Origin of the sequence: Nocardia sp. NPDC059195, from assembly GCF_042754695.1 — a bacterium.
Classification (GTDB): domain Bacteria; phylum Actinomycetota; class Actinomycetes; order Mycobacteriales; family Mycobacteriaceae; genus Nocardia.
On sequence record NZ_JBHZBG010000018.1, the window covers coordinates 1 to 57,671 of the forward strand.

Annotated in this window: 51 protein-coding genes and 2 tRNA genes (1 of these 53 running past the window's edge); 33 read left to right on the plus strand and 20 right to left on the minus strand. The window is 66.8% G+C overall.

The features are described 5' to 3' along the window. Positions 1-273: 273 nt before the first annotated feature. Together ACFXKN_RS21850 and ACFXKN_RS21855 are read right to left on the minus strand one after the other, a co-directional pair. Entirely contained in the window at positions 274-1,617 is a 1,344-nt protein-coding gene (locus ACFXKN_RS21850) for a serine hydrolase domain-containing protein (protein ID WP_378961610.1), read from the minus strand. Positions 1,618-1,692: 75 nt separating this feature from the next. Then, positions 1,693-2,931 (minus strand): APC family permease, encoded by a 1,239-nt coding sequence (locus ACFXKN_RS21855; protein ID WP_378961621.1) that lies wholly within the window; start codon positions 2,929-2,931, stop codon positions 1,693-1,695. Between the two features lie 732 nt (positions 2,932-3,663). Here ACFXKN_RS21855 and ACFXKN_RS21860 point away from each other — a divergent pair. Further along, complete coding sequence (locus tag ACFXKN_RS21860; RefSeq protein ID WP_378961633.1) at positions 3,664-4,332, plus strand: arsenate reductase ArsC; 669 nt, start codon at positions 3,664-3,666, stop codon at positions 4,330-4,332. Positions 4,333-4,598: 266 nt separating this feature from the next. Here the strand turns inward: ACFXKN_RS21860 and ACFXKN_RS21865 are convergent, their stop codons facing one another. The 4 genes from ACFXKN_RS21865 to ACFXKN_RS21880 form a co-directional block, all read right to left on the minus strand. Next, complete coding sequence (locus tag ACFXKN_RS21865) at positions 4,599-5,303, minus strand: GntR family transcriptional regulator (protein ID WP_378961638.1); 705 nt, start codon at positions 5,301-5,303, stop codon at positions 4,599-4,601. A 384-nt stretch (positions 5,304-5,687) separates the two neighbouring features. Then, positions 5,688-5,761, minus strand: a tRNA-Pro gene (locus ACFXKN_RS21870). A gap of 67 nt (positions 5,762-5,828) precedes the next feature. After that, positions 5,829-7,415: a hypothetical protein gene (locus ACFXKN_RS21875; protein ID WP_379433692.1), complete on the minus strand. Its 1,587-nt coding sequence runs from the start codon at positions 7,413-7,415 to the stop codon at positions 5,829-5,831. 49 nt (positions 7,416-7,464) lie between these two features. Beyond that, entirely contained in the window at positions 7,465-8,427 is a 963-nt protein-coding gene (locus ACFXKN_RS21880) for a metallophosphoesterase (RefSeq protein WP_378961652.1), read from the minus strand. Positions 8,428-8,549: 122 nt separating this feature from the next. Between ACFXKN_RS21880 and ACFXKN_RS21885 the strand changes: the two genes are divergently transcribed. Further along, positions 8,550-9,014 carry a GatB/YqeY domain-containing protein gene (locus ACFXKN_RS21885; RefSeq protein ID WP_379433693.1) on the plus strand — a complete coding sequence of 155 codons (465 nt, stop codon included), beginning with the start codon at positions 8,550-8,552 and terminating at the stop codon, positions 9,012-9,014. A gap of 48 nt (positions 9,015-9,062) precedes the next feature. Here the strand turns inward: ACFXKN_RS21885 and ACFXKN_RS21890 are convergent, their stop codons facing one another. Continuing rightward, positions 9,063-11,441: a penicillin-binding protein gene (locus ACFXKN_RS21890; protein WP_379433694.1), complete on the minus strand. Its 2,379-nt coding sequence runs from the start codon at positions 11,439-11,441 to the stop codon at positions 9,063-9,065. A gap of 373 nt (positions 11,442-11,814) precedes the next feature. Between ACFXKN_RS21890 and ACFXKN_RS21895 the strand changes: the two genes are divergently transcribed. Further along, positions 11,815-12,138, plus strand: coding sequence for a WhiB family transcriptional regulator (locus tag ACFXKN_RS21895; RefSeq protein WP_056821932.1), 324 nt, complete (start codon positions 11,815-11,817; stop codon positions 12,136-12,138). A gap of 113 nt (positions 12,139-12,251) precedes the next feature. On the opposite strand, the gene ACFXKN_RS21900 is transcribed toward ACFXKN_RS21895, so the two are convergent. After that, entirely contained in the window at positions 12,252-13,385 is a 1,134-nt protein-coding gene (locus ACFXKN_RS21900; RefSeq protein WP_379433695.1) for an ArsA family ATPase, read from the minus strand. Further along, entirely contained in the window at positions 13,382-14,419 is a 1,038-nt protein-coding gene (locus ACFXKN_RS21905) for an ArsA family ATPase (RefSeq protein WP_379433696.1), read from the minus strand. The genes ACFXKN_RS21900 and ACFXKN_RS21905 overlap by 4 nt, the downstream gene beginning before the upstream one ends. Before the next feature lie 59 nt (positions 14,420-14,478). Here ACFXKN_RS21905 and ACFXKN_RS21910 point away from each other — a divergent pair, with 59 nt between their 5' ends. The 3 genes from ACFXKN_RS21910 to ACFXKN_RS21920 are packed head-to-tail and all read left to right on the plus strand — an operon-like array spanning position 14,479 to position 15,908. Then, positions 14,479-14,640: a DUF4177 domain-containing protein gene (locus tag ACFXKN_RS21910; RefSeq protein WP_101464811.1), complete on the plus strand. Its 162-nt coding sequence runs from the start codon at positions 14,479-14,481 to the stop codon at positions 14,638-14,640. A 2-nt stretch (positions 14,641-14,642) separates the two neighbouring features. After that, a complete protein-coding gene (locus tag ACFXKN_RS21915; protein ID WP_211300352.1) occupies positions 14,643-15,104 on the plus strand; it encodes a RidA family protein in 462 nt (153 codons plus the stop codon). A 9-nt stretch (positions 15,105-15,113) separates the two neighbouring features. Next, a complete protein-coding gene (locus tag ACFXKN_RS21920) occupies positions 15,114-15,908 on the plus strand; it encodes an MBL fold metallo-hydrolase (RefSeq protein WP_379433697.1) in 795 nt (264 codons plus the stop codon). Between the two features lie 172 nt (positions 15,909-16,080). Here the strand turns inward: ACFXKN_RS21920 and ACFXKN_RS21925 are convergent, their stop codons facing one another. Both ACFXKN_RS21925 and ACFXKN_RS21930 read right to left on the minus strand, forming a co-directional pair. Next, a complete protein-coding gene (locus ACFXKN_RS21925; protein ID WP_040703546.1) occupies positions 16,081-16,755 on the minus strand; it encodes a Crp/Fnr family transcriptional regulator in 675 nt (224 codons plus the stop codon). A 134-nt stretch (positions 16,756-16,889) separates the two neighbouring features. After that, complete coding sequence (locus ACFXKN_RS21930) at positions 16,890-17,117, minus strand: hypothetical protein (protein ID WP_378961736.1); 228 nt, start codon at positions 17,115-17,117, stop codon at positions 16,890-16,892. A 170-nt stretch (positions 17,118-17,287) separates the two neighbouring features. Between ACFXKN_RS21930 and nth the strand changes: the two genes are divergently transcribed. From nth to ACFXKN_RS21950, 4 genes are all read left to right on the plus strand, one after another. Beyond that, on the plus strand, positions 17,288-18,058 hold the full coding sequence (gene nth, locus ACFXKN_RS21935; RefSeq protein WP_379433763.1) for an endonuclease III: 771 nt from the start codon (positions 17,288-17,290) through the stop codon (positions 18,056-18,058). Beyond that, positions 18,055-18,750 (plus strand): TlpA family protein disulfide reductase, encoded by a 696-nt coding sequence (locus ACFXKN_RS21940; protein WP_379433698.1) that lies wholly within the window; start codon positions 18,055-18,057, stop codon positions 18,748-18,750. The genes nth and ACFXKN_RS21940 overlap by 4 nt, the downstream gene beginning before the upstream one ends. A gap of 40 nt (positions 18,751-18,790) precedes the next feature. After that, positions 18,791-19,519, plus strand: a complete 729-nt coding sequence (locus ACFXKN_RS21945) for an NUDIX hydrolase (protein ID WP_379433699.1) — start codon at positions 18,791-18,793, stop codon at positions 19,517-19,519. A 64-nt stretch (positions 19,520-19,583) separates the two neighbouring features. Then, positions 19,584-20,780, plus strand: a complete 1,197-nt coding sequence (locus tag ACFXKN_RS21950; RefSeq protein ID WP_379433700.1) for a MarP family serine protease — start codon at positions 19,584-19,586, stop codon at positions 20,778-20,780. Between the two features lie 65 nt (positions 20,781-20,845). On the opposite strand, the gene ACFXKN_RS21955 is transcribed toward ACFXKN_RS21950, so the two are convergent. From ACFXKN_RS21955 to acs, 4 genes are all read right to left on the minus strand, one after another. Next, the gene (locus ACFXKN_RS21955) at positions 20,846-21,835 is read right to left on the minus strand and encodes an alpha/beta fold hydrolase (protein WP_379433701.1); all 990 of its coding nucleotides are present in this window, start codon (positions 21,833-21,835) and stop codon (positions 20,846-20,848) included. 55 nt (positions 21,836-21,890) lie between these two features. Beyond that, on the minus strand, positions 21,891-22,382 hold the full coding sequence (locus ACFXKN_RS21960) for a phage holin family protein (protein WP_379433702.1): 492 nt from the start codon (positions 22,380-22,382) through the stop codon (positions 21,891-21,893). Further along, positions 22,379-23,608 (minus strand): Na+/H+ antiporter NhaA, encoded by a 1,230-nt coding sequence (nhaA, locus tag ACFXKN_RS21965; RefSeq protein ID WP_379433703.1) that lies wholly within the window; start codon positions 23,606-23,608, stop codon positions 22,379-22,381. The genes ACFXKN_RS21960 and nhaA overlap by 4 nt, the downstream gene beginning before the upstream one ends. Positions 23,609-23,755: 147 nt before the next feature. Next, a complete protein-coding gene (acs, locus tag ACFXKN_RS21970; protein WP_379433704.1) occupies positions 23,756-25,714 on the minus strand; it encodes an acetate--CoA ligase in 1,959 nt (652 codons plus the stop codon). Positions 25,715-26,101: 387 nt separating this feature from the next. On the opposite strand from acs, the gene ACFXKN_RS21975 reads away from it, so the two are divergent. The 6 genes from ACFXKN_RS21975 to ACFXKN_RS22000 all read left to right on the plus strand — a co-directional run bounded on the left by ACFXKN_RS21975 (position 26,102) and on the right by ACFXKN_RS22000 (position 32,300). Further along, entirely contained in the window at positions 26,102-27,700 is a 1,599-nt protein-coding gene (locus ACFXKN_RS21975; protein ID WP_379433705.1) for an ABC transporter substrate-binding protein, read from the plus strand. A gap of 62 nt (positions 27,701-27,762) precedes the next feature. After that, on the plus strand, positions 27,763-28,689 hold the full coding sequence (locus tag ACFXKN_RS21980; RefSeq protein ID WP_379433706.1) for an ABC transporter permease: 927 nt from the start codon (positions 27,763-27,765) through the stop codon (positions 28,687-28,689). Beyond that, positions 28,682-29,611: an ABC transporter permease gene (locus ACFXKN_RS21985; protein ID WP_379433707.1), complete on the plus strand. Its 930-nt coding sequence runs from the start codon at positions 28,682-28,684 to the stop codon at positions 29,609-29,611. Before ACFXKN_RS21980 ends, ACFXKN_RS21985 begins: the two co-directional genes overlap by 8 nt. Beyond that, a complete protein-coding gene (locus ACFXKN_RS21990; protein ID WP_379433708.1) occupies positions 29,608-31,281 on the plus strand; it encodes a dipeptide ABC transporter ATP-binding protein in 1,674 nt (557 codons plus the stop codon). The genes ACFXKN_RS21985 and ACFXKN_RS21990 overlap by 4 nt, the downstream gene beginning before the upstream one ends. A gap of 97 nt (positions 31,282-31,378) precedes the next feature. Then, a complete protein-coding gene (locus ACFXKN_RS21995) occupies positions 31,379-31,543 on the plus strand; it encodes a hypothetical protein (protein ID WP_266297608.1) in 165 nt (54 codons plus the stop codon). Between the two features lie 10 nt (positions 31,544-31,553). Next, positions 31,554-32,300 (plus strand): oxidoreductase, encoded by a 747-nt coding sequence (locus ACFXKN_RS22000; RefSeq protein WP_379433709.1) that lies wholly within the window; start codon positions 31,554-31,556, stop codon positions 32,298-32,300. A 434-nt stretch (positions 32,301-32,734) separates the two neighbouring features. Here the strand turns inward: ACFXKN_RS22000 and ACFXKN_RS22005 are convergent, their stop codons facing one another. Beyond that, positions 32,735-33,529, minus strand: a complete 795-nt coding sequence (locus ACFXKN_RS22005) for an HAD-IB family hydrolase (RefSeq protein WP_379433764.1) — start codon at positions 33,527-33,529, stop codon at positions 32,735-32,737. A 414-nt stretch (positions 33,530-33,943) separates the two neighbouring features. Between ACFXKN_RS22005 and ssd the strand changes: the two genes are divergently transcribed. The 7 genes from ssd to ACFXKN_RS22040 all read left to right on the plus strand — a co-directional run bounded on the left by ssd (position 33,944) and on the right by ACFXKN_RS22040 (position 39,179). Further along, entirely contained in the window at positions 33,944-35,287 is a 1,344-nt protein-coding gene (ssd, locus tag ACFXKN_RS22010; protein WP_379433710.1) for a septum site-determining protein Ssd, read from the plus strand. 11 nt (positions 35,288-35,298) lie between these two features. Continuing rightward, the gene (locus tag ACFXKN_RS22015; RefSeq protein WP_379433765.1) at positions 35,299-36,480 is read left to right on the plus strand and encodes a TadA family conjugal transfer-associated ATPase; all 1,182 of its coding nucleotides are present in this window, start codon (positions 35,299-35,301) and stop codon (positions 36,478-36,480) included. A gap of 297 nt (positions 36,481-36,777) precedes the next feature. Next, complete coding sequence (locus ACFXKN_RS22020) at positions 36,778-37,356, plus strand: type II secretion system F family protein (RefSeq protein ID WP_379433711.1); 579 nt, start codon at positions 36,778-36,780, stop codon at positions 37,354-37,356. Positions 37,357-37,534: 178 nt separating this feature from the next. Further along, positions 37,535-38,155, plus strand: coding sequence for a type II secretion system F family protein (locus tag ACFXKN_RS22025; RefSeq protein WP_379433766.1), 621 nt, complete (start codon positions 37,535-37,537; stop codon positions 38,153-38,155). A gap of 72 nt (positions 38,156-38,227) precedes the next feature. Beyond that, positions 38,228-38,437, plus strand: a complete 210-nt coding sequence (locus ACFXKN_RS22030) for a DUF4244 domain-containing protein (RefSeq protein WP_378961919.1) — start codon at positions 38,228-38,230, stop codon at positions 38,435-38,437. 41 nt (positions 38,438-38,478) lie between these two features. Next, on the plus strand, positions 38,479-38,787 hold the full coding sequence (locus ACFXKN_RS22035) for a TadE family type IV pilus minor pilin (RefSeq protein ID WP_379433712.1): 309 nt from the start codon (positions 38,479-38,481) through the stop codon (positions 38,785-38,787). Positions 38,788-38,789: 2 nt separating this feature from the next. Further along, on the plus strand, positions 38,790-39,179 hold the full coding sequence (locus ACFXKN_RS22040; protein WP_379433713.1) for an Rv3654c family TadE-like protein: 390 nt from the start codon (positions 38,790-38,792) through the stop codon (positions 39,177-39,179). Between the two features lie 291 nt (positions 39,180-39,470). On the opposite strand, the gene ACFXKN_RS22045 is transcribed toward ACFXKN_RS22040, so the two are convergent. Further along, positions 39,471-41,861 (minus strand): DEAD/DEAH box helicase, encoded by a 2,391-nt coding sequence (locus tag ACFXKN_RS22045; protein ID WP_379433714.1) that lies wholly within the window; start codon positions 41,859-41,861, stop codon positions 39,471-39,473. Between the two features lie 435 nt (positions 41,862-42,296). Here ACFXKN_RS22045 and ACFXKN_RS22050 point away from each other — a divergent pair, with 435 nt between their 5' ends. The 8 genes from ACFXKN_RS22050 (at position 42,297) to ACFXKN_RS22085 (ending at position 50,685) form a co-directional block, all read left to right on the plus strand. Further along, a complete protein-coding gene (locus tag ACFXKN_RS22050) occupies positions 42,297-42,503 on the plus strand; it encodes a cold-shock protein (RefSeq protein ID WP_019044597.1) in 207 nt (68 codons plus the stop codon). A 237-nt stretch (positions 42,504-42,740) separates the two neighbouring features. Continuing rightward, complete coding sequence (topA, locus tag ACFXKN_RS22055) at positions 42,741-45,677, plus strand: type I DNA topoisomerase (protein ID WP_379433715.1); 2,937 nt, start codon at positions 42,741-42,743, stop codon at positions 45,675-45,677. A gap of 101 nt (positions 45,678-45,778) precedes the next feature. Beyond that, positions 45,779-46,978 (plus strand): DNA polymerase III subunit delta', encoded by a 1,200-nt coding sequence (locus ACFXKN_RS22060; RefSeq protein ID WP_379433716.1) that lies wholly within the window; start codon positions 45,779-45,781, stop codon positions 46,976-46,978. A 102-nt stretch (positions 46,979-47,080) separates the two neighbouring features. Beyond that, positions 47,081-47,153 (plus strand) — tRNA-Thr (locus ACFXKN_RS22065). A 238-nt stretch (positions 47,154-47,391) separates the two neighbouring features. Next, positions 47,392-48,075 (plus strand): DUF2637 domain-containing protein, encoded by a 684-nt coding sequence (locus tag ACFXKN_RS22070; RefSeq protein WP_379433717.1) that lies wholly within the window; start codon positions 47,392-47,394, stop codon positions 48,073-48,075. Between the two features lie 56 nt (positions 48,076-48,131). After that, positions 48,132-48,560, plus strand: a complete 429-nt coding sequence (locus ACFXKN_RS22075; protein ID WP_379433718.1) for a hypothetical protein — start codon at positions 48,132-48,134, stop codon at positions 48,558-48,560. Positions 48,561-48,721: 161 nt separating this feature from the next. Next, a complete protein-coding gene (locus ACFXKN_RS22080) occupies positions 48,722-49,303 on the plus strand; it encodes an ArsR/SmtB family transcription factor (protein ID WP_379433719.1) in 582 nt (193 codons plus the stop codon). Positions 49,304-49,311: 8 nt separating this feature from the next. Beyond that, positions 49,312-50,685, plus strand: coding sequence for an alpha/beta hydrolase family protein (locus ACFXKN_RS22085; RefSeq protein ID WP_379433720.1), 1,374 nt, complete (start codon positions 49,312-49,314; stop codon positions 50,683-50,685). Positions 50,686-50,780: 95 nt separating this feature from the next. On the opposite strand, the gene ACFXKN_RS22090 is transcribed toward ACFXKN_RS22085, so the two are convergent. Then, positions 50,781-51,869 (minus strand): alpha/beta fold hydrolase, encoded by a 1,089-nt coding sequence (locus ACFXKN_RS22090; protein WP_379433721.1) that lies wholly within the window; start codon positions 51,867-51,869, stop codon positions 50,781-50,783. Between the two features lie 221 nt (positions 51,870-52,090). Here ACFXKN_RS22090 and ACFXKN_RS22095 point away from each other — a divergent pair, with 221 nt between their 5' ends. Further along, entirely contained in the window at positions 52,091-52,555 is a 465-nt protein-coding gene (locus ACFXKN_RS22095; protein ID WP_379433722.1) for a DUF2752 domain-containing protein, read from the plus strand. Positions 52,556-52,593: 38 nt separating this feature from the next. Continuing rightward, positions 52,594-52,779, plus strand: a complete 186-nt coding sequence (locus tag ACFXKN_RS22100) for a hypothetical protein (protein ID WP_379433723.1) — start codon at positions 52,594-52,596, stop codon at positions 52,777-52,779. Here ACFXKN_RS22100 and ACFXKN_RS22105 read toward each other — a convergent pair. Together ACFXKN_RS22105 and ACFXKN_RS22110 are read right to left on the minus strand one after the other, a co-directional pair. Beyond that, positions 52,764-54,119, minus strand: a complete 1,356-nt coding sequence (locus ACFXKN_RS22105; RefSeq protein ID WP_379433724.1) for a M1 family metallopeptidase — start codon at positions 54,117-54,119, stop codon at positions 52,764-52,766. The two genes, ACFXKN_RS22100 and ACFXKN_RS22105, sit on opposite strands and share 16 nt — an antisense overlap. Beyond that, a protein-coding gene (locus ACFXKN_RS22110; RefSeq protein ID WP_379433725.1) for a Pls/PosA family non-ribosomal peptide synthetase crosses the window boundary here: on the minus strand, positions 54,119-57,671 show its 3' portion. 359 nt of this gene lie beyond the right edge of the window; 3,553 of the gene's 3,912 nt are visible here — the last part of the coding sequence; its start codon lies beyond the right edge, outside the window; its stop codon occupies positions 54,119-54,121. Before ACFXKN_RS22110 ends, ACFXKN_RS22105 begins: the two co-directional genes overlap by 1 nt.

Consider the following 57,671-nt stretch of genomic DNA (forward strand, 5'->3'; position numbering starts at 1 on the left):
GCTCGATACTACCGCGTTGGGCGTAGCGCTTTCGAGCCCTGATCGGCGACCCGGCCGCGGACCGGCCACTTCGTGGCCGCCGCTCCCCAGGGGTCGCGGGTGGGGGTTGGTAGTGCGGTCATGGCGGATTTGGGGTGCACGGGGTGGCTGATGGTGTGGGAGGGGTGCGGTGATGGCGGTCTTGGGGTGCAGCGGGTGCGACTGGTGCTGCGGTGATGGCGGTCTTGGGGTGTGGTGGGCGGCGGGGTTATCTCGATTGTGGGAGAAACCAGCTCAGCGGATGCCGGGGGTGCGTGGGTCGTTGCCGATGCAGGCGAGGATGGCGCAGCCGGGTGGGATGCTGGCGAAGGGGGGAGCCAGGGGTTGGTTGAGGCAGTCGAAGACGGTGCAGCCGGGGTAGGCGCCGGGGCCGATGCCGAAGACGGCCAGCAGGATGTTGGCGTCGATGAGCTTGCCCGCGTCGAATTGGAGTGGGGGTTCTACGTAGGGTTCGGCGATCGGCACTCGGGTGTCGGTGATGGCGGCGAACAGGCGGCGGAAGAATTCGTGGGGCAGTTCTTCCGCGTGCGCGAGGACGCCGCTCGGGCCGTGGGCGGTCTGGTTGCCGAAGGGGCCGGTCCACATCACCGTCATGTCGAGGCTCGGCAGGAAGAAGATGTTCTGCAGGCCGAGCCCGGACATGAAGTACGAGTCGGCGGGCAGGAATTCGGGGGATTCGCCGCAGTTGGCGCCCAGCCAGAACAGGTAGCCGTAGCAGCTGTTCGCCTTCGACGGTGTGCGGGCTTCGCGCAGATAATCCGCCGAGATCACCCGGTCGGCGCCCCAGCGGCCGTCATTGGAGACGAGCAGCCCGATCTTGGCCAGGTCGTTGGGCGGCAGCATGAGGTGGGCGTAGCCGTAGGTGTGGCCGGATCGGTCACTCGCCCAGTAGTAGTCGGTGCGCGGGATGCCGAGCGGGTCGAACAATTCCCGCTGCGCGAACTGCTGTAGCGGTTCGCCGACGGCCAGCTCGATCACATACGACAGCAGGTCGACATTGCGCTGGCTGTAGCTGAACGTGGTGCCGGGCGGGTTGGTCAACTCCACCGACAGTGCCTGCACCGCCGAGTGCGGGTCGATCGGGATCACCGCGGTGATGCCCTCCGACAGCACACCAACTTTCATCCCCGAGGTTTCCGTGAGCAGGTTCTCGACGGTGATCGAGCGGTGTGCCGCGTCGCCGAGACCGGGCGGTAGGTAGCGGTCGATGGGCGCGTCGATATCGAGTTTTCCTTCATCGGAAGCGATTCCGGCCAGGATCGACACCACCGATTTGGTGACGCTCCAGATGTTCCACGGCGTATTGCCGGTCTCGTCGTTGCGCAGTCCTTCACCGACGAGGCAGTTGTGCCGGAAGATCTGGACGTTGAGCCGGTTGCGGGTGGCGGCGAACTGCAGTGCCGCTTCGAGTTTCGCCGAATCGAGCCCGACCTGTTCGGGTTCGGCTCGTTCTAAGTCGCGACCGGAGGTCACCTCGCAGGTCGTACTCGGCGCAGCGTGGGCCGGTACGGCGAACAAGCTCGCCGAGGCCAGCACCGCAGCGATCGTTCCTGCGAAAACGCCCGTGATGTGCCGCATGCGGGCGAGAGTAGCCCCCGACACGCACCGTAACCCGTATAGCGTGGCCGCCGAATCCACTGATCGCGGACATGTTCATCTCCGCGCAATACCGCGAATCCCGTACACCCCAGCACCGACCGCGAGCACCCCGAGCCCGGCCAGCACCGACCCGATCGGCAACGCGAACCCGACCACCACACACCCCACCGCGCCGAGCACCGGAACCCAGCGCTGCGGCCTGCCCTCGGCGGCGGTCAGTGTAGCCGCCGACAGATTGGCGATGAGGTAATACGCGAGCACCGCGAACGACGAGAAACCGATCGCCGCCCGCAGATCGACCGTCGCCGCGAGCACCGCGACCACCACACCCACCGCGAGCTCGGCCCGGTGCGGGACAGCGTATTTCGGATGGATCTCGGCCAAACCTTTGGGCAGATGGCCATCACGCGCCATCGCGAGCGAGGTCCGCGAAACCCCCAGGATCAACGCCATCAGCGAACCCGCCGCCGCCAGCACCGCACCGATCCGCACCACGGGCGCCAACCAGTCGGCCCCCGCCGCCGCGACGACCTGCGCGAGCGGATCGCGCGCCGCCGCCAGCCCTCCCGAGCCCAACGTCAGCAACGCGGCCACCGCCACCAGCGCGTACACCGCCAAGGCCACCGCCAGCGCGAGCATGATCGCCCGCGGAATAGTCCGCTCCGGCGCACGCACCTCCTCGCCTAGCGTGGCGATCCGCGCGTACCCCGCGAACGCGAAGAACAACAACCCCGCCGCCTGCAACACCCCATACGGCCCGATCTCTTTGTCGAGAACCGTTGCCCCCGAATGAGTCCCACCCACACCCACCACAACGACAACCGCCAGCGCCGCCAGCACCGCCGCCACGATCACCCGCGAAGCCAACGCCGACTTCTGCACCCCCACATAGTTGATCCCCGTCACCAGCACCACGGCACCTACCGCCACCGCATGCGCCTGCTCCGGCCACGCGTAACTGCCCACCGTCAACGCCATCGCCGCACACGACGCCGTCTTCCCCACCACGAACCCCCACCCCGCCAAATACCCCCAAAACGCCCCCAACCGCTCCCGTCCATAGACATATGTCCCGCCGGACACCGGGTACAGCGCGGCCAACCGCGCCGAAGACATCGCGTTGCAATAGGCGAGCACCGCGGCCACCCCCAAAGCCACCAGCAACCAAGACCCACCCACCCCCGCAGCGGGCCCCAACGCCGCGAAAACCCCGGCCCCCACCATCGCCCCCAACCCCACCACGACCGAATCCCCCAGCCCCAGCCCCCGCCGCAACTGCCCATCCGAAGTCATAGGCCCATCCTCGAGCATGCGCGGATAGCCCGCGACCCGGATAAGACAAACGCCGCCAGGTCGATGAGGGTGACCTGGCGGCGTTCGCTGGGGCCGACGCCCCACAAGCGCCTCTCGGCGGGTGGTCGCTCGTAGCGACAAAAGGGGTGAGGCCCGGGGCTGTTCGGACGTCGACTCCCGTGTTCAACCGCGGTCGGCGGTGAACTATTCCGACGGCTCGATGTGATCCGCGCAACGCACGAGGCAGGTACCGCGAAAGGTGTACCTGCCTCGTGTCATAGCAGGGCAAAGGGCCTGGTTCGGGGCTCTTTCGTGGTCGGTGTCAGTGGGTCAGAAGTTGCTGAACCAGTACAGGATGCTTGCCAGCAACCAGACGATCGCGGTTTCCATCGTCGTTCTCCTTGCGTCGGTACTTCCATCATCGCCGAAGACGTGCGTTCGCCGACAAGTTGTTCTTAAGAAGCTCTAGAGACCGACACCGCATTGTTGCTTCAGACACCGGAACAACCGGGTCCGATCGGTCTCGAGGGGTGATCGGCCGGACCCGGCGGTGCAGACCAGAAGGTGGCTCTTCCAGACGCTGAAGACGCACTGCCGACGGTAACCACACCGACGGGCTGGGCCGAGGATGTTCCATGACGTGTCGTCGGGTACGCGGACCGGGCCGGTCTGATCGAGGGGTGATCGGCCCGGCCGTTTGCGTATGGCCCGGATTCGGGTAAGGGTTGTGGGGTGGTCGATATTGCGGAGCACTCCGACGCGCTCGACCGTGCTGAGGTGCGGCTGCGCGAAGAATTCGCGACAATGTTCGAGCTGGAGACGATCCATCGTTTCCTGCATTCCTCCTACGAGAACTTCGCCGCCAGGGCGACGGTGACCCTGTACTTACCGCTGCTGGCCGAGCGATTCGGGCGGCAGCGCTTGCAGGCGCTGGCCAAGATCGAGGGCAAGGTGGCCCAGCCGCGCCCGACGGTGCTGTTCCTGTGTACGCACAACGCGGGCCGCTCGCAGATGGCGCTCGGCTTCTTCGAGGAGCTGGCGCTGGGCCGGGCGGTGGCCTGGTCGGGTGGGTCGGTGCCGAGTGGGCAGCTCAATCCGTCCGCGGTGGCGGTGATGGCGGAGGTCGGCGTCGATATCTCGCGCGAGTATCCGAAGCCGTGGACCGATGAGATCATCCGCGCCGCCGACGTGATCGTCACGATGGGTTGCGGCGATACGTGTCCGCTGGTGCCGGGGGTGCGCTACGAGGAGTGGATCATCGAGGATCCGGCCGGGCTGGAGGTCGAGCAGGTGCGGCCCATCCGCGACGACATCGGTCATCGCGTGACCGGCCTGCTCGCCGAGCTCGGCATCGACGTCACCGATCCCGTTGATACGCCACCCAACTCCCGTACCGCGTGATGTCGGTGGTGCCTAGCTCCTGATCATGCAGGGCAGCAACAGTTTCGGTGAAGGCTGCCGGGCTCTGTGGCTCGAGGTCTTCGGGTCGGGGGATTGCGATCTTGGGCACGGCGGATACTCCGAGTCGGACGTCGGCTGGCCACTCGCGGGTCGCGAGAATCCTTGCCCGCCAGCACCTTTCTAGCGGTGACGGCCAGGTCCAGCGGCAGTTTCCATTGCCGCATAAGCGAATTCAGGACAGCCGGCAATGGTGATCACTAACGGCTCTATTCGCTGAGGGACATGGCGGCAACGGCACGGGAAATGCGCTCGAGCACCACATCCAGCGAATCGCCGATGTGGGTGTGCAAGAGCCGCTGAGCCAGCGTGAGGTCATCGGCGAGGACCGCGTCGAGAATGCCGAGGTGCTCGCTGATCGTGGTCTCGATGCGGTTGTTGATCATGAAGTCGTACATGCGCACATGCCGGATCCGGGAGTTCACCGCCACCAGGGCGCGCACCATCTCGGCATTGCCCGCCGCGGTCAGCAGCGCGACATGGAATTCCTCGTCGACGACGACGAAACCCGGCTCCTGGACGGGCGGGTCGGCCTGCAGGGTCAGCCATTTCTGCCGCTCGGCGCGCAGCAGCGCGGTGTCGTGGGTGATCCGCGGATCCGCCCGCACGCGCGTCATCCCACCCAGTTCCAGGGTCAGCCGTAGCTCGTAGAGATCGCGAATCCGCGCCACACTCGGCCGCACCGGGCTGAACCCGAACTCCTCACGCTGCAACAGCCCGTCGGAGCAGAGCATCGTGAGCGCCTCCCGAACCGGCGTGCGGGAGATCCCGAACCTGGTCGACAGTTTCGGCTCGGTGAGTCGCTCCCCGAACCGGATATCCCCGTTCATCAACTCCCCCCGCAACGTCGAATACACGACGTCGCGCAACGGCCTTCCCGAGCCATCTCCCGGTGCATCCACCCTTGTCGACATGGGTGTATACGCTATCGACCGCTAATTTCTATCGAATGGCAGAAAGTAAGCGCCACGTTATCCCCTGCTCACACCGGCACCCTCACCACGCAGGGCCGCGCGCCGCGAGAACTTCTCAACCAACCCCGAACACGCAGGCAACCCCACCCACCACGCAGACGCCCACACTCGAACCACGAGCCCACCGTCGCGCTCCCACTCCGCTCACCCCGGAAGGGCGACCCACATGAGCCCCACCATCCTGGCCCTCATCCTCGGCCTGATCTCCCTCACGGCCATCACCATCTGCTGGCCGAACCCCCTCGACCGCAAACCCCCTCAGACAAGCGAAGAGCCCCTGACCAGTGAACTGATCAGGGGCTCTTCTGTGTCTCAACCAACACGTCGGGGTGACAGGATTTGAACCTGCGACCTCTTCGTCCCGAACGAAGCGCGCTACCAAGCTGCGCCACACCCCGTGAGGCGAACCTGAAGTAGCTTACAACGTGGGGTCGTGAAACGTTAAATTGGCTGGTCAGGTGGGGGCTAGTCGAGGGATCTGATGGTGCTGAAGATGCGTTTGGCCGTTGCGGTGTCGATGGCTCCGGGGACGCCGGTGTCGGCGACCATGACCATGACGAAGCTGCCGTCCTTGGCGCCTTTGAAGGCGTAGGTGTAAACGGAGTAGGTGGCGGCGCAGCCGGATTTGGGGGCGGGGACGGTGCCGGTGGTCTCGGTGAACATGCCCTCGGTTTTGCCGTCGATCGACTTCAGGGGCTGGGCGGGCCCGGGGGTGCCCTGGGAGCCCTGGTAGGCGAGGGGGGCGGCTTTGATGCCGAGTTCGGCGCCCGCGGCGGCGTTGTCGGCGTTTTTGGAGCCGGTGAGCAGCGACATGGTGCGGGTGGAGTTGGGGCAGTAGTCGCGGCCGTCGGAGGCGTAGCCCTTGCCGATCACGGAGTCGCCGGGCGGTTCGCCGACGCCGCCGATGGTGGTTTCGGAGGCGACCTTCCAGCCTGCCGGGACGTCGTAGGCGGCGCCACGGTCGGGGGAGGCGACTACCTGGTAGCCCTCGATGAGGGGTTTGCGATTCGATGCGGCACCCGAGGGGGGCGTAGTGCTGGGTTCGGTTTTGCTCGACGAGGTCGGCTTAGGGGTGGTCGACAGGGCGCTGACCATCGACGGAGTGGCGCCCGCGGTGTTGGTCGGTGCGTTGTCGCCGCGAGTCAGTGCGACCGCGGTGATCGTGCCGCCGACCAGGAGCAGCGCCGCGACCCCGGCCGCGGCCCAGATCGCCGCCTTGTTTCCGGATTTCTGGCTGGGCGGGAAGGGCTGGCCGTAGGACTGGACGCTGCGGTGGTCCAGTGGCGGGATTTCGCCGTATTGCTGCGGCACCGGCTGCTGCCAACTCGGTGCGCCGACCCTGGTCGGGTCGGTATGCCCCGCCGGTGTGCCCCATTGCTGCTGGCCGGGCTGTTGCGGAGCGGCCCCCCAAGGTTGCTGGCTACCTGCGGCAGGAGCGCCCCACTGCTGGCCGGGAGGAACCGGCGCGCCCCACTGGCCGGGAGGCTGTTGTCCGGCAGGTGGATTCATGCCCGGTTGCGGATCCGCGGGCTGCCCATGCTGGGCCGGAAGCTGTTGTCCGGTAGGCGGATTCATGCCCGGTTGCGGAGCCGCGGGCTGCCACTGCTGGCCCGGAGGATGTTGTCCCGCCGGGGGGTTCATGCCGGGCTGCCATGGCTGATTCGAACCCGGCTGGCCTGCAGGCGGATTCGCTCCCGGCCAGGGCAGGGGTGGCTGATGGAGCTGGGTCGGGTCGCCCTGCCCTGGCGGTGGACCTTGTTGTCCCGCAGCGGGATTGCCGGGATCCTGCCAATCCTGCGGGCCCGCGGGAGCCCAGGAGGTGGGCTCGGGCAGGCCGGGCGGTGGGCCGGAGCCGTCCCAGCGCAGCGTCGGCGGGAGGCCGGTGCTGCCCGGTGTCCAGACCGCGGTGGGGTCAGGTGTGCCCTGATTCGGTTGTCCCGCAACTGGATCCGGCGAACCGGGCCGCTGCCACTGCTGGTCGGGCTGGTTCGGTGCGCCGGGCCCGCCGAATACGGTCGGGTCGTCGCGCCTGTCGTCGGGTCCACTGCTCACGGTCGTCTCCTGATGACACCTCAATGAAAATGTCGTTCGGAGCCAGACCCTAGCGGGCTACGGCCTCCGAGGTCGAAATGCCGAAGCCGGTGTCGGCGGAGGGCCGCTTGGGCTGGGCGCCGACCAATGTCAGCAGCGTGGCCTCGGGGCGGCAGCAGAAGCGGTAGGGCGCCCACGGGGAGGTGCCGATGCCCGCCGAGACGTGCAGCTGGGTGTGCTCGCCCCACTGGGAGGCGCCCTTCACGCGCGACTTGTCGATGCCGCAGTTGGTGACCAGCGCGCCGTAACCGGGAACGACCAGCTGCCCACCGTGCGTGTGACCGGCCAGCACCAGGTCGTAGCCGTCTTCGGCGAAACGATCGAGCACGCGCGGCTCGGGCGAGTGCGTGACACCGATGCTGAGCTGCGCCAGCTGGTTCGGTGCGCCCGCGACGGTCTCGTAGCGGTCGCGCTGCAGGTGCGGGTCGTCGACGCCGGCACTGGCGATGCGGATACCCGCCACCTCGAGGTCGCGCCGGGTGTGGGTCAGGTCGAGCCAGCCGCGTTCGGTGAATGCCGCGCGCAGGTCCTTCCACGGCAGCGGATCACCGTAGACGCGACGGTGATCTTTCTTGAAATACTTCAGCGGATTCTTCGGCACCGGCGCGAAATAGTCATTCGAACCGAACACGAACAAGCCCGGTCGAGCCAGCAGCGCACCGAGGGATTGCACCACGGCGGGCACGGCCTTGGGATGGGAAAGATTGTCGCCGGTATTCACGACCAGGTCGGGTTCGAGCCGGTCGAGTTCGCGCAGCCACTGCTGTTTGAGCTGTTGGCCCGGCATCATGTGCAGGTCGCTGACGTGCAGAATGCGCAACGTCGGCGAACCGGGCGCCAGCACCGGCATCGTGGCTTCGCGCAGGACGAACGCGTTCCGTTCGATCAGCGTGGCGTAGCCGATGCCTGCGACGGCGGCCCCAGCGGCTCCCAACGCGGTTCGGCGGACAGCGGACGTCGAGATAACGGGCATTTGCCCAGCATAGGCGACCCCCTCCCGGATCGGCGCGTGTGTTTCCGCACAAACGGTCTGGAATTTTCTCCGCGACGGAAATGTGATGGGAGTCCGAAGAGCGAACGACTACGGTAAACCGCATGTCGGAACTGAAAGCCAAGCTGCGCGCGGATATGACCACCGCGATGAAAGCCAAGGACAAACTGCGTCTCGCGACCCTGCGGATGCTGCTCGCCGCTATCCAGACTTCCGAGGTCTCCGGTACGGAGGCGCACGAACTCTCCGATAACGACGTCGTGTCGCTGTTGCAGAAGGAAGCGAAGAAGCGCAACGAGGCGGCGGTGATCTACGAGCAGAACGGTCGCGGTGAACTGGCCGCGAACGAGCGCGCCGAGGAGCAGATCATCGAGGAGTACCTGCCGACTCAGCTCGACGACGCCGAGGTGGCGCAGGTTGCCGATACCGCGATCGCCCAGGTCGCCGAGGAGCTCGGTGCGCGCCCTGGAATGAAGCAGATGGGCCAGGTCATGAAGGCCGCCACCGCGCTGGCCGGCGGCAAGGCCGACGGTTCGCGAATCTCCGCCGCGGTCAAAGCCCGGCTCTGAAACGAATAAGGCCGCCGTCCGAATCGGACGGCGGCCTTATCCGTGTGACTAGCGCGGCACCGGGATGGGGATCGGTGGCAGGCGCGGAATCTGCGGCAGCCCCGGAATCACCGGTGCGGGCGCGGCGGGCGGGGGAGTCGTCGGCGCGGGCACCCGGACGGTCCCGTCACTGATGTAGATCGTGACCACCGAGCCCGGAATGGCCGAGCCGTTCGGTGAACTGCCCATCACCGTGCCCTTGGCCTGTGAACCGGCCCCCGTCACCGCCGAGACCTGGAAGCCGGCACCGGACAGGATCGAGGTGGCCTCGCCCTGCGACTTGCCCGCGACATCGGGGACCTGGGAGTTGTTCGCGCCACGGACGTACTTGTCGTCCAGCGGCGGCAGCGCGGCAGGCGGATATCGGTCCATCAACGGCTTGATGGCGTTGAACCAGGTGCGGGCCGGTTCATTACCACCGAACAGGCCGGAGGCATTGCTGGCGCCACAGTTGCGCAGGGGGAACGAGCAGATCTCGCCGGGGGTGGGGCTGTCACCGTAGACGTAGACCGACGAGGCCAGCGAGTTGGTGAAGCCGACGAACGCCGAGGAACGGTGGCTTTCGGTGGTACCCGTCTTGCCCGACATCGGCGCCGACCAACCCACGCTGCGCGCCGCGCCCGCGGCGGTACCGCTGATGTCGTCTTTGCTCATGGCGTTGGCGAGGGTGTTGGCCAGACCGGGGTCGACTACCTGCTCACAGGCCTGCTGGGTGAGCGGAACGGTCTTACCGTTGCGGTCGAGAACTTCCTTGATCGGCGAGGGCGGGCACCACTTGCCGCCGGAGCTGAGCGTGGCGGCGACATTCGACAGTTCGAGCGGGTTGATCGCGAACGGGCCGAGGGTGAACGAACCCATGTTGTTGTTCTTGATGTGGTCGGCCAGGCTCGTCTTGCCGTGGCCGGAGGTGCCCGGTTCGGCGTAGGCCCGCATGCCGAGGCGCACAGCCATGTCCACCGCGGCCTCGACACCCACGTCCTGGATCATCTTCACGAAGGCGGTGTTGGGCGAGGTCGCGAGCGCGTCGGTCACCGACATCGATCCCGGGTAGTTACCGGCGTTCTTGACGCACCACGAGTCGGCTGGGCAGCCCGGCGAGTTCGAGTAGCCCATGCCCTTGGCAGCGTAGGTGCCCGGCACATCGATCTGGGCGGCGATGCCGAGGCCCTTCTCCATCGCGGCGGCGGTGGTGAAGAGCTTGAAGATCGAGCCCGCGCCGTCACCGACCATCGAGTACGGCTGGCCGAGCAGCGTCTCGTTGGCGTCGCGGTTGAGGCCGTACGTGCGGCTCGACGCCATCGCGAGAACGGGGTGTGAATCCTGACCGGGCGCGACCACCGACATGACCTCGGCGATGTTGTCGAGGTTGGGGTCGGCCTGCTCGTTCACCGAACGCTTCACCGATTCCTGCAGTACCGGATCGAGGGTGGTCTTGATCAGGTAGCCGCCCTTGTCGATCTGTTCGCTACTGATCCCGGCCTCGGCCAGGTATTGCAGCGCGTAGTCGCAGAAGAAGCCTTTGTCTTTGGCGGCGATGCACCCGCGCGGCAGACCCTTGGGCTCGGGCAGCACACCGAGCGGTTCGGCCTTGGCCTTGCTGAACTCCGCGGCGCGGTGCGGGATGTTCTGGATCAGCGTGTCGAGCACGGTGTTGCGGCGATCGGTGACGCCGGTGACGTTGGTGTAGGGGTTCAGCTTGGAACTGGACTGCACCATGCCCGCCAGCATCGCCGACTGGGTGATGTTGAGCTGGGACGCGTCGATACCGAAGTAGGTCTGGGCGGCGTCCTGGATGCCGTAGGAGCCGTTGCCGAAGGGCACCAGGTTCAGATAGCGGGTGAGGATCTCGTCCTTGGACAGCTCGCGGTCCAGGGTGAGCGCCATCCGGATCTCGCGCAGCTTGCGCGCCGGTGTGGTCTCGATCGCGGCGCGGCGCTCGGCGTCGGTCTTGGCGACCACGAGCAGGTTGAAGTTCTTCACGTACTGCTGGTCCAGGGTCGACGCGCCCTGCTGCACTTCACCGGAGGAGGTGTTGGTGAGGAACGCGCGCAGGGTGCCCTGCCAGTCCACGCCCTTGTGGTCGGCGAAGCGCTTGTCCTCGATGGACACGATCGCCAGCTTCATGTTGTTGGAGATGCGATCGCTCGGCACCTCGAAGCGGCGTTGCTCGTAGAGCCACGCCAGGGGCGACCCGTTCGCGTCGACCATGGTCGACACGGCGGGGACGGTGCCCTCCACGAGTTCGGCTGAGACGTTGTCGACGGCATCGGCGGCGCGGTTGGAGATGAATCCGAATCCACCGGCCAAGGGGAACAACAGCCCAGCGACAAGCACGGCGGCCAGCGCGCAGCTGCCGGCCAGCCTCGCGAGCGTTTGAGTGATCGGCACGAGCCCCAGCCTAAAGGGTGGCGTGGCGAGGTTCACTGCTGTGCTGCTCGACGGGGAATGTCCGGGCGGTGCCAGGGGGGTTGCTCGGGCGTGTCAACAAAATGATCACATCGGCGTGTCGCGACCGGCCACGCCGGTGAACAGCACTACTGCGCCGTTCTGGCCCGATTTGAATGGACGCCCGTACCAAAAAATCGGGGGGCGGTCTTGCGTAACCGCCATACCTTTACCTAGATTGAGAACCCAGTGTGATAGAGCTAACACTCAAAGTGGAATGTGGTGCGGGACGCAGCGGTAGTTGGGTTGCTGTGATCCGCGCTCGCGATTCTGGAGCGCCGCACAACGGTGTTCGGACTGCAAAGGGGCACATCAAATGCACATCACAACCCCCATCGCTCGACTGGATGTAGAGCAGGCCGAGGCAAGGATCGCTTGGGTTGCCCAGGCGCGATGCAAGGAAGTGGACCCTGATCAGCTGTTCGTTCGCGGTGCGGCACAGCGCAAGGCGGCAACGATCTGCCGCCACTGCCCGGTGCTGATGCAGTGTGGTGCCGATGCGCTCGACAACCGGGTCGAGTTCGGTGTGTGGGGCGGGATGACCGAGCGGCAGCGGCGTGCGCTGCTCAAACAGCATCCCGACGTGACGTCGTGGGCGGAATTCTTCAACGCCCAGCGCCAGCACCAGGTGGCTATCTAGCAGACGAGACCGGACCGTTATCACAAACGGCGCCGAGACCGCGTGGTTTGCGGAATCGGCGCCGTTGGTGAGTGTTACCGGATTGTGAGCTATAGCGGATTTGTCTGAATCGATCAGGCCGAAGCCGGGGTACCTGTCAGCTGATCGGCGACCGCGCGCAGTGCTTCGAGGTCGGAGACCTCGAAGGGCAGCGCCGTCACCGCGACGATCCGCACGCGCGGATGCGCACCGGTGAAACGATGCAGCAGCCGCCGCTCCCGCGCCGCCGTCGACACCCGATCCGCGTGGATGCGCAGCACCGAGGCGGTCAGCGGGTCCGAATCGGCCAGCTGGTCCGAGGCGGTCAGCGCGTGATCACCGGACAGCTCCGAGAGCGCGGGGTGCGTCCGGTTCAGCACCAGACCGGCCAGCGGCATCTGCTCGGTCGAGAGCCGGTCGACGAAGAACGACGCCTCGCGCAGCGCGTCCGGCTCGGGCGCGGCGACCACCAGGAAGTGGGTGCCCGGCTTGGACAGCATCGCGAAGGTGCGCTCGGCCCGGTCCTGGAACCCACCGAACAGCGATTCCAGCGACTGCAGGAACGTCGAGGCGTCCTTGAGCATCTGCCCGCCGACGATGGTCGACACCCCGCGCATCGCCAGGCTCATCGCGCCGGTGACGAACCGGCCGACACCGCGCCCCGGCGCCATGATCAACCGGATCATCTTGCCGTTGAGGAAGGTGCCGAGCCGCTTGGGCGCGTCGAGGAAATCCAGCGCGTTGCGCGAGGGCGGAGTGTCGACCACGATCAGATCCCACTCCTTGCGCGCGGCCAGCTGGCCGAGCTTCTCCATCGCCATGTATTCCTGCGTGCCACCGAACGAGGACGCCACCGTCTGATAGATCGGATTGGCGAAGATCTGCTCGGCCTTGTCCGCGCTGGTGTGCTCGAGCACCATGTCGTCGAAGGTGCGGCGCATGTTCAGCATCATCGCGTGCAGCTCGCCGGGGACCTCGGGATCGAGTTCAACGCGCTGCGGGGTGTTGTCCAACTCTGCCACGCCGAGCGACTGCGCCAGCCTGCGCGCCGGATCGATGGTCAGCACCACCACCTTGCGGCCCGATTCCGCCGCTCGCAGCGCGATCGAGGCCGCGGTGGTGGTCTTGCCGACCCCGCCGGACCCGCAGCACACGATCACCTTGGCGCTCGGATCGGCGATGATCTTCGAAACGTCCAATAAGGGCGGGGTGGAAACGTGCTCGCTCATCGGACTCCCTGCGCGGATAGCTGTTCGGCCAGTTCATAGAGGCCGCCAAGGTCGATGCCGTCGCCGAGGGCGGGCAGGGACAGCTGGGGGACATCGATCAGCGCCAGTTCGGCGGCGCTCGCGTTCTGCGCGGTGAGCACAGTCGCGTGGTCGACCGTTTCGGCGATCAGGCCGTCGAAGTCCGATTCGGACAGGGTGATGCCGGCCTTCGCCAGACCCGCGGCGATGGCGGCGGTGTCGAGTTCGCCCGCGACGGCCGTGTCGCGCTCGGCCGGGGCGAGTTCGGCGGTGGCCGCCCGGTTGACGATCACCGTGCCGATCCGCAGATCGTCGGCGGTGAGTTCGGCGATCGCGTCGGCGGTCTCCTGCACCGGCAGCGCCTCGAGCAGCGTCACCAGGTGGATCATCGTCTGATCGGAGTGCAGCAGCTTGGACACGCCCTCGGCCTGCGAGGCGATCGGGCCGCCCTTGGCGATCTCGGCCATGGCCGTGGTGACGTCGAGGAAGCCGGCGATCCGGCCGGTCGGCGGCGCGTCGACGACGATGTCGTCATAGGCGGGCTTGCCGTCCTTGCCGGTGCGGACCACGCATTCTTTGATCTTGCCGGTGAGGATCACATCGCGCAGACCAGGCGCGATGGTGGTGACGAACTCGATGGCGCCCATCCGGCGCATCGCCCGGCCCGCGAAGCCGAGGTTGTAGAACATGTCGAGGTACTCGAGGAACGCGTACTCGATGTCCAGTGCCAGCGCCGTCACTTCGCCCCCGCCATCGGCGCTGGCGATATGGGTCTCGGTGGGCGGCAACGGTGGCCGGTCGAACAATTGCGCGATGGACTGGCGACTCTCGACCTCGACCAGCAGCACTTTGCGTCCCCCTGCGGCGAGCGCGAGTGCGAGTGCGGCCGAAACGGTCGACTTGCCGGTGCCTCCCTTGCCGGTCACGTAGTGCAAGCGGGCCTTGGCCGCGCGCTGTGGCCATCCGGTCGACGGTTCGGGAACCGACGAAACCGGCTCTGCTGTTGGTGCTCCCACGTCGCCGAGCCTATAACCCGTTTCTCACAGGCGTTCGGGGTGAGTCCTAAACTCACACCATGAGTGAAGTCACCCTGTGGGAGTACGCGACCGTGCCGCTGTTGACGCACGCGACAAAGCAGATCCTCGACCAGTGGGGGTCCGACGGCTGGGAGCTGGTCTCGGTGCTGCCCGGCCCGACCGGCGAACAGCACGTGGCCTACCTGAAGCGGCAGAAGTAACCATGGCCACCGCGTGGAAGGACGCGCTCGACCGGCTCGGTGTCACGCTGCCGCCGGTCGCCGCCCCTGTCGCGGCCTACATCCCCGCAGTGCGCACCGGTTCGCTGGTGTACACCTCCGGGCAGCTGCCCTTCGTCGACGGTGAATTGTCGGCGGTCGGCAAGGTCGGGGCCGAGGTGGATGTGGAGCAGGCCAAGGAGGCGGCTCGGCTGTGCGCGTTGAACGCGCTCGCGGCCGTGCACGATCTGGTCGGGCTCGACCAGGTGGTGCGGATCGTGAAGGTCGTCGGATTCGTCGCCTCGGCGCCGGGCTTCAGCGATCAGCCGATCGTGATCAACGGCGCGTCGGAATTTCTCGGTGAGGTCTTCGGCGAGGCGGGCGTGCACGCGCGCTCGGCGGTCGGCGTCTCGGAACTGCCCAAGAACACACCCGTCGAGGTGGAATTGATCGTCGAGGTCGGATAGGCAGCCGTCATGGCACTGGAACATCCCGCGTACGGCCAGGTCAGACAGGTCACCCCGACGGCATCGGTACTACTGGCCGACAATCCCGGTCAGATGACGCTCGACGGCACCAACACCTGGCTGCTGCGCGGCCCGGACAGCGACTCCTATGTGGTCGTCGACCCGGGACCGAAAGACAAGAAGCACACCGCCGACATCGTCGAGGCCACCGGCGGCCGGATCGCGCTGACCCTGATCACCCATCACCATCACGATCACACCGGCGGTATCGATCACCTGGTGAAGGCCACCGGGACGCCGGTGCGTTCGGTGGACCCGGCGTATCTGCGCGGTGCGGTCGTGCCGTTGGCCGACGGCGAGGTCATCGAGGTCGCCGGTCTGCGGATCACGGTGCTCGGCACGCCGGGACACACCACCGATTCAGTGAGCCTGCTGCTCGACGACGCGGTGCTCACCGGTGACACGGTCCTCGGCCGTGGCACGACCGTGCTCGAATCCGCTCCCGGCGCGCTGGCAAGCTTCCTCGCGTCGCTGGAAAAGCTGCGTGAGCTCGGCGAGGGCAAGGCATTGCTGCCTGCGCACGGGCCGGATCATCCGGATGCGACCCCGGTCGCGCAGTACTACCTCGACCATCGGCGCGAGCGCCTCGATCAGGTGCGGGCCGCGCTGGTGGAGCTGGGTTCGGGAGCGGGCGCTTTCGCGGTGGTCCGCAAGGTGTACGCCGATGTGGACAAACGGCTGTGGCCCGCTGCGCGTAGTTCCGTGCAGGCGCAGCTGGAATACCTGCGAGCCGAACAGAACTGATCCCCACTCGATCGCCGACGCGCTTGCTCCGTCGGCGATCGAGCTATGTCCGGGCTAGGAACGCAGACGTCCCGGCACGACGAAACCGCGATGGTGTGGACGAGGCCCTCTCCTCGTGAGCCCACACACAGACGCGGCCCCGCTGTACCGGGACGACCTCGTGTTCGACTTCTCAGCGGGCGCGACGTGCCAGACGCTCGGAATCCGAGATCAGCACGCTCTTGCCCTCGAGGCGCAGCCACCCGCGATGAGCGAAGTCGGCGAGCGCCTTGTTGACGGTTTCCCGGGAAGCACCGACCAGCTGGGCGATCTCTTCCTGGGTCAGGTCGTGGGTCACGCGTAGCGCGCCCGCTTCCTGGGTGCCGAAACGCTGTGCGAGCTGCAGCAGCGCCTTGGCGACGCGACCTGGCACGTCGGTGAAGATCAGGTCGGCGAGGTTGTTGTTGGTGCGGCGAAGGCGTCGTGCCAGCACGCGCAGCAGCTGCTCAGCGATCTCGGGGCGCTGATCGATCCACGACTTGAGAGCGTCGCGATCCATCGTCACGGCACGGACCTCGGTGACCGTGGTTGCGGTCGAGGTACGCGGGCCCGGGTCGAAGATCGACAGTTCACCGAACATGTCGGACGGACCCATGATGGTCAGCAGGTTTTCCCTGCCGTCCGGGGACCGTCGGCCGATCTTCACCTTGCCCGTCGTGATGATGTACAGCCGATCGCCGGGTTCGCCCTCGTTGAAGATGACGTGGCCGCGCGGAAAATCTACGGGCTGCAGCTGCTTGGCGAGCGCGGCCACCGCGGTGGGCTCGACGCCTTGGAAGATGCCTGCTCTGGCGAGGGCCTCGTCCACGAATGTGCTCCTTATGGGATATGGCTTGCGAACCTGGTCGAGCGAATCGACCAACCGCGCAGTCTACGCGGCAATCTGGCACCGCAGTGACAGACACCACGTAAAGAGTGGATTGCGCTCTGTGAATCGATCGTTTAGCTCGCCCGGGCAACGTCCATTTCGGAGGTCCGGGAACGGCGTTTGCGCACGCGCGCCACGGCGGCGGGCAGGCCGAGCTTCGTCAGCTCTTTCACTTCGGCGTTGCTGGCGCTGTCCAGGTACTGCTGAACCTCTTCGTCGGGTTCGAGAAGCTTTCGGAGCCGATTCTCGACCCGCTCCATCCCCAGCGCGAACAGCATCAACAGCACTGGGAAGAGCACCACAGCGAGTCCTTGCATGACTGGCAGTAAACACGGTCCAGGTCTCAGATGGAACACAGCGGGCAAACTGGCCGGGCAATGTTGTCGTAGCGGTTCCGTATGGTGAAGCAGTGCCCGTTTCCCCTGCCCCAGCCGCCGCCGGCGATGCCGATCCGGCAGCGGTTACGGCTGCCGTGCCCACCGGCATTTCGGCTGCCCGCAAGCGCAAGAACCGTGCGATAGCTGCGGAAACGCGGATCGGGCTGGTCCGGCGAGCCCGCCGGATCAACCGCACGCTCGCCGAGGCGTTCCCCGGGGCGCACTGCGAGCTCGACTTCACCACCCCACTGGAACTGGCTGTCGCGACGATCCTGTCCGCCCAGTGCACCGACGTGCGGGTGAACCTCACCACTCCGGCGCTGTTCGCGAAGTACCGCAGTGCCTACGACTACGCGCAGGCCAACCGGGTGGAGCTGGAGGAATACATCAGGGCCACCGGCTTCTACCGGAACAAGACCAGTTCGCTGATGGGCCTCGGCCAGGCGCTGGTCGAAAAATACGACGGTGAGTTGCCTCACACTCTGGACGAATTGGTGAAATTGCCCGGGATCGGGCGCAAGACCGCCAACGTCATCCTCGGCAACGCGTTCGATGTGCCGGGTATCACCGTCGATACCCACTTCGGCCGGCTGGTGCGCCGCTGGCAGTGGACCGACGAAGAAGATCCGGTCAAGGTCGAGCACGCGGTCGGCGCGCTGTTCGAGCGCAAGGACTGGACGATGCTCTCGCACCGGGTGATCTTCCAGGGGCGTCGGGTGTGCCATGCGCGCAAGCCGGCCTGCGGCGCGTGCGTGCTCGCTGACGACTGCCCATCGTTCGGGCTCGGTCCGACCGATCCGGCGGTGGCCGCGGAGTTGGTGAAGGGCCCGGAGCGCGAACACCTGCTGAACATGGTCGGCCTGTGAGCGAATCCCCGCTGCTGCGGCGGCCCGCGTTGCGCTGGGTGCTCGCCGCGGTGATCTTGGTCGCCGCCGCGACGGTGGCACTGTGGCCGCGCGAGGGTTCCGAGACCACTGGCACTATTTCGCCGACAACGCGACAGACGTCGGGCGTGTCGGCCGAGGAACGAGCAGCGGCGGAACTCGCACCCTGCCCGGCAACGCAAGCATCTGTGTCGGGCCCACAGCCGACGGCGCAGGGATCACCGCCGACAACGCGAGCGACGGGGTCGGGACCGTTGGCAGGACTCCAGCTGACCTGCCTGGCCGATGGCGAGCCGACGGACCTGGCCGCCGCGCTGGCTGGAAAGCCCGCACTACTCAATCTGTGGGCCTACTGGTGCGGCCCCTGCGCCACCGAGTTGCCCCACCTGCAGGAATTCGCGCAGCGGGCGGGCTCGGCACTCACAGTCATGACCGTGCACAGTGATCCCGACGAGGCGAAGGCACTGTCTCGGCTGAGCGGGCTCGGCATCACCCTGCCCGGTGTCGAGGATCCGCAGGCCGTCGTGCGCAGTGCGGTCGGTGCGCCCGCGGTACTGCCCGTTTCGGTGCTCGTGCGGGCCGACGGCACCATCGCGAGTGTGGAGGTGCGTACCTTTGCCGACGTGGCCGACATCGCGGATACGGTATCCGCGAAGCTAGGGGTCACGGTATGACAGAGGACGTAACAGTGGCGTGCGGATCGAAGGCGATGGCGTGAACGATGTAGCGAGGCTCGACGATTCCGGCGTTCCCTCCTGGCTGCGCACCGCGATCAGATCCGGTGGCCACGACGCCGACGACACGCTCGCTACCTCCCGCGCACTACGCCGGGCCATGTCGATCACCGGCAAACCACGTCAGGCCGCCGTCCTCGTGCTGTTCGGCGGCTCGCCCGAGCCCGACGAGTCAGCGCCCGGCGGCCTGCCCGCCGACGCCGACGTCCTGCTCACCCAGCGCGCCTCGACCATGCGTCAGCACCGCGGCCAGATCGCGTTCCCCGGCGGCGCCGAGGATCCCGGCGACGGCGGCCCGGTGGGCACGGCACTGCGCGAGGCCGCCGAGGAAACCGGTCTCGACCCCGCGGGTGTTCAGCCGTTCGCGCTGCTGCCGAAACTGTTCGTTCCGCCGTCGAAATTCGACGTCACTCCGGTGCTCGGCTACTGGCGGGCACCCAGCCCGGTCCGCGTCGTCGATCAGGGCGAAACCGAGCGTGTCGTGCGTGTGCCGCTCACCGAATTGCTCGATCCGGCACACAGATTCATGGTGCGTGGCAGTCTCGGCTACCAGAGCCCCGCGTTCGGAGTCGACGGCATGCTGGTGTGGGGACTCACCGGCGGTATTCTCGCCGGCATCATCAAATCCGCTGGGTGGGAACGAAACTGGGATCGGGGCGACGTGCGTGACCTGGAGAGCTCGCTGGCTGCGGTCGGAATGACCCTGTGAGCGAGCGGCAGATTCGTGCAGCCGCCACAGCGGTCGTGACGGTGTCCGCTGGCGAGGTGGCGGCATGAGCGCCTCGGTGTGGCTCGATATCGCGGTGGTACTGATCGCGCTGGTCGCAGCGTCCACCGGCTGGCGGCAGGGCGCGGTGGCGTCGGCGCTGGCTTTCTTCGGCGTCGCGCTCGGCGCGGTCGCTGGCATTCTGATCGCACCGCACATCCTCAAACACCTCAGTGAGGGCCGCAGCCGCGTGCTCGCAGGCATTCTGCTGATCGTGTTGCTGGTAATCGTGGGCGAGGTCGCGGGCATGGTGCTCGGCCGCGCCGCGCGCACCAGCATCCGTCAGCCCGTCGCCCGCAGTGTGGACAGCGTGGTTGGCGCGGTGTTGCAGGCGGTGACCGTGCTGGTCGCGGCCTGGCTGCTCGCCCTGCCACTGGCCACCGCGTCCCAACCCGCGGTTGCGGCCGCGATCAACGGGTCGAAGGTGCTGGCCGATGTGAACGCGGTCGCGCCCGACTGGTTGCGCAAGGTCCCCAACGAATTCTCCAAGCTGCTCGACACTTCCGGGCTGCCCGATGTGATCGGCCCGTTCGGCCGAGCACCGATCGCTGCCGTCGAACCCCCTGACCCGTCGGTGCTCGCGAGCCCGGTGGCGGCTTCGCTGCAGCAGAGTGTCCTGCGAATCCGCGGCACAGCGCCCAGTTGCCAACGCGCCCTCGAAGGTTCGGGTTTCATCGTCGCGCCGGAACGTGTGATGACCAACGCGCACGTGGTCGCGGGTACCAGCACCGTCTCGGTCGACACCACCCAGGGCGCGCTCGATGCCACCGTGGTGTTGTTCGACCCGTCCAAGGACGTCGCGGTGCTTGCCGTACCCGGTCTCACCGCTCCGGCCCTGAACCAGGCTCCCGAGCCCGCGACCTCGGGCGAGAGCGCGATCGTGCTCGGCTACCCCGGCGGTGGCCCGTACACCGCCAGCGCCGCCCGAGTCCGTCAGACTCACGACCTCACCGGCCCGACCATCTACGACCCCAACGGTGAGGTCGAGCGCGAGGTCTACACCGTCCGAGGCCAGGTCCGAGCAGGTAATTCCGGCGGCCCCCTGGTAGACGCAGAAGGCCGACTCCTAGGCGTAGTCTTTGGCGCCGCGGTAACCGACGACGACACCGGCTACGTCCTGACCCTGAACGAGGTTGCCCCCGAACTAGCCAAGGCTGCCCCGAGCACCGCCCCCGTCGATACACGAGGCTGCGTGCTGAACTGACGTCGCGACCCTATGTGTCGGCACTCGGTGGCCCGGAAAGCCGCGATATTCCGCCAGCTCCGCGACTACGGCGACACCAGGTCGTCGTGGACCCCATTCTGCTCCCGCCACCGAGTAGTGAGCACCTCGTTCACCCTGCTCGGATTCTCCTGATGCGCGTAATGCCCAGCCTGCGGAATCGACACCAACGTCCGATCGGGCGATAACGCCGCCCCCCGCTGGAACGTGGCGTCCAGCAGATACCGATCGTGCTCGCCGCGCAGCATCAACACCGGGATGTCGATCGGCGTGCGCATCGTGGCCATGAACCGCTTGCCGTCGGGCCGCCACTGACTGCGAAACGCCCAGCGCTGATATTCCAGCGCACTGTGCGCGGCCCCCGGGATCCGGATGGCATGCCGCATCCGCGCCGCGGTCTCGACAAATTCCGCACTGCGCGACCAGGACTCACCGACCCGATCGTGCAGCAGCCGCTCGACCTCGGCTCCACCACGCCGCGTGAGCAGGTTTTCGGGATAGCGCGGCAGCTGATACCGCAGGAATTCGGGTAGCCAGGTCGCACGTTGCGCCGGATCGCGCAGGACAGCGCTCTTGAGCGCGGCGGGATGCGGCGAGCTGACCAGCGCGATCGAGCTGACCAGTCGCGGATGCAGCACCGCGGTAGCCCAGCACACCAGCCCACCTTCGGCGTGTCCGACGAGCGTGGCCTCGGTGTGTCCGAGCGCCCTGATCAGTCCGGCGATGTCACCGGCGAGGGTCCACCCGTCGTAGCCGCGCGGTGGTTTGTCGGTATCGCCGTAGCCGCGCAGGTCGACGGCGACGGTGCGATACCCGTGGTCGGTAAGCGCGGTCAGCTGATGACGCCACGACCACCAGAAATCGGCGAAACCATGCAGCAGCAGCACCAGGGGCGCCTCGGCGCGGTCCGTACCGTCGGCTTCGGCGACAACTGCTTCGACGACATGGAAGCGGATTCCGTTGGCGTGCACGTCCCGGTGGGTCCACGGTCCGTCGAAACGGACGCTGGAGGGATCCGGGAATGAGTTGGACGACACGCCGATCGAGCCTAGTAGGCGGGTCCGGCTGTTGCGACCGGGCCCGCCCGGTGCGTCATCGGTGACTCGACTTCTCCAGCGAAGGAGTCGCCTCACGATGGGTGAACGCGGCAGGCAGTACCTCGGCGGACTGCTTGAGCGAGCCGATCGTCTTCTCCGGCGCGCGCACTTTTTTGACCTTGCGCAAGCCGATGAACGCAAGCACGGCGGTGGTGGTGACCATCAGTGCGAACACGATCAGGAACGCGGCCCAACGCCACAGACCGAACCAGTCGAGCAATTCGGCCAGGAAGAAGAAAAAGAAGAACGAGCTGAACAGCAGTACCACCAGCGCGAGGATGAAGAAGACGCTGCCGGTGAGCCCCTTCTTGATCTCACCGGTGACCTCGGCCTTGGCCAGCGCCACCTCGGCGCGCACCAGCGTCGACATCTGCTCGGTGGCATCGCGCACGAGGCTGCCGATGCTCGCCGATCCGGGCGGATTGGCGTCGGTCAACGGGATCGAAGTGACCGTCCGACCGTCATGTCCGCCTTGGGTGTAACTCACTTCGTCGACCCTTCTCCCTGTGGTAACTGGTCTGCATCGCGGCGCGCCTGGTGCACACGTCCTCGGCGCAACAGTAGCGCCGATCCGATCAGCGATGCTGCCATCGAGGTCACCAGGACGGCGGCCTTGGCAAGATCGATGGCATCGGTGCCGACGTCGGCGAGCGCGAGTTCCGCCACCAGAAGGCTAACGGTGAACCCGATCGCGCCGAGTACCGACAGGGCGAACATGTCGCGATACTCCAGTCCGGCAGGCCGTTTCACCCAGCCGAGCCGGATCGCGACCCAGCTCACCCCGAAGATCCCGATCGTTTTGCCGAGCAGGAGCCCGAGGATGATCGCCAGCGCGAGCCGGTCGGTGAACAGCGATCCGAACACCGCTCCGTTGAGCGGCACACCGGAGGCGAACAGTGCGAACAGCGGCACACAGAACCCGGCCGAGATCGGCTGCACCACATGCTCGAGGTGCGTCGCGGGCGCCGTCTTCTCGCCGGGATCCTTGCGCACCCTGGTGAGCAGACCGAGCGCGACACCCGCCAGCGTCGGATGGATGCCCGCCTCGTGCAGCGCGTACCAGCACACCAGCGCGACCGGAATATAGAACAGCGGCGTGTGCAGCCGCAGCTTCTGGGCGAGCGCCCACGCGCCGCAGCAGGCGATGGCCGCGGCCAGCCACAGCAGCGACAGCGAGGCGGTGAACAGCACCGCGATGAGAACGATGGCGAGCAGATCGTCCACCACGGCCAGGCTCAGCAGGAACACCCGAGCGCTGGTGGGGATCCGCGAACCGGTCATCGCGAGGATCGCGAGCGCGAAGGCGATATCGGTGGCGACGGGAATGGCCCAGCCCTTGTCCATGCCGGGCACGCCGTGGCCGACCACCAGCGCGATCACGGCCGGGGTGATCACACCGCCCACCGCGGCGATGATCGGCAGCGCGGCCCGTTTCGGGTCGGCCAGCTCGCCGACGGCGAACTCGCGTTTGAGCTCGAGCCCGGCGACGAAGAAGAAGATCGCGAGCAATCCGTCCTTGGCCCAGTCGGCCAGGGTGAGGTCCAGGTGCAGCGCGGAAATACTGAGGTGGGTGTCGATCATCGTCTGATAACTCGCGCCCCACGGCGAGTTCACCCAGATCAGGGCCACCGCGGCGGCCACGAGGAGCAGCGCACCGCCGACGGTCTCGGTGCGGAGATAACGGGTGAGCTCGGAGCGGACGCGTGTGATCAAGGGCAAGCCTTCCGGCAGGGGTCGACTGAGCTGCGGGCGCTCATCGACTCGATTCACGACCGCATGCCGACCAGACTTCCCGGCACACCTCTACGCGATCTTAACGGACCCGGCCGGTGACACCGGAGGTCACCGGCCGGGTGCGCGTCAGTTGCTCCCGGTGCGAATTGCCTCGAAAACGCCAGGATCGACCAGCGTCGAAGTATCGCCGAGCTCGCGTCCCTCGGCGACATCGCGCAGCAGCCTGCGCATGATCTTGCCGCTGCGCGTCTTGGGCAGCTCGGGCACGATGTGGATCTCGCGCGGCCGCGCGATCGGGCTGATCTCCTTCGACACCTGCGCCTTCAGCTCGGCGACGAGTTCGGGCCCCGCCGATCCCGCGGCCTCACCGGTGAGGATGGTGAACGCGACGATCCCCTGCCCGGTGGTCGCGTCGGTAGCGCCGACCACGGCGGCCTCGGCGACAGCCGGGTGCCCGACCAGCGCGGACTCGACCTCGGCGGTGGAGATGCGATGCCCGGACACGTTCATGACGTCGTCGACCCGGCCGAGCACCCACAGGTCACCGTCGGCGTCGAGTTTGGCGCCGTCGCCCGCGAAGTACCACCCCTGCTCGGCGTAGCGCTCCCAGTAGGTGGACCGGTAGCGATCCATATCGCCCCAGATGCCACGCAGCATCGACGGCCACGGCTTGTCGAGCACGAGGTATCCGTTGGCCTCGGTCTCCCCGAGCTGTACCGGTTTGCCCTCTTCGTCGACGACGGTCGCGGAGATTCCGGGCAATGGGCCCATCGCGGCGCCCGGCTTGGTCGCGGTGACGCCGGGCAGCGGTGAGATCATGATGGCGCCGGTCTCGGTCTGCCACCAGGTGTCGACGATCGGAGTCTTGTTCGCGCCGAACACGTCCCGGTACCAGCGCCAGGCTTCGGGGTTGATCGGTTCGCCGACGGAGCCGAGCAGTCGCAGGGTGCTCAGATCGTGTGCGTCGGGGATCTCGCGGCCCCATTTCATGAATGTGCGGATCAATGTGGGCGCGGTGTAATAGATGGTGACACCGTATTTTTCGATGATCTGGAAGTGCCGGTGTTCGTCGGGGGAGTTGGGGGTGCCTTCGTAGACGACCTGGGTGGCGCGGTTGGCGAGTGGTCCGTAGACGATGTAGCTGTGTCCGGTGACCCAGCCGATGTCGGCGGTGCACCAGTAGACGTCTTGTCCGGCTTTGTGGTCGAAGACGTTGTGGTGGGTGTAGGCGGTCTGGGTGAGGTATCCGCCGGTGGTGTGCAGGATTCCCTTGGGTTTTCCGGTGGTTCCGGAGGTGTAGAGGATGAACAGCGGATGCTCGGCGGGGAAGGGCTGCGCTTCGTGGGAAGGCGAAGCGACAGCGACGGTTTCGTGCCACCACACATCGCGCCCGTCCGTCCACGGCACCTCCGTCCCGACCCGGCGCACCACCAGCACGTGCTCCACCGACGACGGCACGTCACCCTTGGCGGCGAGCGCTTCGTCGACGGCCTCCTTGAGCGGTGCCGGCTTACCGCGCCGCCACTGACCGTCGGTGGTGATGATCAACCGGGCTTCGGCATCGTCGACCCGCTGACGCAGCGCGCTCGGCGAGAATCCCGCGAACACCACCGAGTGCGTGAGTCCCAGCCGCGCGCACGCCAGCATCGCCACGATCGCCTCGGGCACCATCGGCATGTAGATGGCGACGCGATCGCCTGCCACCAGCCCGAGCTCGGTCAGGTAGTTCGCCGCTCGCGAGACTTCTTCCAGGAGTTCGCGGTAGGTGATCTCGCGTGAGTCGCCGGGTTCGCCCTCCCAGTGGATAGCGACCTGGTCGCCGTGCCCGTCGATGACGTGGCGGTCGACGCAGTTATACGAGACGTTGAGCTCGCCGTCGCCGAACCAGCGCGCGACCGGGGCGTCGGCCCAGTCGAGCACCTCGGTGAAGGGTTTGTGCCAGTGCAGCCGGTTGGCCTGTTCGGCCCAGAAGCCGTCGCGGTCGGTCTCGCCACGGTCGTAGAGCGTGGCGTCCGCGTTGGCGGCGGCGGCGAATTCCGCACTCGGCGGATACGAGTCCTGGTGTCCTGCAGCAGTTTCGGTCACGTCGATTCAGCCTCACATGCCTGGTGCGGTCGGGTCGGTCGCCGGGGTGCGGCCCGGCTGTCTAGACAGTAGCCAACAGACCCGCGCGGGAGTGTCCCGTTATCGCGACGATGTTTCGCGGCGGTCAATAGGGCTAGTTCATCCGATGACTTCGCGGACAGACCGCCCGGTCGCAAGCTATCGTTTTTACTCAACGGTTCAGCTGAAGGTTCCCGATATTTGTTCATATTTTTCTGCCGAGGGCGAGGGGCTCGGCAATTTTTCCTGCGTTTCCAGCGAGTAACCGTACTGATACATGTGACCTGAAAATGGCTCGGATCGCTGAAAAATCCAGCCGGAGCCGCTAACCTCCGACCGTTAGCCACGGAATTGAACCGGGAGAGAGCGTTGAGATTCATCAGAGCGACCGCGCTGGTCGCGGCGGGACTGGTGGCCACAAGCCTCAGTCTCACCGCGTGCTCGTCCGACGACAGTGCTGATTCGAGCATCGTCACCACCAATGCGGGCGAGCCGCAGAATCCATTGGTGCCCAGCAATACCAACGAGAACATGGGTGGCCGCGTTGTCGACCGTTTGTTCGCCGGGCTGAAGTACTACGACGCCAACGGCGTCGCCCACGACGAGATGGCCGAGAAGATCGAGACGACCGATCGCAAGTCGTACAAGATCACCATCAAGCCGAACTGGAAGTTCACCGACGGCACCACGGTGACCGCGAAATCCTTTGTTGACGCGTGGAACTACGGCGCTCTCGCTGACAACGCGCAGCTGCAGAGTTACGTGTACAACCCCATCGCCGGGTTCGACGAGGTAAGCGCGGAAAAGCCGACCGCCAAGACAATGTCGGGCTTGAAGGTCGTCGACGACCGTACTTTCACCGTCGAGCTGAAGTCGCCCTCGATCGACTTCGAGAGCGCACTCGGCTACGCGCCGTTCTATCCGCTGCCCGAGGCCGCTTTCAAGGATATGAAGGCTTTCGGTGAGAAGCCGATCGGCAACGGTCCCTACGCTTTCGTTTCGTGGGAACACAACGTCAAGATCGACTTGACGCCCAACCCGGACTACCCCGGTGGCCGCCCGGCCAAGAACAAGGGCCTCCGATTCGTGATGTACCAGTCCTACGACACCGCGTACGCGGATCTGCAGGCGGGAAACCTCGACACCCTCGATACCATTCCCGACAGCGCCATTACCACGTACCAGAGCGACCTCGGCGACCGCGCGATCACCAAGCCGACCGCGCAGAACCAGCACATCGGCATCCAGACCACCGTGCCGCATTTCGGTGGCGAGGAAGGCGTTCTGCGTCGCAAGGCCATCTCGATGGCGATCAACCGCCCGCAGATCATCGACAAGATCTTCAACGGCACGCGCACGCCGTCGCGCGACTTCACCGCTGCGACCCTGCCTGGCTACGACGCGAACCTGCCGGGTTCGGAAGTGTTCGATTACAACCCCGACCAGGCCAAGAAACTGTGGGCGCAGGCCGACGCCATCTCGCCGTGGTCGGGTCAGTACCAGATCACCTACAACAGCGACGGCGGCCACCAGGCCTGGATCGAGGCCGTGGCCAACAGCGTGAAGAACACCCTTGGTATCGACGCGGTCGCCAACCCGATGCCGACGTTCAAGAACATCCGTGACGCGGTGAACGCCAAGACCATCGGCACGGCGTTCCGCTACGGCTGGCAGGGTGACTACCCGACGATGATGCAGTTCCTGGGTTCGCAGTACTACAGCTTCTCCGAGACCAACAACGTCAACTACAACAATCCCGAGGTCGACCGCCTGTTCAACGCCGCCCTCGCCGCCCCGACCCAGGCGGATTCCTACAAGCTGATCGCACAAGCGCAGGCCATCATGCTCGAGGACATGGCCGACATCCCGGTGTTCGACTATGTCGCCAACGCGGGTCGCTCGGACAAGGTCACCAAGGCCGAGCTCACCTGGAATGGTCTGTTCGACTTCGAGAACATCGAGAAGTAGAACTCGACGATGGGGCCGAGTCACTGTGTGTGGCTCGGCCCCCGCCGTTTTCGGAGGAAATGATGGCTTGGTACGTACTTCGGCGTCTGCTCCAGATGATCCCGGTATTCCTGGGCGCGACGCTGCTCATCTATGCGATGGTCTTCCTGATTCCGGGTGACCCGATCAAGGCGTTGGCAGGCGAGAAACAGTTGACGCCTGCCGCCGAGGCGGTACTGCGCGCTCGATATCACCTCGATCAGCCTTTCATCATGCAGTATCTGCATTATTTGAAAGGGATCCTCACCCTGGACTTCGGCACCTCGTTCTCGGGCCGACCGGTGCGCGAAGAACTCGAACGCGCCTTTCCGATCACCATCAAACTCGCGTTTCTCGCGGTGCTGATCGAAGGCTTCTTCGGCATCGTGTTCGGATTGATCGCCGGGTTGCGCAAAGGCAAGCTGTTCGATTCGGCGATGCTCATCGCGAGTCTGGTGATCATCGCGCTGCCGGTGTTCGTCGTTGGTTATCTCGCGCAATTCCTGCTCGGTGTGAAGTGGGGGATCGCCCCGGTCACCGTCACGGGTAAAGCGAGCCTGAGCGAGTTGATCGTGCCCGCGTTCGTACTCGGATCGCTGTCGTTCGCCTATGTGCTGCGGCTGACCCGGAACTCGGTGGCGGAGAACAAATCCGCTGATTTCGTCCGTACGGCGACGGCGAAGGGACTCGGGCGCCGTCGGGTGGTGACCGTGCACATTCTGCGGAATTCGATGATTCCGGTTGTCACCTTTCTCGGAGCCGATTTCGGCGCGCTGATGGCGGGCGCGATCGTCACCGAGGGCATCTTCAATATTCCCGGCGTCGGCGGCACCATGTACCAGGCGATCATCCGCGGCGAGCCGCCGACCGTGGTGTCGTTCGTAACGGTGTTGGTGGTGTTGTTCCTGCTCGTCAACCTCGTGATCGACCTGCTCTATGCCGCTCTGGACCCGAGGATCCGTTATGCATGACAAGCAACAGCATTTCGTGGCCCCCGCCGACGAGGTGGAGGTGCTCGCCACCGACCGTGTCCTGGACAAGGGCACCCCGACCAGCATCTGGGGCGACGCGTGGCGGCGACTGCGCCGAAACCCGGTGTTTCTCGTCTCGGTGGTGTTGATCGTGTTCGTCATGCTCGTGGTGGTGTGGCCTTCGCTGTTCACCGACCAGGATCCGCGATTGTGCCTCGGCGAGTTCGGCATGGACGGCCCGCGTGCGGGTCATCCGTTCGGATTCGACAAGCAGGGCTGTGATGTCTTCGCGCGCACCATCTACGGCGCGCGGGCTTCGGTGACCGTCGGCATCGGCTCGGCCGCGCTGTTCCTGCTGGTAGGCGGCATCCTCGGCGCGATCGCCGGCTTCTACGGTGGCCTGCTCGACACGGTCGTCTCGCGTGTCGCCGAGATCTTCTTCGCCATCCCGATGGTGCTGGCCGCGATCGTGCTGCTGCAGCTGCTGCGGCCCGCGGGGATCATGACGGTCATCACGATCCTGGTTGCCTTCACCTGGCCGCAGGCCGCGCGCATCACGCGTGGCGCGGTGATCGAGGCCAAGAACAGCGAATATGTCACCGCTGCCAAGGCATTGGGTGTGTCGCGTCTCGGCACGCTGATGAAGCACGTGCTGCCCAACTCGGCGAGTCCGCTGATCGTGGTCGCCACCATCTGGCTCGGCGTCTTCATCGTCACCGAGGCGACGCTGTCCTACCTCGGCGTCGGCCTGCCACCGAGCATCGTGTCCTGGGGCGCCGATATCGACCGCGCCAAGACCGAGATCCGTACCTCGCCGATCCTGTTCTACCCGGCGACCGCGCTGGCCATCACGGTGCTGAGCTTCATCATGCTCGGTGACGCGGTGCGCGACGCGCTCGATCCGAAGGAGCGCACCCGATGAAGCCCCTGCTCGAAATCCGGGACCTGGACGTCAGTTTCACCTCCGACGGCAAGCAGATTCCTGCCGTGCGCGGGGTGAACCTCACTGTCTATCCCGGTCAAACCGTTGCCATCGTCGGCGAATCCGGCTCGGGCAAGTCGACGACCGCGCACGCGATCATCGACCTGCTGCCCGGCACCGGCAAGGTGACCGGCGGTTCCATCCTGTTCGACGGCAAGGACCTGACCACGGCGTCGGAGAAGGAGATCGTCGCGATTCGCGGCAACGGCATCGGCCTGGTTCCGCAGGACCCGATGTCGAACCTGAACCCGGTGTGGAAGATCGGCTTCCAGATCCGGGAAACCCTGGTGGCCAACGGGATCGCCACCGGTAGCGCGGCTCGCGAACGCTCGGTGGAACTGCTGACAGAGGCGGGGATGACCGATGCCGAACGGCGGGTGAACCAGTACCCGCACGAGTTCTCCGGCGGTATGCGTCAGCGCGCGCTCATCGCGATCGGTCTGTCGTGCAGGCCGAAACTGCTGATCGCCGACGAGCCGACCTCGGCACTCGATGTCACGGTGCAGCGCCAGATCCTCGGTCATCTCGAACAGCTCACCACCGAGCTGGGGACCGCGGTGCTGCTGATCACCCACGACCTCGGCCTCGCCGCGGAACGGGCCGAGCACCTGGTGGTGATGTATCGCGGCAAGGTGGTGGAATCCGGTCCCGCGCTCCAGATTCTGCGCGATCCGCAGCACGCGTATACCAAGAAGCTGGTGAACTCCGCGCCATCGTTGGCGGCCTCGCGGATGTCGTCGTCGCGGCAGCGGGCCGAGGTGCGTGCGCAGGCTGTGGAAGTAGCTGTCGCCGAGAAGGCGTCCGACGCGCTGCCCGACACGGTCCTCGATGTACGAAACCTGTCCAAGGCGTTCAAGATTCGAGGTAAGCGTCCATGGCAGTCCGCGGATTTCGTGGCCGTCGACGACGTGAGTTTCACGGTCTGTCGGGGTACAACCACCGCGATCGTCGGCGAGTCGGGATCGGGCAAGTCGACCATCGCGCAGATGGTGCTCGGCCTGCTCGAACCGACGTCGGGCACAGTGGCTTTCGACGGCAAGGACGTCGCGAAGCTGGACAGCAAGGGCGCGTTCGCATTCCGGCGCCGAGTGCAACCGATCTTCCAGAATCCCTACGGTTCGCTCGACCCGATGTACTCGATCTTCCGCACGATCGAGGAGCCACTGCGGGTACACAAGATCGGTACCGCCGCCGAGCGCGAAGCGGTGGTGCGCGACCTGCTCGACAAGGTGTCGCTGCCGTCGTCGGTGCTGCGGCGCTATCCCAACGAGTTGTCGGGCGGGCAACGTCAGCGGGTGGCGATCGCCCGCGCGCTGGCGCTATCGCCGGAAATGGTGGTCTGTGATGAGGCGGTCTCGGCCCTGGATGTGCTGGTCCAGGCCCAGATCCTCACATTGCTCAATGATCTCCAGGCGGAGCTGGGGCTGACGTATCTGTTCATCACCCACGACTTGGCTGTTGTTCGGCAGATCGCGGACAACGTGTTGGTGATGTGCGAGGGCAAGGTGGTGGAAGCGGCTACGACCGATGAGGTGTTCGCGTCTGCGCGCGAGGAGTACACACGGACGTTGCTCGAGGCGATTCCCGGTCGCGAGCTGCTCACGGGGTAGTAGAGGGGTTGTTGAAGGGCGGTGGGTCTTGGGTAGTTGGCGTACCGTGGGTTCGTCCGAGGTGGTGCGGTGTTGGTCGCAGGGGTTGGAGACGCCGGTGGATCGAATCGATGCTGAACGGCTGGCCGAGCGGGAAGCGCGGCGGCGTAGGGCGGTGACCCCGGCGGCGAAGCGGCTCGCCGAGGTTCCGTGGCCGGATCGCAGCTGGCCGACGGTGCGCGGGTTGTATGTGACCGTGGGGGCCGCACTGTACGAGCGGTAACCTCCATGCCGTGACTGATCCGCTGCAGCCCCTGGTCGACCTGCCCGGCGTGCGCGAGGCCGCCGACAAGGCGCGCGACGCGCTCGCGGCCGTGCATCGGCACAAGTCGAACCGGCGCGGTTGGGCGACCACCGCCGCCGAAGCCGCCGTCCGTGCCGCCCGTTCCTCGGCGGCCATCGAAGGCGCGAGTACCGACCTGCCCGCCGATGGTCAGGTCGGCGACCCGGTGCTGACCGGCGCGTTGCGGGTGGGTCAGGCGCTCGACGGCGACGCGCTCACCAATCTCATCGGCACCTGGCGGCGCGCGCCCTTGCAGGCGCTGGCCCGGCTGCACCTGCTCGCCGCCGCCGACCTGGTGACCGACGATCAGGAACTCGGTCGTCCCCGCTCGACGCCGGGCGTCGCCGAGCGGCTCGATCTGCTCGCGCAAACCGTCCAGACCAGCAAAGCACCCGCCCCCGTGATCGCGGCGATCGTGCACGGCGAACTGCTGACATTGCGTCCGTTCGGCACCGGCGACGGGGTCGTCGCGCGCGCTGCTTCGCGTCTGGTCGCGGTGGCCAGTGGGCTCGATCCGCACAGCCTCGGCGTGCCCGAGGTGTTCTGGCTGCGCCGCCGTCAGGCCTACCTCGACGCGGCGGCCGGATTCGGCATGGGCACGGCCGAAGGTGTCGGCGGCTGGGTGCTGTTCTGCGCGGGCGCGCTGGAAGACGGTGCTCGCGAGGCGAACTCGATCGCTGACGCGGCGGCAGGCTGAGCCCCATCGAAGGCGACCCCACACATCGAAACGGGCGGCGTTGTCGATTGCTCGACCTCACCGCCCGCTAGCACGGAACACCCGGTTACCAAGCGTGCAGGGTGGGTTGTGTTCGGTGGCCTCGGCGATCATCCCAACCCCGCCGGTTCATCCCCGCAACCTGTGCGAGGCGTTCGCCGACGTGAGCTCGAATTTCGCAGGCCCACAACTCTTTCAGCCTTGTCGCGGCGCGCTCCGCGTGGGTGCCTGGTGTCCGTGCTGGGAAGGGTGGGATGGGAGGCGAAACCTTCTCTTCCGGGTCCGTCTTGGCCTTCCGTCCTTCCGTGCCTCCATTCTTACACTGTGATGGCACTCACATCAAGGGCTTCGGAGGCATTACCGAATCCTATCGAATTCGGCGTGTCGCTCGGAGATTCGTGCTGGAGCGTCGCAGGTCAGCGTCGTTTGCGCAGCAGCCGATAGCTGATCGCGCCCGCGATGATCGCGCTGAGTCCGACGGCTGCCGTCGCGGCGACGGTGGTGGTCGACGGCGTCTGGAATCGCGACCACAGCGACACCGGATTGGAGAATGTGAGCACCGGCCAGCCGCGGCTCGCCGCCTCCTTGCGCAGCGCTCGGTCGGGGTTGACCGCGGTCGGATGGCCGACAGCGCTCAGCATCGGCACATCGGTCACGGAGTCGGAGTAGGCGTAGCACCGTGACAGGTCGTAGCCCTGCTCGGCGGCGAGTTTCTCGATGGCGGCGACCTTGCCCTCGCCGTAGCAGTAGAACTCGATGTCGCCGGTGTACTTGCCGTCCTCGGCCACCATCCGGGTCGCCTCGGTGTGCGAGGCGCCGAGCACCTCCGCGATCGGGCTGACGATCTCCTCACCGGAAGCCGAGACGATCACCACATCGTGTCCGCGGATCTTGTGATCGGCGATCAGATCGGCCGCCTCGGCGTAGATCAACGGATCGACGAGATCGTGAAGTGTCTCGGCCACAATGGCTTTCACCTGCTCCACATCCCAGCCCGCGCACATGTTGGCCAGGTTTGCCCGCATCCGTTCCATCTGGTCGTGATCGGCACCGGAAAGCAGGAACAAAAAGTGTGCGTAGCTGCTCTCCAACACGGCTCTGCGGTTGAGCAGACCCTGCGCGTAGAACGGTTTGCTGAAGACGAACGCGCTCGACTTCGCGATCACTGTTTTGTCGAGATCGAAGAACGCGGCGACCCGCCCGCCCGGCACCGGGGCTCCGCCCGATTTGCCGAGTCTTGTGTCCGTAGGCGAGGTCTGGTCGCGTTCTGGCGTCACGTCAACAGAATAGGCACGACCAGCGCGCACCGCAGGATCGACTGCCCGCACCGTGGAAAAGGGTTTGCCCCGGGGACGCCGGAAGGTGCGAATCGCCGAAGAATGTCGGCGAATGCTACTTGCGCCCGAACTAGGGAGTGGGTGTAGTATTGCTGGCACCTGGACTTAGTCCAGGCGCGTTCAGCCCGACCCCCCGGGGCTGAACCCGACGGCCCCAGCCTCCTCCCCCCCGGCTGGGGCCGTCCTCTATTTCGGGGACGATCGTAAAAGTTCTCCACACCCCCGAGTTATCCACAATCGGCGTTTTCGGGGTGTTGACAACTTCCTCGCTCGGCGACGCTGAGTCGTATGAACCCAGCCCCGATGCGCAGCGGCTCCCCACCCATCGCGCCCGCTCTCGTGCTCGTGCGTGACGACCGATTGCGTGCGGAGGTACGCCGGGTCGCGGCCGCCGCCGAGCGCGTCACCGACGAACGGGTGATGCCTGTCGGCAGGCATGCGTGGGCAGGGGCCGGGATGGTGATCCTCGATACCGCCGCCGCTGTTGCCGCCGCTGTCGCCGGCTGTCCGCGGCGGGCGGGCGTTGTCCTGGTCACCGAGGGGGAACCGGCCGTGCCCGACTGGCAGGCGGCGACGGCGGTGGGTGCCGAACGGGTTGTCGCGCTGCCATCGGGTGCGGTCGCGCTGGTCGAACAGTTCGCCGAACACGCTGAATCCCGCACGGGCGAAGGGATAGTCGTCGCGGTGGTAGGCACGGGTGGTGGCGCCGGGGCATCCACGCTTGCCGCGGCTACCGCGCTGCGCGGGGCCGCGCGCCGCGTCCGTCGCGACACGGTGCTGATCGACGGTGCCCCGCTCGACGGCGGGATAGATCTGGTGTTGGGCATGGAGAATGTGCCAGGGCTGCGATGGCCCGACCTGATCATCGAGGACGGGCGGGTGTCCGCCGCGGCACTGCATAATGCGTTGCCCGCCGCGTCTCCCGGCTTGGCGGTGCTGTCCTGCGGGCGAGCGCGGCCAGGTGCCGCCGGGCAGGGTCGCTCGCCGACCGACCCGGCTGGACGCGCTGCGGTCGGATATTCGCCGACCGGCTCGTCCCGCGCGGCCGGGCATGCGGTGAGCGGATATCCGATCGGGTCGGCGCCTGGGGATGGATGTGCGGGGATCGGCGGGTCGCCGATCGGGTCGGCGCCCATGTCTGCGCGTGCGGGGATCGGATATTCGCCTGCCGGGTCTGTGGCCGGGCGCCCGCGGGCCGGATGGTCAGCCACCGAGCTGTCTCCCGCTGCCGTGCGCGCGGTCATCGAATCCGGCAGGGACGCAGGCGATCTTGTCGTCTGTGATGTCTCGTCCGAGCGTGGTCCTGCCGCCGACGCGATGCTCGATGCCGCCGACCTGGTCGTCCTCATTGTCCCGGCGCTACTGCGCTCCATCGCCGCGGCCGAAGTCGTCTCGGCGTATCTGGGAGAACGAAACCCTAACCGTGGCTTGATAGTTCGTGGACCCGCGCCGGGTGGCCTCCGCGGGGCGGAAGTGGCCGAGTTGCTCGGGTTGCCGCTCCTGGCCGCAGTTCGAGGGCAAGCCGGCCTGGCGTCCCGCCTCGAACGCGGAGGTTTGAGCGTGCGCCGCCGTGGGCCCCTACGAGACGCCGCCGATGCGGTCCTCGCCATGGTCGGAGCTGACGCGCCATGACTACCGCCGGTATGACCACATTTGTCACCGTCGATCTCCTCGAACGGGTCCGTGAGCGCCTCGCCGAACATCCGGGTGTCCCTGATGCCGCGCAACTGGCGGCCGCGATCCGTACCGAAGCCGGCGGTGTGCTTGCCGATACCGACCTGCTCCGGGCCCTGCGCCTGCTGCAGACCGAGATGACCGGGGCGGGGCTGCTCGAACCGCTGCTGCACGATCCTCGGGTCGCCGATGTGCTCGTTACCGCCCCGGATTCGGTGTGGGTCGACCGTGGCCGCGGGCTGGAGTTGACCGATGTGCGGTTCGCCGACGAGGCAGCTGTTCGCCGCCTCGCCCAGCGTCTCGCCCTAGCCGCGGGCCGCCGCCTCGACGATGCTCAACCCTGGGTCGACGGGAAACTCGCCGGAACCGAAGCTACGCTGGGCGATGCGTTCGGCGTCCGACTCCACGCCGTCCTCGCCCCCGTCGCCCACGACGGCACCTGCCTATCCCTTCGCATCCTCCGACCCGCAACTCAGGGTCTCGACGCGCTGGCCGCCGCAGGCTCGATTCCACCGGACGCCCGCCGACTGCTCGGCGACATCGTCCGCGCCCGCCTCGCATTCCTCGTCGTAGGCGGCACCGGCGCGGGAAAAACTACGCTCCTGTCCGCCCTGCTCGCCGCGGTAGACCCGGCCGAACGGATCATCTGCGTCGAAGACGCCGCCGAACTCGCCCCCGTTCATCCCCATGTCGTGCGCCTGGTCGCACGGACCGCGAACGTCGAAGGTGTGGGCGCTGTTACGGTCCGCGACCTGGTCCGCCAGGCATTGCGAATGCGGCCCGACCGGATTGTCGTCGGCGAGGTCCGCGGTGCCGAAGTGGTCGACCTGCTGACCGCGCTCAATACCGGCCACGATGGCGGTGCAGGCACCGTCCACGCCAACTCACCCCAGGAAGTCCCCGCCCGGCTGGAAGCACTGGCCGCCCTCGGCGGGATGGACCGCGGCGCCCTGCACAGCCAACTGGCCGCCGCGGTCCAGGTAGTCCTCCACGTCCACCGCCGCTCCGACGGAACCCGCGCCCTACGCGAAATCGGCGTCCTCCACCGTGATTCCGACGGCGTCCACATCACCCCGGCCTGGCGGTCGGGCAGCCACCCGACCCCCGCGGCCGCCGAACTCCAACGACTACTCGAGGTGCGCCTCGGATGAGCGATCTCATTGCGGAGATGGTGGTTTCACCGCCTGATCGGCGCGTGATGACCGAGCAGCAGATTTCGTCTCGAGGAAGGTGAGCTCGTGGGTAGTGCGTTGCTCTGTTGTGCGGTTGCGGTGCTCGTGCTGCCAGTGGCGGGCGGGCAGCGGCGGTTCGCGCGCCTGTTCGGCGCGGGCGGGCGAAGCGCTCGGAGACGGGTGCCTGTGGAGTGGTGTGCAGGAATCGGATTGGGGTGCACGGCGTTCACGTTCGGCCCCGGCGTCGGCCTGGCAGCTCTCATGCTGGGAGTCACGGTGGCAGCGCGGAAACGGCGCGGTCGTGGTGACCGCGACCGACGCCGTGAATGTGGACACCTACTGGCCGGTCTCGAAGCCGTGGTCGGCGAGCTCCGAGTCGGCGCTCACCCGAGCGCGGCGGCCGAATCCGCCGCAGGCGAGTCGCGCGGCGAAGCCGCACGCGTACTGGCGATCAGCGCGGGCCGCAGCCGCCTCGGTGGCTCCGGCGCCGACGGCTGGGTTCAACCGGATTCGATTGTCGCCGACGAACTGTCGAGGGTCGCCGCCGCCTGGCGAGTAGCCGAAGAACACGGACTGGCCCTGGCAGAGCTGCTCTCGGCCGCCAGATCAGACCTGCTCGGCCGCACCCGCTTCCGAGACCGCACCGAAGCCGCCCTTGCCGGCGCCCGAGCATCGGCTACCGTCCTGGCCTGCCTCCCCTTGGTAGGCATCGGCCTAGGTCAACTGATGGGCGCCGCCCCGCTCACAATCCTGTTCACAGCTCCGGCCGGCGAGCTACTGCTCCCACTGGGCGCGGCCCTGGCCTGCTGTGGACTGCTGTGGACAGATGTCATCACCCGCAAGAGCACGGCCTGACCCACATCGCGGCACGGTCGAACGGTTGGCAGAAGTGGCCGCCGACCCGACCGCCTGTGGACAGATGTGAACACCCCGACCAGACCACAGGCTGACCGCGAATTTCCCAGCGGGTCGGCCCGGATCGGGTGTGGACAGGTGTGGATCAAACTTCGAGGAGGGGATTGCTGTGCAGGGGATGGTTGGCGCTGCTTCGCCGGCGGCGTTGTTGCTCGCCGCGGTGGCGATCGTGTTGTTGCCCGGGCGGGTTGCCGTCAGCCGACGAGTACGTGCGCTCGGCCCGCCAGCAGTTGGTGTCTCCGGAGCGACGGGCGGCGCCGCGAAGGTCGATCCGCTCGGGTCTGCGTCCGCCTTCGATCTGCTGGCCGCTTGTCTACGCGCGGGACTACCGATGGCCGCGGCCGCGCGCGCGAGTGCGCCGACAGCACCGCCAGTTCTTCGAGCCGCATTGCTCAGGGCCGCAGACCTTCTCGCGCTGGGCGCCGACCCGGCGACGGCATGGGAGCGGGCGGCCGCGGATGCCGTCGGGTCGATCGGCGCCGACGAGGTGGAGTCGCTGGCCAGGATGGCACGCCGCTCGGCCCGCTCCGGCGCCTCGCTGGCAGCGGCGGTCGGCGAACTGGCCGCGCAGCGCCGCGAAGCCGTGGAAGACGCCGCCGTCGCGCGCGCCGAACGCGCGGGCGTGCTGATCGGCGGCCCGCTCGGCCTGTGCTTCCTGCCCGCTTTCGTCTGTCTCGGCATCGTCCCGGTCGTCATCGGCCTGGCGGACCGAGTGCTCGGCGAGGGCGGCCTGCTGTGACCGGCCACGACGAGGCCACCGAATCTTCACCGGGCGGAGCAGCCGCGCGGTGCAACCAGAGAGGGGATCACGATGACGTTCGTCCACGCGGTATACACGGGGGCCCGCACCCGATTCACGCGTCTGCTGATCGACGACGACGGCATGTCCACGGCAGAATACGCAATCGGCACTATCGCCGCGGCGGCCTTCGGGGCAGTGCTCTATGGGGTCGTCACCGGGGACAGCATTGTCAACGCGCTGACCGGCATCATCGACAAGGCGCTCAACACGAGCGTGTAAACGACTGCGACACAAGCACTCTCGGTGCCGATGCGGGTGCGGTGACGGTCGAGGCCGCCATCGCCCTCGCGGCCTTGGTGTGCGCTGTAGCGCTGTGCGTCGGCGCCCTCCTTGCCGGATCCACCCAGGTCCGCTGCACCGACGCGGCCCGCGAGACCGCCCGGTTGGCCGCCCGCGGTGACACTGCGCGGGCGATCGCCGCGGGCAAAACCGTCGCCCCACCGGGCGCGACCATCGAACTTCGCACCGAAGGAGATCGAGTCGTAGCCACGGTCGCCGCGAACACCCCACTGCTCCCCGGTCTGCGCCTTCGCGCCGAAGCCGTAGCCGTCACCGAGCCGGGAGTGTGACCGTGAGGGCAAGGCGCGACAGGTCGGCGTGGCGTGGGCTGGCTGGGGATGCGGGCGGGGCGACGGTGTTCGTATGCGTGGCGTTGGCTGGGTTGATCTGTCTGACGTTGTTGGTGGGGCAAGTGGGTGGGGTGGTGGTGGCTCGGCATCGGGCACAGGGTGCCGCTGATCTGGGGGCGTTGGCCGCGGCGGTGGTATTGGCGGAGGGCGCGGAGTCGGGATGTGGGGAGGCCGGGGAGATTGCTCGGCGGATGGAGGTTCGGGTGCGGCGATGCGTGGTCGCCCAGTGGGATGTTGTTGTCGATATCGAGGCGAATGTGTCGGCGGGAGTGTTCGGCGTGCGCACTGTGCGGGCTTCGGCACGGGCCGGTCCGGTAGAAGAGAATGAGTGACGCGGAAGTGTTATCACTGGTCGGTGGTTGTTCCGTGCCGAGCCAATTCGGAATTCGGCGCCGAGCCCGTTTGCGCATTCTTTGATCTCGCCAAGAAAAAAATGAAAAGTATTCGTGCGGCGGTACCGGCGGTTCCAGTTGGCTATGGGCCAGTTAATAGAAAAGTAGTCCTTTTTAATCGGACATCGAGTGTTCGTGGACATATCGCCGCTGGTCAACGCTAATTCGGACGAGTGACCAGCATTTCTTTGAGTGAGGTGTATCGGCGGTCACGTGGCGCGCACGCGGACATCACGAATCCGCGGGCTGGTCACCATGGGCCCGAAGCTCGCGGAGAACGGCGGCCAGCAAGCGTCCGGCGGCGTCCTTGTCCAGGGGGTTGTTGCCGTTGCCGCACTTGGGCGACTGCACACACGAGGGACATCCGTCCTGGCAGGCACAGCTGCGGATCACGCTCAATGTGGCGGCCAGCCAGGCTGTGAGCTGGGCGTATCCGCGTTCGGCGAAGCCGGCACCGCCGGGCTGCCCGTCGTAGACGAACACCGTCGGCGCACCCGTATCGGGATGCTCGGCGATGGAGACACCACCGATATCCCACCGGTCGCAGCCCGCGACCAGGGGCAACATGCCGATGGCCGCATGCTCGGCCGCGTGCAATGCGCCGGGCAGCTGTTCGTCGGCGATGCCGGCGGCGGCGAGCAGGTGGGGCGTGACGGTATACAGAACAGCCTTGGTGTGGAGAGTGTGTGCGGGCAGATCGAGCTCCACCTGGTCGAGCACCTCACCGGTCACCAGCGTCCGCAGGTAGCCGACAACCTGGTTGGTGACCGCGACCTGCGCGGATGCCGCGGTGACGGCGCCGAGCACGCGCTCCTCGATAACCCCTTCGACGGTGATCGAGGTGATCTGCCGGGAGCTGGTGGTGAAGCCGGGATCCACCTCGTTGACGAACGCGACACCACCCTCGAGGTCGAGTTCGTCGACGAGATAGGTCTCGCCCTGGTGCAGATGGACAGCCCCGGTGTGCAGGGTGGCCGGGGCCCGGCCCGCGTCGGCGGTGCCGAGCAGTCGTCCGGTTTCGGCGTCGACGATCACGACCGGCGAGCCGAGCCCACCGCGCACATCCACGTCGTCGTGCGGGTGGGTGTGCGCGGTGACATGCCATCGAGCGCCCGAGCCACGGGTGCTCGGCCTGCGCCGGATCAAGCCCTGTTCGGCCAGGTCGGCAAGTACTTCATCGGCCCTGAGCTCGCTCACCTCGATCTCGGTGAGCGGCAGTTCCATCGCGGCGCACAGCAGTTGGGGGCCGAGGATATAGGGGTTGTAGGGGTCGGTGATGGTGGCCTCGATCGGCCGGTCGAGCAGCGCTTCCGGGTGATGCACCAGGTAGGTGTCGAGCGGGTCGTCGGTAGCCACGAGTACCACCAGCGAACCCTGCAACCGCCTGCCCGCCCGCCCTGCCTGCTGCCAGAACGAGGCGACCGTCCCGGGAAAACCGGCGATGACCACGGCATCGAGGCCCGCGATGTCGACACCGAGTTCGAGGGCGTTGGTACTGGCCGCGCCGAGCAATGTCCCCTGCGACAGCGACTGCTCGAGCTCGCGCCGGTCCTCGGCCAGATATCCCGCCCGATAGGCGGCAACCCGTTCCTGCAGTTCAGGGGCGGTTTCAGCGAGGACGCGCCGGGCATCCAGTGCGATCAGTTCAGCGCCGCGCCGCGAGCGAACGAAGGTGAGTGTCCTGGCGCCCTCGGTGACCAGGGCCGCCATGATCTTGGCCGCCTCGCTGGTAGCGGTGCGTCGCACCGGCGCCCCGTTCTCCCCGGTCTGCATCGCACTCAGCGGCGGTTCCCACAGCGCGACAGTGCGGGCGCCGCGCGGTGAGCCGTCCTCGGTGACGGCGACAACCGGCGCCCCGATCAGCCTGCTCGCCGACGCGGCCGGATCGGCACTGGTGGCCGAGCACAGGATGAACACCGGATCGGCGCCGTAGAACCGCGCGAGCCTGCGCAGCCTGCGCAGCACCAGCGCGACATGCGAACCGAACACTCCTCTATATGCGTGGCATTCGTCGACGACCACATATCGCAGGTTGCGCAGCACCCGCGCCCAGCGCTGATGCGAGCGCAGAATCCCGACGTGCAGCATGTCGGGATTGGTGAAGATCCAGCGTGCGTTGGCCCGCACCCACTGCCTGACCTCGGCGGGAGTATCGCCGTCATAGCTCGCCGGATGCGCCTCCCGCAGCGGATTGTCATGGATCAGGCTGCCGACGGCGCGCAGCTGATCGGCACCGAGCGCCTTGGTAGGGGAGAGGTATAGCGCGGTGGCGCGCGGGTCGTAGTGCAGCGCGGTGAGCACCGGCAACTGGTATCCGAGCGATTTCCCTGATGCGGTTCCCGTGCTCACCACCACGTGGTTCCCGGTCGCCGCGAGATCGGCTGTGCGGGTCTGGTGTTCCCACGGCAGCTCGATCCCCTGCGCATCCAGGGCTGTGACCAGCTCCGATGGCACCCATTCCGGCCATGCGGTGGTGCTCGCGCGCTGTGCGGGCAGCTCCGCCACATGGGTCAGTGGGTTGCCGCCGACAGCCGCTTCGGTCAGGACACGATTCAGCAACGATCGCCCGTAGCTCTCGCTCGTTTCGTGCTCTCGGACCCCGGTCCGGTCTGTCGGATTCATCCAGTCCTCCTCTCACGCGACACGAGAAGTGTGAAACGTGTGTGTGCGCCAACCACTACCTGGGATTTCGTAACCCAGTAGCGATCTGGGTCACAGCAAGTTTGCTAGAAGCTCACTCGGTTATCTAGAAGCAAACAGACCGAAAGTACGGATACACCCAATCTGTCCCTTACCTGCACATTCGCAAGATCATGAATTTTGCAAATAGTCGGTAACTCGACTGTCGAATTGCGCAGAGACATGGTTCACTGGGTCTCGGTCGCAAGCTTCTGTGTTCGAGGGACGGATCCAAGGTCCAAACCATCAGCAGGATCGTTGTTGCGAACGCCGTGCTCAGGATTTCCTTGCAGGGGGACCAACGGTACAGCGGTCGGAACGGGCCCGGTGGACGAACCCAGTTGTCCGCCGTTTCCGGTAGAAAGAGAAGGAAACAGAATGGCACAGGGAACTGTGAAGTGGTTCAACGCGGAGAAGGGGTTCGGCTTCATCGCGCCCGAGGACGGCTCAGCTGACGTCTTCGTCCACTACTCGGAGATCCAGGGCACGGGCTTCCGTACCCTCGAGGAAAACCAGAAGGTCGAATTCGAGGTCGGCCAGGGCACCAAGGGCCCCCAGGCTACCGGCGTTCGCGCGCTCTCCTGAGCTGCGAAACACAACAACGCCTCATCCCCCTCCTCCGCATGCGGAGGAGGGGGATGAGTCATTTCCGGGTAGCATCGCCCAGGACAGCGCCCGCGACGGCTACCGCCGCAAATGCCTCTACCCCCAGTGCGCAGGGTATAAACGTCACTGATGGTGATGTCCGAACATCACTGTCAGCCCCAGCCGCGCACCGAGCGGACCTCCCGACGCGCGGATCAAGAAGGAAGGTGTTCGCCGGTGGCAACACGAGACCGCAGTTCAGCCGACCAGGGCCGACCCCTGCGTCGTCTCGTGATCGTCGAGTCGCCGACGAAGGCCCGCAAGATCGCGCCCTATCTGGGCCGTAACTACACCGTCGAGGCCTCGGTGGGCCACATCCGCGACTTGCCGCGCGGTGCCGCCGACGTGCCTGCCAAATACAAGGGGCAGTCGTGGGCGCGCCTCGGTGTCGACGTCGATCACGACTTCGAGCCGATCTATGTGGTGAACCCGGATAAGAAGGCCAAGGTCGCCGAGCTCAAGAGCTTGCTGGCCGACGCCGACGAGCTCTACCTCGCCACCGACCCCGACCGCGAGGGCGAGGCCATCGCCTGGCACCTGCTCGAAACACTCAAGCCGAAGGTCCCGGTTCGCCGGATGGTCTTCCACGAGATCACCGAGCCCGCCATCCTCGCGGCCGCCGCCGACACGCGCGAGCTCGATAACGACCTGGTCGACGCGCAGGAAACCCGCCGCATCCTGGACCGCCTCTACGGCTACGAAGTCTCCCCGGTCCTGTGGAAGAAGGTGATGCCGCGGCTGTCCGCCGGTCGCGTGCAGTCCGTTGCCACTCGAGTGATCGTGCAGCGTGAGCGTGAGCGCATCGCGTTCCGCTCCGCCGGGTACTGGGATATCGCCGCCAAGCTCGACGCCGGTCCCGACGAGAAGTCCGATTCGACCAACCCGCGCACGTTCGGCGCGCGCCTTGTGCAGGTTCAGGGCGACCGGGTCGCCTCCGGTCGTGACTTCGGTTCCGACGGTCAGCTCAAGTCGGCCACCGGTGTCGTCGTGCTCGACGAGGCCTACGCCCGCAGGCTGGCCGAGGCGCTCGACGGTGCTGCCCTCGAGGTGAGCTCGGCTGAGGCCAAGCCGTACACGCGCAAGCCGTATCCGCCGTTCATGACTTCCACGTTGCAGCAGGAAGCGGGCCGCAAGCTGCGGTTCACCTCCGAGCGCACGATGCGGGTCGCGCAGCGGCTGTACGAAAACGGCTACATCACCTACATGCGTACCGACTCCACGACGCTGTCGGAGTCGGCCATCGCGGCGGCTCGCTCGCAGGCGACCCAGCTCTACGGCGCGGAGTACGTCTCGCCCTCGCCGCGCCAGTACACCCGCAAGGTCAAGAACGCGCAGGAGGCACACGAGGCGATCCGTCCCTCGGGTGACACGTTCATGACCCCCGGCCAGCTGGCCTCGAAGGTCGACAACGACGAGTTCAAGCTCTACGAGATGATCTGGCAGCGCACGGTCGCCTCGCAGATGGTCGACGCGCGCGGCACCACGCTGACCTTGCGCATCACTGGCACCGCGGGGACCGGCGAGGAGTGCGTGTTCTCGTCCTCGGGTCGCACCATCACCTTCGCCGGGTTCCTCAAGGCCTATGTCGAGAGTGTGGACGAGGAGGCGGGCGGCCAGTCCGACGACGCCGAATCTCGTTTGCCCGCATTGGAAGAGGGCCAGAGCGTCACCGCCGTCGAGCTCACTCCCGACGGCCACAGCACCAACCCGCCCGCTCGCTACACCGAAGCCTCGCTGATCAAGACGCTGGAAGACCTCGGCATCGGCCGTCCGTCGACCTACTCCTCGATCATCAAGACGATCCTCGATCGTGGGTACGTCTACAAACGCGGCAGCGCGCTGGCTCCGGCCTGGGTGGCGTTCGCGGTGATCGGTCTGCTCGAGGCCTACTTCGGCCGACTCGTCGACTTCGACTTCACCGCCGCGATGGAGGACGACCTCGACGCGATCGCCGGTGGGCGCGAGCAGCGTGGAAACTGGTTGTCCAGCTTCTACTTCGGTGGCGATCACGGTGCCGAGGGTTCGGTCGCGCGTTCGGGCGGCCTCAAGAACATGGTCTCCGTGCAGCTCGACGACATCGACGCGCGCGAAGTGAACTCGATCAAGATGTTCGTCGACGAAGAGGGCCGCGATGTCGTGGTCCGCGTCGGCCGGTTCGGTCCCTATCTCGAGCGGATGGTCATCAATCCTGATGACCCCGAAGGGGATCGGATCTCGCAGCGGGCGAACCTGCCCGACGATCTGCCGCCGGACGAGCTGACGCCCGAGGTCGCCGAGAAGCTGTTCTCGACGCCGCAGGAGGGTCGTTCGCTCGGCGTCGACCCGGTATCGGGGAACGAAATCGTCGCCAAGGAAGGACGTTTCGGCCCGTACGTCACCGAAGTACTGCCGGAACCGCCCGCGCCCGACCCGGACGCGGCGCCGGCGAAGAAGACCAAGAAGGCCGCGGAGGTCAAGCCGCGCACCGGTTCGCTGTTCAAGTCGATGGACCTCGCCGAGATCACCCTCGACGACGCGCTGATGCTGCTCTCGCTGCCCCGCGTGGTCGGCAACGACCCCACCTCGGGCGAGGAGATCACCGCGCAGAACGGCCGCTACGGCCCGTATCTGAAGAAGGGCACCGACTCTCGCTCGCTGGCGACCGAGGATCAGCTGTTCTCGGTCACCCTCGAGGAGGCGCTGAAGCTCTATGCCGAGCCCAAGCGTCGCGGACGTCAGGCCTCGGCCGCGGCACCGCTGCGTGAGCTGGGCAACGACTCCGCCACGGACAAGCCGATGGTGATCAAGGACGGCCGCTTCGGCCCGTACGTCACCGACGGTGAGACCAACGCCAGCCTGCGCAAGGGCGACGAGGTCGAGTCGATCACCGACGAGCGCGCCTCCGAACTGCTTGCCGATCGCCGGGCGCGTGGTCCGGTGAAGAAGGCGGCGAAGAAGACGACCGCGAAGAAGGCGGCCAAGAAGGCGCCCGCCAAGAAGACGGCGGCGAAGTCGACCGCGACGAAGACGGCCACCAAGACCGCGGCCAAGAAGACGACCGCGAAGAAGACCGCAGCCAAAAAGGCTCCGGCCAAGAAGGCTCCGGCGAAATCCACTGGGACAGAACAGGATTGACCGCTTTGCGGTGTCGGCACCCGTTATCTCGAAGCGGGGGTCAGGGATGTCGCGTCCGCCGTCCGGTAACCCTGTCGGACCGCGCGGCTAGGGTGTAGCGCGTGGCAGGTGTCTTCGATCGACTGGTCGGCCAGGACGTGGTCGAGACCGAGCTGGCCGCTGCCGCGAAGGCGGCGCGGGCCGGTGTGGTCACCGGGGCGATGACGCATTCGTGGCTGTTCACCGGGCCGCCCGGTTCGGGGAGGTCTGTCGCGGCGCTGTGTTTCGCGGCGGCACTACAGTGCACCGATCCCGACATCGTCGGCTGCGGGACATGTCACGCCTGCACCACGACGATGGCCGGTACCCACGGTGACGTGCGGCGCATCATCCCCGAGGGGCTGAGCATCAGCACCAAGGAGATGCGGGCGATCGTGCAGATCGCGGCCCGTCGCCCGAGTACCGGTCGCTGGCAGGTCGTGGTCGTCGAAGACGCCGACCGCCTCACCGAAGGCGCTGCCAATGCCCTGCTCAAGGTGGTCGAAGAACCACCGGACCGCACCGTCTTCCTGCTGTGCGCGCCGACCGTCGACCCCGAGGACATCTCCGTCACCCTGCGCTCGCGCTGCAGACACGTGCACCTCGTGACCCCGACCGTCCCCGCTATCGCACAGGTGTTGCGCGAGCGCGATCAGCTCGACGCGAAAACCGCCGACTGGGCGGCCTCGGTCAGCGGCGGCCACGTCGGCCGCGCCCGCCGCCTCGCCACCGACGAAGACGCCCGCCAACGACGCAAGCGCGCCCTCGCCCTGGTCACCGCGACCGAACGCCCCGGCGCCGCCTACACCGCCGCCGACGAGCTGGTGAAATCCGCCGACGACGAAGCCAAACTGATGAGCGCCGACCGCGACGACCGCGAACGCGACGAACTCGCCACCGCCCTCGGCGCGGGCGGCACCGGAAAGGGCTCCGCCTCGGCCACCCGCGGTTCGGCCGGTGTCCTCAAAGACCTCGAACGCCGCCAGAAATCCCGCGCCACCCGCACCGGCCGCGACGCACTCGACCGCGCCCTCATCGATATCGCAGGCATGTACCGCGACGCTCTTGCCATGCGCTTCGCAGGCCGCGGCACCCCCATCACCCTCACCCACCCCGACATGGCAGGCGAGATCACCGACCTCGCCACAAACGTCCGCCCCGAAGGCCTCCTCCGCAGCATCGACGCCGTCCTTGCCTGCCGCGAGGCCCTCGACCTCAACGTGAAACCCCGCTTCGCCGTAGCCGCCATGGTTGCCACCCTCATCACCGCCCGCACCACCTGACCATCCGTCGGTTTCGGCCTTCGCCGGTGCCGATCGCCCCCGATGACCTGCTGTTTTCGCGTTCCGACCCAGAGGCGATAGACTCGCACCGCCGAAAGGTACGCCGCCTTAGCTCAGTCGGTAGAGCATTTCACTCGTAATGAAAAGGTCGCGAGTTCGATTCTCGCAGGCGGCTCCCTCAGAAGCCCTCGCCGGATAACCGGGGAGGGCTTCTGTTCGTTCAGGGTCTGCTGTCGAACCCGATCCGGCCGCAGTGTTGTACGAACGAGTCAAGACATCGCCGCTGGCCGAAGGCGGTTTCGAGCTATTGGCCGCCCATCTCGCGGTGACGGCACCCGCAACAGAACTCGACAGGAGTTCTTAGGACTGGGCGGCGACGGAGTCAGAGATCAGCCACAGTATTCTCTCCGGCTATGACCACGATCACACCTGCTTTACCTGCGGATGATGATGTGCGACAGGCTCCGTCGCGCGGGATTCTGCACAAGATCAGCCGGTTGAGTTCGTTCAGACCCCGGCTGGCGCATGCGTCCCTACTAGTTACGGGAGTGGTGGCCGTCAAGTCATTTCAAATGTCTTTCGCTGCCCTGCATGATCTTTCGATACGCAATCTGGTGCCGCCTGAACTCGCGTCGAATGTGCCGATCGCCATCGACGGTTTGGTGGTCGCTTCTATCATCGCCACCGCCTCATTCCGGCAGTGGAGCGTGGGCTGGTGGTATGCGACCATGTTGTTCGCGTTCTCGACCCTGGTGTCTGTATCCGGGAACATCCAGTACGCGAACGAAATCGGCGGCGGCGTGGTCGCGATGTCGATTTACGCCGGCATGCCGCTGACGATGCTGTTCGCGGTGCATCTCACGCTGATGCTCTGGGCCCGCGGTCGGCAGGACTCGGCCGAACGTGCTGCCGAGGTGAAGGAGCCGGCGCGGACCGACGAACCCACCGAAGTGAAACTGCCGAAGCTCTACCCGCTCGAAACCAACGGGCCGGTGTTCGCCAGGCGGCAGCGCACAGGCGTCGGAGCGGACCACTGGCCCATGCCGGTGGACGTGATCGATCGACCCCAGTTCGCCACGACCGGCGGGCATTTCTGACAATGCATGCTGCTCGGCAACCTCAGTCACCCCAAAACCCCTCGATGGAGCAGAAAATGGCGATGACCGTGTGGCAAGACCAAGGCGTGGAACAGTTTCGGGAACTCGCACTTCGATTGGCCTCGATCATCCAAAGCAATCTGGATCGATCTGGTTCGATGACGCAGTTCACCGAGGCGGTCGGTAATGCGGAAGCCTTCACCGATCTGATGATCGAATACTCTGGACGCTGGTTCATCGAGACGGGTGGTCGCTCGACTCTGATGGGGCCGGAACTGTTCTGGATGTTGTCCGAGCCCGGACCGCGGCGCAGTACTGTGACCGGACTGCGCGGCCAGGAATCGCCTCCCGAATCCGAGATCAGCGCCGGACAACGCGGCCGAAAGTTGCTGTTGATCTGCGTTTTCGAAGCGCTCGCTCATACCCAATGGCTGCCAGAGGGCATGGTGGAGCAACCAGCGACGAACGGTAGCGGCATAGGCTGACCTGCCACCGAAACCAGCCCGCCCGGAGATATTTCATTCGGCCGAATGTTTCCGGGCTGGGAGCTGGCGGGCCATCGTCACCAGCAACGGTGAGCGGCGGGGGCCTCCTTGTTGCATAAAGTTCTTTGCACAGATATCTGTGCAAAGAGTACGGTGCAAGTATGGCCGACGAGGTACCACCCAGAGAGATCACCGATCCGGCGGCGCTGCGCGCGCTCGCGCATCCCCTGCGTCAGCGCATTCTGCGCGCGCTCGCCGAGAACGGGCCTGCCACCGCGACGGCGTTGGGTGCTCGGCTGGGTGAGAACACCGGCGCTACCAGTTACCACTTGCGTCAACTCGCCGAACACGGCTTCATCGAAGAGGCGCCGGAGCTGGCGAAGGGGAAGGAGCGGTGGTGGCGTTCGCCGCCGAAGGATTTGCGCTACCGGCTGGACAAGGGGCAGTCGCCGGAGATGCGTGAGCTGCTGGAAGGGCTTGTCGCGCAGCACATCACCGACGATATCGAGATGTTCCAGCGTTTTCAGGCCGAGCGGGCCGAGCTGGGCGAGTGGGCCGACATGATGCCCTTCTCTCGTGGCGCGATCTACGCGACGCCCGCCGAGCTCGAGGAGTTCTTCGAGGACTACATGGCACTGCTCAAGCGTTTTCAGCAGTCGCACCCGCAGGATCGTCCCGGCGTCCGCCGTGTGCTGACGCGCTTCCTCGCCTTTCCCGCACCTCGCACGAACACCGCAAACTAGGACTCGGCGTGCTCTCGATCTTTCGACGAATCATCCTGCTCACCATCATGATCGCCGCCGTCGCGGGACTTCCGGCGGCGCACGCGCAGCACACCACGACCGTCGAGATCGCCTTCACCCGCGCGGATGGCACGACCACAACCGGCACTGTGCACGCCCCGGCAGGCGCGACCGGTAGGCCGGGCGTCGTGCTCGTCCACGGATCGGGCAATGGCAGTGGCGAGCACTACGAATACGTCGCCGAGGCGTTCGCCCGTGCGGGCATCGTCGCGTTGCGCTACGACAAGCGCACCGAGGGATACACGCCTTCGCACCGCGACTATTCCCTCCTGGCCGACGACGCGCTGGCCGGTGTCGCCGCACTGCGGAATCGGCCCGAGGTAGACCCGGCGCAAGTGGGTCTGTGGGGGCTGTCGGAGGGCGGATGGGTTGCGCCCCTGGCTGCGTCGCGATCCGCCGAAGCCGCTTTCCTGATCACGATCGGTGCGAATTCGGTCGCGCCCGCCGCGCAACAGGCCTGGGCGAACGAGACTCGGTTCGGTGCGGCGGGCGTGCGCGGTTCGATGGTCGATACGCTGGCCCGCAACGGTATTCGTCAGCTGGTCGCCGCCGGTCAGTTCGCGCAGGCCGACTACGACCCGATCCCGGTGCTGAACCGGATCGCGCAGCCGGTCCTCGCGATCTGGGGTGATCAGGACCGCCTCACCCCACCCGGTGACAGCCTGCGCGGCTTCCAGGCCGCCTTCGAGCAGGTCGGAAAAACCAACTACACGCTGCGCACACTCCCGAACGCCCAGCATGGCGGACAGCCGACCACCGACGGCTTCGACAAACTTCCCGGCTTGGCGCCGGGATACGCCGAGCTCATGGGCGAATGGGTCAACACACTTCCCGGCTCCGCGACACCTCCGGCAACGGATCAGCCGGCGGCACAAGCGCATCCGGTGCGAGCACTGGCTCCCGCTTCCTGGTGGGAATCGACCGCGGTGCAACTGACCCTGCTGTTCGGCATGATCCTGGCGCTGGGCGGCTACACGCTCACCGGGATGGTCAAGTCCTGGCGACTGCCGGATCGACTGCCCGCGCGAGTGCTGTTGTGCGCGACGGTGATCGGCATCGTGGGCACGGTCGTCCAGCTCGGCTACATCCTCACCACCCGCGCGACCTCTTTCGGTCCCTTGCTGTTCGGCCGCACCCTGCCGTGGCTGGCACTGCAACTGATCGCCCTCGGCGCGGTGGTGGCGCTCGGTTTCGTGCTCGCCCGTGCTCGCCACACGCTGGCAGGCGCGAGCGCCGGTGCCCGGGCTCGATGGGCCCTCTTGGTCTGTGGCGGAGCAGGTTTCGTGCTCTGGGCACTGTATTGGGGCTTGCTGCTCCTCTGAATCAACGAGAAAGGCCCCCGACGAGGTCGAGGGCCTTCTTCGCGGTTACTCCTGAGCCGATCGCCGTTGATCGGTCTCAGGAGAACTGACTCGGGTCAGCGGGCAGCGACGTTGCGGCGGGTGGCCCGAGAGTTCAAGGAGCTACGCAGGATCTGGTGCAAAACGGCGTCGAAGGCGTCGGTGTCTTCGATATTGCTGAGGTGACCGTGCGGCAGCACCTGGAAATCGGCCAGATGACCGGTGCGGCGCAGGATGTCGACAATCGGGCGCGAAAGACGCTGCGGGAGCAGTCGATCCATGGCGCTGGCGATCACGGTGGTCGGCACATTCAGGTTGGCGGTGCCAGCCGACAGATCCATGTCGGCCATCGCGGCGGCGTGGCGGCCACGCGCGACCGGACGGCAGGAGCGGATGATGCCCATCGCGAAGTCGACCTCGTCGGCAGTGGCCTCGGGGGTGAGAATGCGACCGCGGAAAATCTGCTGGGTGAGCCAGCCGCCGGGGATCGGCAGCGGCGCGAACAGCAGCGACTCGCTGACCGGCTGCGGCATCCGCACCGGCGCGCCGAGCAGGGTGACCGGGTACTGCGCGACGGTGAGCTGCTTGTTCAGCACCGGCAGCATGTCGGTTTCCCAGCGGATCGCGGCATTGGCGGTGTTGGCGAGCAGCACGGCGGACGCGCGCCGCGATACCTGCTCGGGGTGGTGCTTGGCCCAGGCCTGGATGGTGAGCCCGCCCATGCTGTGCCCGGCCAGGACGGCCTTCTCGTCCCCACGCAGCGTCGCGTCGAGGACGGCGGACAGGTCGTCGGCCAGGGTGTGTTCGCTGGGGGCGGCGGTGCCGAGAGTGGATTCGCCGTGGCCGCGCTGGTCGTAGCTGACCACGCGGTACTCGCCGGCGAAGGCGGTGATCTGCGGGTTCCAGTATTCGATACTGCAGGCCCAGCCATGGATGAGGACCAGGGTGGGGGCGGTATCGGGACCGTAGACGTGGACCCGCAGCTGTGCGCCGTCCGCGGTGGTCACCGGGACGACCCGGTGCTCGGCGGTGGGGGCGTTGAGTTTCGCGGTGGCGAAACTGCGGGTTCGCAGCCCGGCACGGAACTGGGCGGTCAGTGCGCCGGTCTCGAGGTGAGAGACCATGGATCGCGCTGCCGCGAATGTCATCATCGACTTCGCAAGCATTGTCGGCACTCCTTTGTGTCGTATGACACCGTACAGTGCAAGCCGAGGCGCTAGCTAGTGTTAGCGGGTCTGAGTGTCCCACTTGTTGTGAACAGGGTCGCCGCCCGTGCTCACACTGTGAAATCGGCGAATACGGACGAATAATTACGGCCCGAAGAGCACGATCAGGTATCGGTCGCAGTGCGCTGGCGGCGGCGATCGACCGCCGCTACCGTAGGGGAGTGGACAAAACGCACGTCACGGCCGAGTTTTCCGGCGTGGACCTGAACCAGGGTGCGGCCCGCTCGGCCTGGCAGCGGATGACACCACCGCTGATCACCGCCGGTCTCGGCATCGGCACGCTGGCCCTGCTGCATTTCCGTGACCCACACGTCGAGGGCTCCTACGGTCTGTGCCCGGTATACGCGCTGTTCGGGGTGTACTGCCCCGGCTGCGGCGGCATGCGCGCGATGCACAACCTCACCGACGGCAACATCATCGACTCGCTGCACAGCAATCTGCTCGCCCTGCCGCTGACCATCCTGTTCGCGGTCTTCGTCATCGACTGGATCGTGCGCGCCCGTCGCGGACAACGTTGGCGCCTGCCCGGCCTCAGCCCGGTGATCGTGTGGTCCTTCTTCGGCCTACTCGCCGTCTATACCGTCGCGCGCAATACGCCGTGGGGCACCTGGCTCACCCCCGTCTGATGCTGGTGCGCGCGATGTTCGCCAGGCAGTCTGGAGAGATGGGCGATTCATTGAAGGACCGGGTCCGGCAGAAGCTGTTGCGCCAACTCGACGAAGACGGCCCCGATCCCGAGCAGGACGACGCCCGCGCTATCTCGGTGGCCGCCGACCTCGAGGCGCTGGAGATGGTGTCCGACGACGATCCGCTGGTCGAGGAATTAGCCCAGCGCTACCTGGTGTTCTGATTCGCTTGTCCGCCCAGCGGCGGTAGCTGCGGCAGCGGCTTGGTCCCCAGCCAGATCGCGAACAACCCACGCAACGGCGCCACGCTGTAGTGACCGGCCAGGTCGACGAACTCCTCAGTGGTTACAGAGGAGTGCCGGTAGCGCGCGGTCCATTCCCTGATCAGTTCGAAGAACAGGTGATCGCGCAGTTCCAGCCGCAGCGTGTGTAGCGTGAGCGCCCCGCGCTTGTAGACACGGTCGTCGAACATGTCCTTGGGGCCGGGATCGCCGATGACGATGTCCTGCGGCTGACGGGCCAGGTTCGCGCGGGCGGCCCGAGCCAGCTGATCGGCGGTCGGTCCACCGGAGGCTTCCGACCAGATCCACTCCGCGTAACAGGCGAAGCCTTCGTGCAGCCAGATATCGCGCCACTGCTCGAGGGTGAGGCTGTTGCCGTACCACTGGTGCGCGAGTTCGTGTGCCACAAGACGTTCCGCGCCACGCTTGCCATCGCAATGGTTGGCACCGAAGATCGACATGCCCTGCGCCTCGATCGGGATGTCGAGTTCGTCATCGGTGACGACCACGGTGTAATCGTCGAACGGGTACGGCCCGAACTTCTCGGTGAACAGCGCCATCATCTCGGGCTGTCGCGCGAAGTCGTGGTCGAAGTTCACCCGCAACCGCGGCGGGACGACAGCGTGCATCGGCACCGGTTCGCCGACGGCGCCGACCCGGTACTTGCGGTAGTTGCCGATCTGGATCGTCGCCAGATAGCTCGCCATCGGCTCGGCCATCTCGTACACCCAGGTCGTCTGGCTGGCCTTGGCTTGTTTGCCGACCAGGGTGCCGTTCGCCACGGCATAGAACGGGCTGTCGGTGGTGATCGAGATCCGGTAGGTCGCTTTGGAACTCGGGTGGTCGTCGCACGGGAACCAGGAGGCGGCACCGTTGGGCTGGCTCGCGACCAGCGCGCCCTCGGTGAGCTCCTCCCAGCCGACCTCGCCCCACAGCCCGCGCACGGGTTTGGGGGTGCCCGAGTAATGGATGGTGAGCTCGAGGACGCCGCCGGCGGGGATCTTCTGCTGTGGGGTGACCGCGAGCTTGCCCTGCTGATGGACGAATTTCGCCGCCTTCAACCCGCTCACGAGCACCTTCGACACCGTCAGCGCCTGCGACATGTCGAGGGTGAACCACGGCCGCACCGCGGTGGTGATCGCGATGACCACCGCCCGTCCGGCGAGCCGGTTGCTGGCCGGTTTGTAGCTCAGTTCCAGCTCGTAGCGGGACACGCGATAGCCGCGATTGCCGTTCTGCGGCAAGTACGTATCGATGGGATCCTCGTAGAACTTGCTCCGCATCAGGCGGCTCCGCGCTGCCTCGACTCCCGCGTCGAGGCGGGATCGGTCCAGTGCGAGATGGGGTTTCCCCACCAGCGAGTCGACGGCGGAACCACGTCGCCGCGCATCACGAGCGACGCCGGTCCGATGGTGGCGCCCGCCCCGATGTGGGCGGCGGGCAGGGCGACGCAGTGCGGGCCGAGGGTGGCGCCCGCGTCGAGTGTCACGGTGTCCATGGACATGATGCGGTCGTGGAACAGGTGCGTTTGCACCACGCAGCCGCGCTCCACGGTCGCGCCGTCACCGAGTGTCACCAGGTCCGCCTCCGGTAGCCAGTAGGACTCGCACCATACCCCGCGGCCGATCGTGGCACCGAGTCCGCGCAGCCACAGATTCATCACCGGAGTACCCGTGGCGGCCCGCGCGAACCACGGTGCCGCGACGGTCTCGACGAACGCGTCGGAGACCTCGTTGCGCCACACGAACGAGCTCCACAGCGGATACTCCACCGCGCGAATTCGCCCGACTATCAACCACTTGGCGGCCACGGCGATGGCACCGGCGAGCGCGCCGGCTGCCATCAGCACCAGTCCGGAGACGAGCGCGGCGACCAGGTAATCGGTGTGCTCGGCGATCAGCGCGAGCACGAGCAGCACGCCGAGGCCGATGGCGAAGGTCACCACCACCGGGATCAACCGGCAGGTCTCCACGAAGGCGCGGGCCAGCTTCAACCGCAGCGGCGGATCGAAAGTGCGTGAGGTGTCGCTGGATTCGGTCGCGCGACGCAGCCGCACCGGCGGGCTACCCAGCCAGGACGAGCCCGCCTTGGCCTTGTTCGGCGCCGCCGAGAGCACCGCGACCAGGCCGTTCTTCGGCACGCGACGACCGGGCGCGGTCATGCCCGAATTGCCGAGGAAGGCGCGCTTGCCCACCTTGGATTCGCCGATGCGCAGCCAGCCGCCACCGAGTTCGTAGCTGCCGATCATGGTGTCGTCGGCCAGGAACGCGCCGTCGGAGATCACGGTGAACTTGGGCAGCATCAGCACGGTCGACGCCTCGACGTTCTTGCCGATCTTCGCGCCGAGCAGCCGCAGCCAGACCGGGGTGAGCAGGCTGGCGTAGAGCGGGAAAAGGAAGGTGCGAGCGGAGTCGAGCAGGCGTTCGGTGGCCCACACCTGCCAGCCGGTCCGGCTGCGCACAGGGTGGTAGCCCTCGCGCAAACCGATGCTGAGCAGGCGCACCGCGAGCACGGTGGCCACGGCATACGCGCCGAGACTGAGCAGCGTGGCGAGCGGCAGGATGGCGAAACCGCGCAGGGCGGCGGCGCCGATGGTGGTCTCCTCGCGGACCCACCAGGCGATGAACGTGCCGCCGACGGCGAGGCCGAACACGGGCATCGCGGCCAGCACCATCGAGGACAGACCGAAGACGACCAGCCAGTGCCTGGCACGTTCGGGGGAGTGGTCGGGCCAGCGGCGCGGTGCCTTACCCGTTTTGGTGGCAGGCGAGCCTGCCCATTCCTGATCGCCGCGGACCTTGCCCGATACCGCGGAACCCGGCGCGATCTCGGCCTTCTTGCCGATCTTGGTACCGGGCAACAGGATCGAGCGGGCGCCGATCACCGCGCCGTCACCGATGATGATGCCGCCGATGTGCACGATATCGCCGTCGACCCAGTAGCCGGACAGGTCGACTTCGGGTTCGACGCTGGCGCCGTCGCCGAGTTCGAGCATGCCGGTGACCGGGGGCAGGCTGTGCAGGTCGACGCCCTTGCCGATCTTGGCGCCAAGTGCCCGCGCGAACGGGACCATCAGCGGTGCGCCGGAAAGACTTTCGGCACCGCTGGCTTCGGACAGACGTACGGCGGCCCACAGCCGCAAGTGCACCGACGAGCCACGGGGGTAGGAACCGGGACGCAACCCGGCGAGCAGGATTCGGGCGCCGGCCACACAGATCGTCATCCGGCCGATCGGCGAGATGAACAGCACGAAGGCCAGCAGAATCCACCACCACGACAGGCGCGGCAACCACGGCAGCGAGCCCGACCAGCCCGCGATGCCGGACACGACGGTCAGCCAGGTGACCCACTGCAATCCGGTGAGGGTGGTCAGCGGAATCGTGGCAAGCACCTGGGTGATCTGCGCGCGCAACGGTGTCGGCCGCACGACACGTACGTCGACGGCTGCCACCGGTGCGCTGCCGTCCAGGAGCTCGACCAGCGAACCCAGGCGCGGGTGGTCGTAGAGATCGGCGACGGTGACGTGCGGGTACCGCTCACGCAACGCACCGACGAGCTGCGCCGCCGACAGCGAACCGCCGCCCAGATCGAAGAAATCCGCATCGAGATCGGTGGCCTCGGCGCCGAGGATCGCGTCCCACAGGCTCGCCACCCAGGCCGCCGTTCCCGACAGTCCGGTCGCGGCGGGTTCGTCGGTGCTCGGCAGCGGCCATGGCAGTGCGTCGCGGTCGACCTTGCCGGAGGTGCGCGTCGGCAGGTCGGCGACGATCGCCAGGCGTGGCACCAGGGGCGCCGGAAGTTGTTCGGCCAGAATCTCTCTGGCCTTCTTCACGTCGAAGTCGGGACCGGCGCCGGTGAGGTAGCCGACGAGAATCTTGTTGCCCGCCTTGGTGGTTCGGATCGCGGCAGCCGCGCCGCTGACACCGGGCAGGTGCTGAAGCGCGTTGTCGAGCTCGCCGAGTTCGATGCGACGGCCGCCGATCTTGATCTGGTCGTCGGCGCGGCCGAGGAAGATCAGGCCCTGGTAGTCGTTGCGCACCAGATCGCCACTGCGGTAAGCGCGTTCCCAACCGAGTGCTGGCAGCGGCGCGTACTTTTCGGCGTCCTTGGCTGGATCGAGGTAGCGGGCCAGGCCGACGCCACCGATCACGAGTTCGCCGGTTTCGCCTTCGGCCACCGGGTTGCCCTGCGGGTCGATGACGGTCAGATCCCAGCCGTCGAGGGGCAGTCCGATGCGAACGGGCATCTCACCGGTGAGCAGCGCCGCGCAGGCGACGACAGTTGCCTCGGTGGGGCCGTAGGTGTTCCACACTTCGCGGTCGGCACCCGCCAGCCGTTCGGCCAGCTCCGGGGGCACCGCCTCGCCGCCGAAGATCAACAGCCGCACCGATTCCAGCGCTTCGGCTGGCCAGGTCGCGGCCAGCGTCGGCACCGTGGAGACGATGCTGATCTCGCGGCGCATCAGCCACGGGCCGAGATCGGCGCCGGTGCGCACCAGGTCGCGCGGGGCGGGGACCAGGCAGGCGCCGTTGCGCCAGGCCAGCCACATTTCCTCGCAGGAGGCGTCGAAGGCCACCGACAGCCCGGCCAGCACGCGGTCGCCGGGGCCGATCGGGGCCTTCCGCAGGAAAAGGCGGGCCTCGGCGTCGACGAAGGCGGCGGCGTTGCGATGAGTTACCGCAACACCTTTGGGGGTGCCGGTGGAGCCGGAGGTGAAGATGATCCACGCGTCGTCGGCGGGGGTGGGCAGGGTGTTCCAGTCGTGGTCGCCCGCGGCCGTGGTGGCCGACTCGATGCCGTCGCCGGTGGCGATCGCGCTCACCCTCGCCTCGCCG

Bases quoted from the DNA above. Each gene is read 5' to 3' on its own strand.
- ACFXKN_RS21885 (WP_379433693.1), top strand. From the start codon at position 8,550: ATGTCGGAACTGAAAGCCAAGCTGCGCGCGGATATGACCACCGCGATG.
- ACFXKN_RS22090 (WP_379433721.1), bottom strand. From the start codon at position 51,869: ATGCTTGCGAAGTCGATGATGACATTCGCGGCAGCGCGATCCATGGTC.
- ACFXKN_RS21985 (WP_379433707.1), top strand. From the start codon at position 28,682: ATGCATGACAAGCAACAGCATTTCGTGGCCCCCGCCGACGAGGTGGAG.
- ACFXKN_RS21915 (WP_211300352.1), top strand. From the start codon at position 14,643: ATGGCCACCGCGTGGAAGGACGCGCTCGACCGGCTCGGTGTCACGCTG.
- ACFXKN_RS21990 (WP_379433708.1), top strand. From the start codon at position 29,608: ATGAAGCCCCTGCTCGAAATCCGGGACCTGGACGTCAGTTTCACCTCC.
- ACFXKN_RS21880 (WP_378961652.1), bottom strand. From the start codon at position 8,427: ATGCCCGTTATCTCGACGTCCGCTGTCCGCCGAACCGCGTTGGGAGCC.
- ACFXKN_RS22100 (WP_379433723.1), top strand. From the start codon at position 52,594: ATGGGCGATTCATTGAAGGACCGGGTCCGGCAGAAGCTGTTGCGCCAA.
- ACFXKN_RS21920 (WP_379433697.1), top strand. From the start codon at position 15,114: ATGGCACTGGAACATCCCGCGTACGGCCAGGTCAGACAGGTCACCCCG.
- ACFXKN_RS21855 (WP_378961621.1), bottom strand. From the start codon at position 2,931: ATGACTTCGGATGGGCAGTTGCGGCGGGGGCTGGGGCTGGGGGATTCG.
- ssd (WP_379433710.1), top strand. From the start codon at position 33,944: ATGAACCCAGCCCCGATGCGCAGCGGCTCCCCACCCATCGCGCCCGCT.
- ACFXKN_RS22075 (WP_379433718.1), top strand. From the start codon at position 48,132: ATGGCGATGACCGTGTGGCAAGACCAAGGCGTGGAACAGTTTCGGGAA.
- ACFXKN_RS22080 (WP_379433719.1), top strand. From the start codon at position 48,722: ATGGCCGACGAGGTACCACCCAGAGAGATCACCGATCCGGCGGCGCTG.
- ACFXKN_RS22105 (WP_379433724.1), bottom strand. From the start codon at position 54,119: ATGCGGAGCAAGTTCTACGAGGATCCCATCGATACGTACTTGCCGCAG.
- ACFXKN_RS22045 (WP_379433714.1), bottom strand. From the start codon at position 41,861: ATGAATCCGACAGACCGGACCGGGGTCCGAGAGCACGAAACGAGCGAG.
- ACFXKN_RS22050 (WP_019044597.1), top strand. From the start codon at position 42,297: ATGGCACAGGGAACTGTGAAGTGGTTCAACGCGGAGAAGGGGTTCGGC.
- ACFXKN_RS21895 (WP_056821932.1), top strand. From the start codon at position 11,815: ATGCACATCACAACCCCCATCGCTCGACTGGATGTAGAGCAGGCCGAG.
- ACFXKN_RS21850 (WP_378961610.1), bottom strand. From the start codon at position 1,617: ATGCGGCACATCACGGGCGTTTTCGCAGGAACGATCGCTGCGGTGCTG.
- ACFXKN_RS21980 (WP_379433706.1), top strand. From the start codon at position 27,763: ATGGCTTGGTACGTACTTCGGCGTCTGCTCCAGATGATCCCGGTATTC.
- ACFXKN_RS21950 (WP_379433700.1), top strand. From the start codon at position 19,584: ATGAGCGCCTCGGTGTGGCTCGATATCGCGGTGGTACTGATCGCGCTG.
- ACFXKN_RS22015 (WP_379433765.1), top strand. From the start codon at position 35,299: ATGACCACATTTGTCACCGTCGATCTCCTCGAACGGGTCCGTGAGCGC.
- ACFXKN_RS22030 (WP_378961919.1), top strand. From the start codon at position 38,228: ATGACGTTCGTCCACGCGGTATACACGGGGGCCCGCACCCGATTCACG.
- ACFXKN_RS21865 (WP_378961638.1), bottom strand. From the start codon at position 5,303: ATGTCGACAAGGGTGGATGCACCGGGAGATGGCTCGGGAAGGCCGTTG.
- ACFXKN_RS21910 (WP_101464811.1), top strand. From the start codon at position 14,479: ATGAGTGAAGTCACCCTGTGGGAGTACGCGACCGTGCCGCTGTTGACG.
- ACFXKN_RS22025 (WP_379433766.1), top strand. From the start codon at position 37,535: ATGGTTGGCGCTGCTTCGCCGGCGGCGTTGTTGCTCGCCGCGGTGGCG.
- ACFXKN_RS22070 (WP_379433717.1), top strand. From the start codon at position 47,392: ATGACCACGATCACACCTGCTTTACCTGCGGATGATGATGTGCGACAG.
- ACFXKN_RS21900 (WP_379433695.1), bottom strand. From the start codon at position 13,385: ATGAGCGAGCACGTTTCCACCCCGCCCTTATTGGACGTTTCGAAGATC.